Genomic DNA, 55,939 nt, shown 5'->3' with positions numbered 1-55,939 from the left:
GCACAGGCAATAAACCGCTGGCCAGCGATGAGGTGCAGGTGAAATACGTGGGGCGACTACCCGACGGAACTGTCTTCGACAAAAGTACGCAGCCGCAATGGTTTCGCCTGGACAGCGTAATCAGCGGTTGGAGCAGTGCGTTGCAACAGATGCCGGTGGGTGCGAAATGGCGCCTGGTAATTCCTTCACCCCAGGCCTATGGCGCAGATGGAGCGGGTGAGTTGATCCCACCCTTTACTCCGCTGGTGTTTGAGATTGAACTGCTCGGCATTCGCCACTGACCCATAAAAAAACGGTGCGACATGCGCACCGTTTTTTATATCGTCGCCAAGGTTCAGACCTGGGTGGCCGCCTCTTCCTTGTGAGCGTTGTGCAGCACTTCGATCAGGCAGTCCTCCAACTCGAAACGCTCATGCAGCAGCGCACCCAACTCTTTGAATTTTTCCGCTACACATTTACCTGCATCACACAGGTCGGTAAACGCCAGCAGTTTTTCCGTGATCACATCGATGCGCGGGTAAATAGTCTCTGCCAGGTCGAGGCCACGCTGGTCGTCGAAGGCTTCCGCCTCTTTGGTCAGTTGCTCGTAGACGCCGAAATGGCCTGCCGATACGTAATCCACCAGTACTCCACAGAAATCCTGCAATGGCTCGCGATTCGCACCCAATGCTTCGGGCTTGGCACCGAGAGCATCAAAGGCCCGAACCAGTTCGTGGCGTGCCTTCAACCAGCTGTCGATCAGCTTGTGCACCCCACCCCAGCGTTCCTGAGCATTCTGACAACTTTCCAGCATGATGATCTCTCTTCCCTATAGGGGTGCTGCTGCTATGTACCTGCGCAACACTTCGAGGATAAAGCAGCAGCCGGACAAGGCCGCGTCTGACAAACGGTTTGGATAACGCGTGCGGGCCAGATTATGCCCGCACGACTGTGGCTTCAAGGTACGCAGGAGAGAAAGTTCATACAAGTGTTTAATCCACTCCTACAACCTGCGTTGGGTTTTCATGGCCCTGCAGGGCGCAAATGCCTACAAAATAACAACCTTGAAAATTGCATGGAGCCCAGGATCAGCATGGTTACGAAGAACAACAGGCTCCACTCGGGAAGGCTCAGTTCAAATAGCGTCCAGGTGATTTCGACGCAATCGACAGTGCCGTTGAACACTGCGCGCATGGCCTGCCAGAACGACAGGCTCTCAATCATGGATTGCAGGTTGGGCCAGCAATCCCGGACCTGGCCTGGCGGCATACTCTGCAATAGCACTTGGCGCCCCGCGGTAATGGCGCCAAGCAGCGCACATCCCATGCTCGCCAGCCCATACAGGCAAACGCCCAAGCGCCCAGGGTTATAAAGAGCAGCGACCAGGTTGATCAACGTAAACGTGGCAAGCAACAGGCGTTGTACCTGGCATAAAAAACAAGGCTGTAGCAGCGCGCCATATTCCAGATAAAAGGACGCGCCCAACGTCAGCGCACCTGCCATGAACGCCAGGAAAAACAAAGAGCGTAAAGGGGCCAAAGACATTGTTTATCCGCACTGCAAGAGATAGGACGCTACGGTAGAGTAAAGGCCCGACCCCTTTCAATACGCCCTAGAGCAGACTATTCCGCGAAAACGTAAGGACATCCCGCCAGAGCCCGGAGGAAATCCAATTACAACAAGTAGGAATTAGTAACAACACCGCTTAAGCCAAGTGTTTACGGGGGCTTGGCGGACCGGGTGTCAGATAGGTCGGAGCCAATCTGTTCACCCTTTCCTACTTCAAACTCGCACAGGGACTGGCAGCGGCGAGGACAGCAGACGATTGTCCAGCAACCCCAGGCCTTCCTGAAACAATTGGTTGCTGCGCTCGGTGTCGCCCAACTGGGCCAGCAGGCGGGCCAGCTCGGCGCAGGCTTCAGGATTACGCTGCACTTGCAGGCTGCTTTCCAGATAGTCCCGTGCCTTGCCCCACAGACTGTTTTGCAGGCAGAGGCGGCCCAGCGTCAACAGCAAACTGGCATCGCCAGGATGATCCTTGAGCCAGCCTTCGGCAAACTTCAATTGACGTGCAGGATCACTGCCGCGCAGCAGGCCATACAGCCGGATCAAGTGGCTGTCATAGCCGCGCTTGAGCGTACCACGCAGTACCTCCTCGGCCTTGGCATCCGCGCCAAGTCGACGTAGCTGGTCGGCATACGCCAGCACCAGCTGTGGCTGCTGGCGCTGGGCCGAAGTCAATTGCTCCCAGGCCCGTTCGAGGGACTGCAAGCCCGCTTCACCTTGCTCTTCACGCTGAGCAGCCAGGCTGAGGTTCTCGCCCCAGGCGCGACGCTCCAGCTCGGCCAGCTCGCCCGCAGGCAACACTTTGTCCTTACGCAGTTCAGGCAACAGGCGAATCACCGACGACCAATCGCCACGCTGCTGATGCAGGCGTTGCAACTGTCGTAGCACCTGCGCGTTGTGCGGATGACGCTCGTGCATCGCCTGCAAGGTAACCAGGGCGCCTTCAGTATCGCCTCGGTCCATCTGCAATTGCGCATGGCTCAGTGCAACCGCCAGTTCGGCCTGGGGCTGGCGCTCCAGGGCGCGCTCGAGCAAGCCATCGGACTCCTCATAACGGCCCTGCTCATTGGCCGCACGGGCGGCGCCGATGTAATACAACAACGGCTGGCGCTCTGCTTCCGCGGCGCGGTGCAAATGCCGTTCGGCGCTGGCCCAGCGGCCCTCGGCAAGGTCCATCTGGCCTTGCTCGATAGCAATCTGCACACGGCGGCTGCGGTTGCGCCGCGACCAGGGATTGACCAAGCCACTGGATGTGGTGACTAGGCTCAACAACACGCGCACCAGGTAGATCGCCAGGCCGATGGCAAATACCGCCACCAAGGTAGCCCACAGGCTCGATTCGTAATGCAGCAAATGGGGATAGGTAATCAGCACGTAGCCGGTGTGTTTCGAAATGCCCACACCCAGCGCCAGTGCGACCGCAATCGCCAGCACCAGGATCACATAGAAACGCTTCATCAGCTCTACTCCTGGGTCGCCGGTTGGCCAGCCGAGGCCTTGGCATCATCGGCAGACTGATGACGACGTTCGAGGTACGCCTGCACTGCGGCCAGGCTCGCCGCCAGGTCTGGCGTCACCACCGAAACGGCCTTGGGTTCGAGTTCAGCGATACGCGCCAGCATCGCCTTGCTCTGCGGGTTGTCCTGGTTGAAGTTGTCTTGCAACACGCTGCGCGCTTCACCCAGCGAGCGGCTGTACACCGCCGATTCGCCATTCAGTGCGGCCCATTGTGCTTGCTCCAGCGCCAGGCTCAGGGCCAGTCGCACTTGGTTCAAGCCTTGGCCCGCCAACAATGGGCGGATGTTGTCATCCGGATTGAAGTCAATGCGGAAGTAACGGGAAACCTGCTCCCACCACTGGCTCAACCAGTTCTCCGTATCGCTGGTAGGACGCCCTTGGGAGGAAGGCTCGGTGAGTTGATACTCCGGCGCAATCGCCGCCAACTGCACGACCTGGTCACGCAAGGCCGCCAGCTGCAGGTAAAGGCCGGTACGATCCGGTTGCTCGGTGCTACGCAGCGCGGCCAGGCTTTTGGCCAGTTGCTCGCGCGCGGCGAAAGCGCCTGGGTCGCTCTGCTCGCGAAGAATTTCGTCGGCGCCCTGAACCAGCGACTGAGCGCTGTTGATGTCTTGTAAGGCGGACAAGCGCAAGCTGGCCAGACGGATCAGGTGCTCGGCTTCGGCCAGCCGCCAGTCCTTGCGGCTGGCGCCCAATACGGTTTCCAGACGCTGATTCAGGCGCTGCTGATCACCCTGCAGTTGGGCGACCAGGCGGCGGCGCTCTTCAAGCTCATCCGCGCCCGGCAACTGCGCCAGGCGAGCGGCCAACTGTTGCTGGCTTTGCTTGAGGCTCTGGGATTGGTCATCCAGTGTCTGCACCTGGCCCAGCTGATGCTGGCTGCTGGCTTGCAGGGCGCGGACCTGCCAGATCCCCCAGCCGCCGGCGGCTACGCCCGCAGCGCCCAGCAGCAAGGCGACAATGGCTAGGCCATTGCCACGGCGTGGCGCGCTGACCGGTGTCTCGACCGGCGCATCGAGCGCGGGCTGAGCTTCATCTTTAGGCAAGGCTGTTTCGCTCACGTATCCGTCCTTTGCGTATCAGAGAGTGGGAACGGGATAGCTCCCTAACGCCACTAACAAAGCCGCGGCACTCGCGCCACGACAATCCACAACTTTTTCTGCGCCAGCAGCCCGCGCAATCTCATAGACACGCGGACTGGGCACGAACAATGGCAGCTGTGCCACCTCTGGCCAATCGGGGCCGGCCATGGCCTGCAAGTGTAGAAAACCCTGCCCACTGCTGACCACCAGGCCGTTCAAGCGTTCCAACTGGATGCGCTGCATCAGCGTGCCCGTCTCGTAAGCCGGAAGAAAACGTCGATACAATTCCAGGTAGTCGACACTAGCACCTTGCTCGCGCAAACGCTCTGCCAGCAGCTCCCGCCCGCCTTCGCCGCGCAGGATCAGCACCCTTGCACCCGGCCGGGCAGTAGCCTCGCGCAATGCAGGCAATTGAAGCAAGGCCTCGCTGTCATCGCCAGTGGCTGGATAGTGAACATCGAGGCCATGATCGGCCAGTATCTGCGCCGTCGCCGCCCCAACGCTGAACCAGGGCATTGGCGCCGGAGTACTCTTCAATCGTTGCAAGGCCAGGCGCGCGGCCGGCTTGCTCACCACAATGATCGCGCAATAGCGCTGCAGCGCGCCGAACAACGCTTGTTGCTCGGGCGTGACCGGCAACGCTTCGGTTTCCAGCAAGGGTAGGCTGCTGCTGTAGATACCAGCCTCGGACAGCAAGGCCCCCAGGGCCATCGAGTCCTCGGCAGGCCGCGTCAGCAGCACGCGCCAATCGGTCACTGCGGGCCGGCCTCGCCATAGACTTTCTGCAGGATGGCGCCAGCGCCTTTGTCCAGCAACTCCTCGGCGACCTGGATGCCCAGGGCCGTGGCATCACGTTGCGGGCCGCGCACTTCGGCGGTCAGCAGCGTACCGCCGTCCGGGTCGCCGACCAGGCCACGCAGCCACAGGTTTTCACCTTCGAGCACGGCATAGCAGGCGATTGGCACTTGGCAGCCACCATTGAGATGCTTGTTCAAGGCACGCTCGGCGGTGACACGCACTTCGGTATCCGCGTGATCAAGGGGCTTGAGCAGTGCGTGGATTTCGCTGTCGGCGGTGCGGCATTCAATGCCGACCGCGCCCTGCCCGCCCGCGGGCAGGCTGTCTTCGATGCTGATGGCTGACGTGATGCGCTCTTCGAAGCCCAGGCGGATCAAGCCGGCAGCGGCAAGGATGATTGCGTCATATTCACCGGCGTCGAGCTTGGCAAGGCGAGTGTTGACGTTGCCGCGCAGGAAACGGATCTGCAAATCGGGGCGCCGGCTCAGCAACTGAGCCTGGCGACGCAGGCTGGAGGTGCCGACGATACTGCCCAGCGGCAATTCATCCAGGGATGCGTAGGTGTTGGAAACAAAGGCGTCACGCGGGTCTTCGCGCTCGCAGATGCAAAAAAGGCCCAGGCCTTCAGGGAAGTCCATGGGCACATCTTTCATCGAATGCACGGCGATGTCGGCTTCGTTCTCCAGCAGCGCGGTTTCCAGCTCCTTGACGAACAAGCCTTTGCCGCCGATTTTCGACAGTGGCGAGTCGAGCAGCTTGTCGCCGCGACTGACCATGGGCACCAGGGATACCTTGAGGCCCGGATGGGCCTGCTCAAGGCGTGCTTTGACGTATTCGGCCTGCCACAAGGCCAGGGCGCTTTTACGGGTGGCGATGCGGATTTCGCGAGAGGACATGGATCAATCCGAACTGAATAGTTACAGCGGATAATAACAGCTCAGGCAAATACGCTTTGATTTGAATCAGCAAGTGCGGGGCCTCCCTGGCCACATCGCACCGGGATAAGGAATGCAGACCGCGCCGCAGCCCTTGGGCTAAAGCTGCTGCATCATCTTGCGCACGCCGGCGACGTGGCGTCGACTGACAATCAGTGCATCGCCGTTGAGTCCCTTCAGGAATAGCTGAAAGTGCCCCAGGGGCGTACGTTGCAGGCGCTCGATACGTTCACGGGCTACCAGCGCGTTGCGATGGATGCGCACGAAGCGATCGCCAAACTCGTCCTCGAGAGCCTTGAGCGGCTCATCGAGTAATACCTCGCCCAACTCATGACGCAGGGTCACGTACTTGTGATCGGCAATAAAGTAGACGACCTGGCTAAGGGGGATCAGCTCGATGCCCTTGCGGGTGCGCGCACTGATGTGGCTGCGTGGCCCGTTACCACTTTGGGCGGCCGGCTGGGTCAAGGCAGCGAGCTGGGCGCGATTGGGTCGCTCGGCTTTCTTCAAAGCCTTGAGCAAGGCTTCGGCGTTGACCGGCTTGACGAGAAAACTGACAGTGCTGTCTTCGAGCGTCTGTGCAGAAAACTCATCCTGAGCCGCACACAACACCACGGCCGGTGGCGATTCACGCTCGCTCAGGCGAGCGGCCACTTGCAAGCCATCGAGGCCCGGCATGCGGATATCGAGCAGCACCAGGTCGGGCTTGAGGCTGTCGATCAGGGTCAACGCCTCCTCACCGTTGGCGGCACTCGGTTCAAGGATTGTATAACCCTCGAGTTCACTGACCAGACGGCTCAGTCGCTCGCGGGCTTGGGGTTCGTCATCAACGATCAGGACATTCATATTGCGCTGGATTCCTGCGTGAGTCTCGCACAAGGATAGCGTAGACAGGTGCGGTGACTTACGTCACAGCGATCCACGCTAAGACTAGCGCGAGCGGCAAAAAGTGCCCTGAGAGCGGCACCCAAATTTACCCGGACCTGTTCAATTGCGCCCAGGACCTGCTGCCGTCGGGCATCGTCGTAGGGTTCACTGATACACAATCCGAATACCCCCCTGTTTAATGGATAGTCTGGTTATGACCGCATCAGTCGACTTTGGTGCATTCACACACTATCAGTGCAACTGTAGACGCTCACCAAGACGATATTGCTCAATCGTCAAATATCGTTTCAACAAGTACCTGCCTCCAGTCTCGTCCCGGATGCGGTCGGCGGCAAGGCACTTAGCCATCTACGGCGCAAATAAAATTGCCAGGCACCCGCAACACCGCCACCAAGGGCAACCCTGTTATTATCGCCGGCACACCTCCATGCCTCTTTCAAACAGATCACGAGCGAATCCATGAGCACCGACAAGACCAACCAGTCCTGGGGCGGCCGCTTCAGTGAACCCGTCGACGCCTTCGTCGCCCGCTTCACCGCCTCCGTCACCTTTGACCAGCGCCTGTACCGCCACGACATCATGGGCTCCATCGCCCACGCCACGATGCTGGCCAAGGTCGGCGTGCTGACCGACGCCGAGCGTGACAGCATCATCGACGGCCTGACCACCATCCGCGGTGAGATCGAGGCCGGTACGTTCGATTGGCGCGTCGACCTGGAAGATGTGCACATGAACATCGAGGCGCGCCTGACCGACCGCATCGGCGTAACCGGCAAGAAACTGCACACCGGCCGCAGCCGTAACGATCAGGTAGCCACCGATATCCGCTTGTGGCTGCGCGATGAAATCGACCTGATCCTGGCCGAAATCACCCGCCTGCAAAAAGGTTTGCTGGAGCAGGCCGAGCGTGAATCGGACACCATCATGCCCGGCTTCACCCACTTGCAGACCGCACAGCCGGTGACCTTCGGCCACCACCTGCTGGCCTGGTTCGAAATGCTCAGCCGCGACTACGAGCGCCTGGTGGATTGCCGCAAGCGCGCCAACCGCATGCCATTGGGCAGCGCCGCGCTGGCGGGTACCACCTACCCGATCGACCGCGAGTACACCGCACAATTGCTGGGCTTTGACGCCGTGGGCGGCAACTCCCTGGATGGCGTGTCGGATCGTGACTTCGCCATCGAATTCTGCGCCGCCGCCAGCATTGCGATGATGCACCTGTCGCGTTTCTCGGAGGAGCTGGTGCTATGGACCAGCGCGCAGTTCCAGTTCATTGACCTGCCGGACCGCTTTTGCACCGGCAGCTCGATCATGCCGCAAAAGAAGAACCCCGACGTGCCCGAACTGGTACGGGGCAAAAGCGGCCGGGTATTCGGCGCACTGATGGGCCTGTTGACCCTGATGAAAGGCCAACCCCTGGCCTACAACAAGGACAACCAGGAAGACAAGGAACCGCTGTTCGACGCCGCCGACACCCTGCGCGACTCGCTGCGTGCCTTTGCCGACATGATCCCGGCGATCAAGCCCAAGCACGCGATGATGCGTGAAGCAGCCCTGCGCGGGTTTTCCACCGCGACCGACCTGGCTGACTACCTGGTACGCCGTGGCCTGCCGTTCCGTGATTGTCACGAAATCGTCGGCCACGCGGTTAAATATGGCGTAGACACCGGCAAGGACCTGGCGGAAATGAGCCTGGAAGAACTGCGCCAGTTCAGCGACCAGATCGAGCAGGATGTATTTGCCGTGCTGACCCTGGAAGGTTCGGTGAATGCCCGCGACCATGTGGGCGGTACTGCGCCAGCACAGGTCAAGGCTGCCGTAGTACGCGGCAAAGAATTGCTCGCCAGCCGCTAAAACTGTGGGAGGGGGCTTGCTCCCGATGGCGGTGGGTCAGCTAAGGTTTTCTTACCTGATACACCGCCATCGGGAGCAAGCCCCCTCCCACATTGATTATTTTTTGGCCGCAATCATCGCCATGAATGCCGGCATCGCCGCCTGCCTGTCCGCCTCCACCTTCTGCGCATTGGGCATTTCATTCAGGCGCCCCAGCAATGCCTTCGCTTGCGGCAACTGCGCCAGCAAGTCCAGCCCAAACAGCTTCTCACCCACGCCGCAGGCCAGGTTCAAGCTGAACATGAAATACAAATCTGCAATCGTGAAGCTCTCACCCGCCACATAAGGCGCGAACTTACCATGCCGACCTAACGCAGCGATCCCAAGCAACAACTCGGCCTTGGATTTTTCCTTGATCGCCTCCGGCACCGGCATGCCGAAAAACGCCTCGGCGAAACAGGCACGGGCAGGCAATTCGATGTACAGCTCGATCTCCCTGCATAACGCCAGCACCTGGGCACGCTGGAACGGCTCGGCCGGAAGCAGCGCTGGGCCTTCCTGGGTCTGCTCGATGTATTCGAGGATCACGCTGGTTTCGTTGATAAATCCCTGCGTCACGCCCAGCACCGGCACCTTGCCGCGGGGGCTTATCGCCAGCGCTTCGGGGGTTTGCCCGGCATAAAAAGGCACCTCTTCGAAAGGCAGCCCTTTCTCCAGCAGCGCCAGTTTCACCATGTTGTAGTAGTTGCTGACCGAAAATCCGTAAAGCTTGAGCATCGCAAAGCCTCCAGGCCGGGTGCGGGGTTGGCTGCAAGAGTTATAGATGCCCGAAGCCGGGCTGACCAGCAGCATCACCTAGCTGAATGGCGGTAGACTGACGTCCTTTCCTTAAGGAGCCTGCCATGAGCGAGCCGACCGATATTGATAACGACGAAGAAGAGTTCACCGAAAGCACGCTGACCCAGGCCATCGAAAACCAGATCGAAAGCGACAACCCGCCTGCCGCCAAGGCCACCTTCAATAAACTGACCCTGGTAGGTTACGAGCGCGAAGACATTTTGAACCTCATGGCCCATGTGCTGGCTGTTGAGATAGACAAGATGCTCGAGGAAGACCGTGCTTTCGATACCGAATGGTATGAAACGGCGTTGCGAGCGCTCCCTGAACTACCGCCTGAAAACAACTGAAACCAGCCTTGGCGTGGCCGGGAAGCCCGCTTCCTCGCCACAAATCTGCGCCATATCAATACCTACGACTTTCTCACTGGACAGCCCGCCAAAGTGCGTTCACCTTATGGCTTGCTAGCCTCTAATAAATTTAGAAAGTCTGGAGTCCTTATGTCGTATACACCCGAGTTGGTTGCCGAACTGGAAATCCTTGCACTCTTCAACCTGGGCAGTTCCCAGGAAGGTCTGAAAGTCCACCAGACTGCCGCTCCTGCCGCCATTGCCGCTGCCAAGCGCCTGTTCGAGAAAAAACTGATCGACCAGCCGGATGGCGGTTATCTGACCAGCCTGGGTCGTGACGCCGCCGAACAAGCGCAAACCCTGCTGACTATCCTGACCACCAGCTCGACCAAAGAAGCCGCCTGATAACTGATACCGCCCGTGGAGTACGCCCTTGCGGATTCCACGGGTGTTGCTGCGCAACGGCGAAAATTCTGACACCAAAATCATTTCCCCTCTAAAACTCCTACGCTTCTGGCTGTAAACTCCTACACGGCCGCCCATGTCGGGCCCTGCGAGCCGCCGAGTTCGACATGACCCGCACCCATGAAATCCGCCCCGACCTGGACGAAGGCATCGACCGCAAGGTGCTGACCCAGTTGCGCGCGCGCTTCATGGCACTCAATGAAGAGCGCATGGCCCGTGCCGTCGAGGGGCTGACCCCGCGCCAGCAAAGCGTGCTGACCCTCCTGCCGCTATTTTTCCACGTCAATCACCCGTTGTTACCGGGCTACGTCTCCAGCACCACCCCGGCCGGGCTGTCGAATTTCGAACCTGACGATCAGGCCCTGACCGAAGCCCAGCGCCTGACCCGCTCGTTCTCTTATAAGCCCCGCCACGGCAACCCGCCTCGACCGATCCACGGCCTATTCCTGATGGGCAGCCTCGGCACGCTGGCCCAGGCCGATCAAAGCGATATGGATGTGTGGGTGTGCCATGCGCCCGATCTGAACGACAACGAACTGGCCGAGCTGCGCAAGAAGTGCCAATTGCTGGAGGCCTGGGCCCTGGGCATGGGCGCCGAAGCGCATTTCTTTTTGATCGAGCCGACGCGCTTCGTATTGGGTGAGCGCGACACGCAACTGAGTTCCGACGATTGCGGCACCACCCAGCACTACCTGCTGCTGGACGAGTTCTACCGCACCGCCATATGGCTGGCCGGGCGCACGCCGATCTGGTGGCTGGTGCCGGTGTATGAAGAACGCCGCTACGCCGAATTTACCCACACACTGATGTCCAAGCGTTTCATCCGCGCCGACGAGACCCTAGACCTTGGCCACCTGGCCCACATCCCGCCGGGCGAGTTCATGGGTGCCGGGCTGTGGCAATTGTTCAAGGGCATCGAATCCCCCTACAAGTCGGTGCTCAAGCTGTTGCTGACCGAGGTCTACGCCAGCGAACACCCAAACGTGCAATGCCTGAGCCTGCGTTTTAAACAGGCGGTGTTCGCCAACCAGGTCGATCTGGATGAGCTGGACCCTTACATCATGGTCTACCGCCGCATCGAGGAGTACCTCAAGGCTCGCAACGAGCCAGAGCGCCTGGAACTGGTGCGACGCAGCCTGTACCTGAAGGTCAACCGCAAGCTCAGCGTCGGCCAGCGCACTACCGGTTGGCAACGGCTGCTGCTCGAGCGCCTGGCTCTTGAGTGGGGTTGGGACCAACGCCAACTGGCCCTGCTGGACAGCCGCAGCCAGTGGAAAGTGCGCCAAGTCGCTTCCGAACGCCGTGCCCTGGTCAATGAGCTGAACTACAGTTATCGCTTCCTCACCCAGTTCGCCCGTACCGAACAGACCGTCAGCCTGATCAACAAGCGTGACCTCAATGTGCTGGGCCGGCGCCTATATGCAGCGTTTGAGCGCAAGGCCGGCAAGGTTGAGTTCATCAACCCCGGTATTGCCCCCGACCTGGCCGAAGATACCCTGACACTGGTGCAGTCGCCCAACCGCAAGGAAGCCGGCCAGCACCATTGGGGCCTGTATAACGGCAACCTCACGGCCCTGGAATGGGAGCACTTCGCGCCGATCAAACGCAGCCGCGACCTGCTGGAAATGCTTACCTGGTGCCACCGCAACGGGGTGATCGACAGCAGTACGCGCCTGGCGCTGCACCCTGGCACCAGTGACATGACCGAGTTTGAGCTGTTCAACCTGCTGGGTAGCCTGCAGCAGACCATTGCCCTGCCCCTGGCCAGCGTCGATGAAGTCCGTCTGTTGCGTCCGGCAGTGCCGGAAGAAGTGTTGTTGCTGATCAACGTCGGCGTCGACCCGCTCAAACATCATCGCGAACTGAATATCCTGATGACCACCGAGCGCACTGACTCCCTGAGCTATGCCGGTGTACGCGACAACCTGGTGCTGACCCTGGACCAGGTCACGCTCAATAGCTGGAACGAGGTGATGGTCAGCCGCTACGACGGTCCCCACGCGCTGCTCGACTGTCTACGCGACTACCTCAACCAACTGCCATCGGATCATCTGCCACGGCTGCGGGTGCGCTGCTTCTGTCACAACCGTGCGCAGTTCATTGCCCAGCGTGTGGAGGAGGTATTCGACACTGCGCAGAACCTGCTGCTCAGCCAGGGCAATCACCGCTACCTGCTTCAGGTGCAGCAGCACTATCACGTGATGGAACTGACACCGGGCCAGGCCACTCATGTGCCGCTGCCCACCCAGGACGCGCTGATTGCCTACCTCAGTGAGGAACTGGCCAGCTACAGCCCGTGGCACTTGGACGCCATGGCCCTGGAAGACCACGACCTGGCGTTGCTGCTACCCATGGGCCTGGCCGATTGCGTGCAGGTGTTCTATCGGGTCAACGAAGGCTTCGCCGAGCTATACGTGCTCGACGAATTCAATGCCCTTTGGCAGCAGCGCCTGCCATTCCACGATGAACAGAGCCTGCTGGCGCCACTGCAGCGCTTCCTGCAATCGATCCTTTATCGCCGAGAGGCGTTATCGTCCCTGGACGCGCAGCCACCCCTGGGTGAGATTCACACCCTGTACTACCAGCTATTGCCCTCAGGCAACTCCCGCGCGCGCCGCGTCGAGCCAAGGCCAGCCCCGCAAAATCCTGCCGACAAGCCGTTTTATGACGTGCAGGCGATTATCGGCAAGGGCGCGCCGGGCCAGGTGGGGATTACGTTGTACTGCAATCAGCGGGAATTTTCCGAGCTGGAATTCGGCGACCAACTGTTTGCCGTGGTAGCCCAGGAGATCGTCGCGCAGCGCCAGGAAACCGAACGATACCGCTGCTATATCACCGATCTGGATTTGTCGGGCCTGCTGGGGGACGTGCAGAGCCCGAGCAATCTGTACCTGCGCTACAAGGCAGAACTGGAACAGTCACTCAATGCGGCGCTGGATCAGATCTAGAGCGTGAAGGCGCCGCCATCTTTGGGCTGGCCTTCGACGTTGAGCAGTTCAAGCTTGAGTGTCTTGCCGCCCGGCGCAGGCCAGTCGATATGCTGGCCCACTTGCAAGCCCAGCAAGGCACTGCCCACCGGCGCGAGGATCGAGATCTTGCCTTCGTCGGCATTCGCGTCCTTGGGGTAGACCAGGGTCAGGTGGTAGTCCTTGCCACTGCCTTGCTCACGGCAGTGCACGCTGGAGTTCATGGTCACGACAGTTGCAGGCACTTCATCGTGGCCAACCACTTCTTCGGCGCGGTCGAGTTCGTGTTGAAGGGCTTCGACGCCCGGCGAGTCCTCGCCTACACGGTCGATCAGTTGCTCAAGACGCTGCACGTCGAGACGGGTAAGAATGATGGAAGGTGCGGTCATGATTCAGGCAGACTCCTTTTTTTCTGCACAAAAAAGCAAAACCCCGCCAGGAAAAGGCGGGGTTCTCGCGGACCTCGATGAGTTGAGGTGTATCCGGACACTACCACAGCGACACAAATAAACAAGACGACGTCAGGCGCGTGCCTTGCGTTGCTCAGCTTCGGCGCAGATCACCCGGCGCCGCGCATCGTCGGCGGAACGCCATTCGCGGATATCTTCCACATGGCGGAAGCAACCGAGGCAAACCTTCTGTTCGTCCAGGCGACACAAACTGATACAAGGTGACGGCACCGCCGGGCTGACATTGCTGAACAGCGGCTTGGGCGGGCGTACGGGTAAAGGCTGGGTCACGGTCAGATCTCGTCCTGCCCCAACTCATCAAAGTCCAGCTCGGTGCCGGTATATTCCTGGACCAGACGCGTGAGCATCTCACCCAACAACTCTTCACTCTTGTCGCACTGCCATTTGCCGCTTTCTTCGTCGTAGTCGAAGTGAACGCCACCGGAGCGCGCCGCCAGCCACAGCTGACGCAGCGGTTCCTGGCGACTGAAGATCAGTTGCTGGCCGCTCTCGAACTTGACGGTCAGCACACCGGCCGAGCTTTCCAGATCCACATCCAGGCCGCTGTCGTCGAAAATATCTTCCAGCTTCTCCTGTGTGGTATCCACCAGGTCGTGAAAACGGGCTTCGGTCAAACTCATCGTGGCAACCTCAAAAGTGTCTGGTTTTGCTCAAGCGCCGCACGATACGGACGCGCTTCGCCGATTGCAAAGGATACCGATTTCATTACAGATGGCAGTACGAAATATCCTCTAACAGCGTAACCCGCTTCCCAGTCATCTCGGCAAACCCCCGCCGGACGGGTATTGCGGCGCATAGGCAAGCTGGCGGGTGGTCGGTATACTCGGGCGCAATTAATGCATATTCAAGGATTTCGCCATGAAGCGCCTGATCTCTTCCCTTGCTGCGCTCGTCGCGGTCGCCTGTCTCGTCAGTGCCTGTGGTCAAAAAGGCCCGCTGTACCTTCCCGATGACAGCAAAGACCCGAATGAACAGGCGCAATCGTCGCAAAAGCCGTCAAAAGCGCATAAGCACGACACCTACTAAGGGACACTTATGGACGCTTTTAACTACCGGGACGGCGAGCTGTTCGCGGAAGGCGTGGCATTGTCCGCGATTGCCCAGCAGTTTGGCACCCCGACCTATGTGTACTCCCGTGCGCATATCGAAGCCCAATACCGCTCGTTCACCGACGCGCTCGACGGCGTACCGCACCTGGTGTGCTACGCGGTCAAGGCCAACTCCAACCTGGGCGTACTGAATGTCCTGGCGCGCCTGGGCGCCGGTTTCGACATCGTGTCCCGTGGCGAGCTGGAACGCGTACTGGCCGCCGGCGGCCAGGCTGACAAGATCGTCTTCTCCGGGGTCGGCAAGAGCCGCGATGACATGCGCCGCGCCCTGGAAGTCGGCGTACATTGCTTCAATGTCGAATCCACCGACGAACTGGAGCGCCTGCAAGTCGTTGCCGCCGAAATGGGCGTTCGCGCGCCGATCTCCCTGCGCGTCAACCCGGATGTCGACGCCGGCACCCACCCGTACATTTCCACCGGTCTCAAAGAGAACAAGTTCGGCATCGCCATCGCCGACGCCGAAGACGTGTACATCCGCGCCGCCCAACTGCCGAACCTGGAAGTGCTGGGCGTCGACTGCCATATCGGTTCGCAACTGACCACCCTGCCCCCCTTCCTGGATGCGCTCGACCGCCTGCTGGCGCTGATCGACCGCCTGGGCGAGTGCGGCATCTACCTGCACCACATCGACCTGGGTGGTGGCGTGGGCGTGCGTTATCGCGATGAGGAACCACCGGCGATCGCCGACTATATCCAGGCCGTGCGCGAACGCATTGAAGGCCGCGACCTGACCCTGATGTTCGAGCCAGGCCGTTATATCGTCGCCAACGCTGGTGTACTGCTGACCCAGGTCGAGTACCTCAAGCACACCGAACACAAGGATTTCGCCATCGTCGATGCGGCGATGAACGACCTGATCCGCCCGGCGCTGTACCAGGCCTGGATGAATGTCACCGCCGTGACGCCTCGCGCAAGCGTTGCCCGCGCCTATGACATCGTCGGCCCGATCTGCGAGACCGGCGACTTCCTGGCCAAGGATCGTCAGTTGGCCCTGGAAGAAGGTGACCTGCTGGCCGTGCATTCGGCCGGTGCCTACGGGTTTGTCATGAGTTCCAACTACAACACCCGCGGGCGTACCGCCGAGGTGCTGGTGGACGGTGATCAAGCATTTGAAGTGCGTCGCCGCGAGACGGTAGCCCAGTTGTATGCTGGCGAAAGCCTGCTGCCGGAGTAAACCATGCTGCTGCGTTTTACCAAGATGCACGGGCTGGGCAATGACTTCATGGTCCTCGACCTGGTCAGCCAGCACGCGCACATCCTGCCCAAGCACGCCAAACAGTGGGGCGATCGCCACACCGGTATCGGCTTCGACCAGTTGCTGCTGGTTGAAGCGCCGAGCAACCCGGAGGTGGATTTCCGCTACCGGATCTTCAACTCCGACGGTTCCGAAGTGGAACAGTGCGGCAACGGTGCGCGCTGCTTTGCGCGCTTTGTGCTCGACAAGCGCCTGACCGCCAAGCGCCAGATTCGCGTCGAGACCAAAGGCGGCGTGATCGAACTGGATATCCGCAGTGACGGCCAGATCAGCGTCAACATGGGCGCGCCACGCCTGGTGCCGGCGGATATTCCGTTCCAGGCCACCGAGCAGGCCCTCAGCTACCCGCTGGATGTGGATGGCAAGACCGTGGATATCGCTGCCATGTCCATGGGCAACCCCCATGCAGTACTGCGGGTCACCGACATCAATAACGCCCCGGTACACGAACTGGGGCCGAAGATCGAACATCACCCGCGCTTTCCGGCACGGGTCAATGTGGGCTTCCTGCAGGTGATCGACCGTACCCGTGCGCAATTGCGCGTATGGGAACGTGGCGCCGGCGAAACCCAGGCTTGCGGCACCGGCGCTTGCGCCGCTGCCGTGGCCGCGATCAGCCAGGGGTGGATGGATTCGCCGCTGCTGATCGACCTGCCCGGCGGACGCTTGTCCATCGAATGGGCAGGCCCAGGCCACCCGGTAATGATGACCGGGCCGGCCTCGCGCGTATACGAAGGACAGGTCCGTCTATGAGTGAGCCAAGCTAATGACCGATAAGCCTCAAGTACCCGCAGACGCTACCCCGAGTCAAAGCCTGGAGGCCGCTGCTGTCGCGGCGTACCTTGAGGCTAATCCGGACTTCTTCGTAGAGCACGAAGAGTTGCTGCCGGCCCTGCGTATCCCCCACCAGCGCGGTGACACCGTGTCGCTGGTGGAGCGGCAGATGAAGATCCTGCGCGAGCGCAACATCGAAATGCGCCATCGGCTCTCCCATCTGATGGACGTGGCCCGCGACAACGACCGCTTGTTCGACAAGACCCGCCGCCTGATCCTGACCCTGATGGACGCCGCCAGCCTGGAAGAAACGGTGATCGCCGTAGAGGACAGCCTGCGCGAGGATTTCCAGGTGCCTTTTGTCAGCCTGATCCTGTTCAGCGATAACCCAATGCCGGTGGGTCGCTGGGTCACAGGTGGCGAGGCGCAGACGGCCATCGGTGGCCTTCTTTCCGAAGGCAAAACCGTCAGCGGCACCTTGCGCGAACATGAACTGGACTTCCTGTTCGGGGCCGAACAGCGCAAGCAGATCGGCTCTACCGCAGTCATTGCCCTCAGCCATCAGGGCTTACACGGCGTACTGGCCATTGCCAGCCGCGACCCTGCACACTACAAGAGCTCGGTGGGCACTTTGTTCCTGACCTACATCGCAGAAGTGCTGGGCCGCGTCCTGCCACGCCACACCACCACCCTGCGCGCGGTGCGCTGACCATGGAGCGGCAACTGGACGCCTACTGCGCTCATCTGCGCAACGAGCGCCAGGTGTCGCCCCACACCCTCGAAGCCTATCGTCGGGACTTGAACAAGGTCCTGGCCTATTGCGAAAAACAGCACGTCAGCAGCTGGAAGGCCCTGGATATCCAGGCCCTGCGCAGTCTGATCGCACGGCTGCACCAGCAAGGCCAGTCCTCGCGCAGCTTGTCTCGCTTGCTGTCGGCGGTGCGTGGCCTTTACCACTACCTCAATCGCGAAGGCTTGTGCGACCACGACCCGGCCAATGGCCTGTCCCCGCCCAAAGGCGAACGACGCCTGCCCAAGACCCTGGATACCGACCGCGCCCTGCAGTTGCTCGATGGCGCCGTGGAAGATGACTTCCTGGCCCATCGCGAACAGGCGATCCTTGAACTGTTCTATTCCTCGGGCTTGCGCCTGTCGGAGCTGACCGGCCTTAACCTCGATCAACTGGACCTCGCAGATGGCCTGGTGCAAGTCCTCGGCAAAGGCAGCAAGACCCGCGTGCTGCCAGTCGGCAGGAAGGCCCGGGAAGCTCTCGAGCTATGGCTGCCGCTGCGCCTGTTGACCAATCCTGTGGACGATGCGGTGTTTGTCAGCCAGCAAGGCCGGCGCCTGGGGCCAAGGGCGATTCAGTTGCGGGTCAAGGCCGCTGGTGCGCGTGAGTTGGGGCAGAATCTGCATCCGCATATGCTGCGGCATTCTTTTGCCAGCCATCTGCTGGAGTCCTCCCAGGACCTGCGCGCCGTGCAGGAACTGCTCGGCCACGCCGATATCAAGACCACGCAGATCTACACCCATCTCGACTTCCAGCATCTGGCAACGGTGTACGACAGCGCCCATCCACGGGCCAAACGCATCAAGGGTGGCGACTTATGAGTATCAAGCTGATCACCTTCGACCTGGACGACACCCTCTGGGACAACGTACCCGTCATCATCAGCGCCGAAGCGTCAATGCGCGAATGGCTGGCGGTCAACGCCTCCAAGGTCGGGGACTTGCCCCTAGAGCATTTCGCCAGCCTGCGCCAGCAAGTACTGCAGCGCCATCCTGAACTCAAACACCGCATCAGCCTGTTGCGACATCGTGTTTTGGTGCATGCGTTCGAGGAAGCCGGTTATCCCCAACCAGAAGCTGCGCAGATGGCGGATGTCTGCTTTGAAGCGTTTATCCATGCACGCCACCAGCTCACCGTTTTCCCGGAAGCCGAGCCGATGCTCAAAGCGCTGCGCCAGCACTTTTTGCTGGGAGTGATCACCAATGGCAACGCGGATGTGCAGCGCGTGGGCCTGGCGGACTACTTTCACTTTGCCTTGCGCGCCGAAGATATCGGCATCGCCAAGCCGGATGCTCGCTTGTTTGAAGAGGCGTTGCAGCGGGGCGGCGTGGATGCCAGTGCGGCAGTGCATGTGGGCGATCACCCTGGAGATGACATCGCCGGCGCACAGCAGGCCGGGTTACGGGCGGTGTGGTTTAACCCGGCGGGCAAGACTTGGGAGGGTGACAAGCGCCCGGATGCGCAGATTCACAGCCTGACGGAGTTGCCGGAGTTGCTGCAGAGCTGGCAGTAACACCGCAGATCAAAATGTGGGAGGGGGCTTGCTCCCGATAGCAGTGGTTCAGCCAGCACATGTGGCAACTGATACACCGCGATCGGGAGCAAGCCCCCTCCCACATTTAGAACACCACAAGGCTTGAACAAGTCATAAGGCGTGAAAAAGCCCGCAGCGACGGCGGGCTTTTTCGGCAAGCAGGAGGCAGACCTCAGATGGGTCGGCTGCCGTACTTGTTGTCCGGCTTCTTCGGTGGATCAGCCACCACGTTGGGCTCGACTTCGACCACTTTGCCGCCTTTAGCGAGGAATTCTTCCATCGCACGGGCCAGGGCATCGCGCTCTTTGTTCTTGGCTTCAACGCTCGGCAGCTCGTCTACCGAGACCGCAGCCTTGGCTTTGCCTTTGGCTTTGGGGCTCGCCTCATCGACACTGCTCTCATCGACATCGTCAGCAACGTCTTCCGCTGCTACTTCAAGACCTTCTTCGGTTTCATCTTCATCACCTACTTCGAGGTCGTCTTGTTCCAGATCATCGTCGCTCATGTTCTACCTCATGACTTGCGAAAAGCAGATTAGTTATAGCCCAGCTTCACCCTCTGTCGAGGTCGCCGGAAAAAAATCAACATCCACCGGATAACCAGTGGCTTATGCCTCTTCACCCTGCAAGGTGGCGAGGACTTTACGAGCACCGCCATGATCACGGTGCTCGCCCAGATAAACACCTTGCCAGGTCCCTATCGCCAAGCGGCCGGCCTTGACCGGCAAACTCAGCTGGCAGCCCAGCAGACTGGCCTTGAAGTGCGCCGGCAGGTCATCCGGACCTTCGTCGTTGTGTTCAAACCCGGCGCTGCCTTGCGGCACCAGCAGGTTGAAAAACCGCTCGAAGTCACGGCGAACCGCCGGGTCGGCATTCTCGTTAATGGTCAACGAGGCCGAGGTGTGCTGCAGCCACAGATGCAACAGGCCCACACGACACGACTTTAATTCAGGCAAGCCGGCAAGCAACTCGTCCGTTACTAGATGAAAGCCCCGGGGCTTGGCCCGCAGGGTAATCAGGGTCTGTTGCCACATACAGTTCTCCGCCCATCGGCGCGCATTCTAGCGCGCTCTGGGAAAAAACAAAGTGCCGAATACGCCTTCATAGCTGTAAGACATTTGCACCCTTGAAAGTGCCGCGTGGATCCCATCACAAAGTCGACAAAAAACCCACGCACCTTTAGCCACAGACAAACGCCAGGCAAAAAAATGCCCGGCAAGCCGGGCATCTTTTTTTCATGTGCTTACAAGTTGTAGCCGCGCTCGTTGTGTTGCGCCAGGTCGAGGCCTACCGCCTCTTCCTCTTCGGTGACACGCAGCCCCATGACCATGTCCAGTACCTTGAGGATGACGAAGGTCACGATCGCCGTGTAGATCACAGTGAAGCCGACGCCTTTGCACTGGATCCAGACTTGGGCAGCAATGTCGGTCACGGTGCCGAAGCCGCCCAGGGCCGGGGCTGCAAACACACCGGTGAGGATCGCACCGACGATACCGCCGATACCGTGTACGCCAAAGGCGTCCAGGGAGTCGTCATAGCCAAGCTTGCGCTTGAGGCTGGTAGCGCAGAAGAAGCACACCACGCCGGCGACCAGGCCGATCACCAGGGCGCCCATCGGCCCCACGGTGCCAGCGGCTGGTGTGACAGCGACCAGGCCGGCCACCACGCCCGAGGCGATCCCCAGTGCGCTCGGTTTACCGTGGGTGATCCATTCGGCAAACATCCAACCCAGTGCCGCAGCGGCGGTGGCGATCTGGGTAACCAGCATCGCCATGCCCGCAGTGCCGTTGGCTGCCGCAGCAGAACCAGCGTTGAAGCCGAACCAACCGATCCAGAGCATGGCCGCGCCCACCAGAGTATAGCCCAGGTTGTGTGGGGCCATTGGCGTGGTCGGGAAGCCTTTGCGCTTGCCGAGCACGATGCACGCCACCAAGCCGGCCACACCGGCGTTGATATGTACGACGGTGCCGCCGGCGAAGTCCAGCACACCCCAATCCCACATCAGTCCACCGTTGCCGCTCCAGACCATGTGCGCGATCGGCGCATAGACCAGGGTGAACCAGATCGCCATGAAGATCAGCATCGCGGAGAACTTCATACGCTCGGCGAAAGCACCGACGATCAGCGCTGGGGTGATGATGGCGAAGGTCATCTGGAAGGTGATGAACACCGCTTCCGGAAACAGCGCCGCAGGCCCGGTAATGCTGGCCGGGGTGACACCCGCCAGGAACGCCTTGCCCATGCCGCCGAAGAAGGAATTGAAATTGACCACGCCCTGTTCCATACCGGTGGTATCGAACGCGATGCTGTAGCCGTAGACGACCCACAGGATGCTGATCAGGCCAGTGATGGCAAAGCACTGCATCATCACCGACAGGATATTCTTGGAGCGGACCATGCCGCCGTAAAACAGCGCCAGGCCAGGGATAGTCATGAACAGCACCAGTGCCGTGGCGGTCAGCATCCAGGCAGTGTCGCCGGAGTTGAGGACTGGAGCAGCCACTTCATCTGCCGCCATGGCCAGGCCTGGCATTACGATGGACAGCAGGGCTCCGAGCCCTGCGAATTTACGCAGAGTCATATTGTTTTCTCCTGGGGCGTTGGGGTTTGGCGGCTTAGATTGCGTCGGTATCGGTTTCGCCGGTACGGATGCGAATAGCCTGTTCCAGATTGACCACGAAGATCTTGCCGTCACCGATCTTGCCGGTGTTGGCCGCCTTGGTTATCGCCTCGATAACCCGATCAAGATCCTTGTCGTCAATGGCGACATCGATCTTCACCTTCGGCAGGAAATCGACCACGTATTCCGCGCCGCGATACAGCTCGGTATGACCCTTCTGCCGACCGAAGCCCTTGACCTCAGTAACGGTAATGCCCTGCACGCCGATCTCGGACAGCGACTCGCGTACATCGTCCAACTTGAACGGCTTGATGATGGCAGTGACTAGCTTCATGAAAACTCTCTCCCGAATTGGTGGACTTGCCCCAGGAAAACAAACCCGTCTCAAGTCTAAGCGCAGCGCCTGGCTTTGTAACGCATCGTCGCCTCGGCATATGCCGTCACGACGCCAGCGAACCACTGGTGACGAAACCTTTACCCCCTGATCCCTCGGCGCACTGCATTCGTCACAGCGACTGCGTCAGTGCATGGGTCATGATCGTCTAAGCAGAAACCTTGCCAGCTCCGTAAAAACCACTGAAAACAGTCCTTTGCCCACTTGTGCCCACCCTCGGGGCGTTTGCGCGGCGGCAATGCGCATCAAAACAGTGCGCGACTGCCCGCCCCACTGCGCGAAAAGCGTGCGCAGCGGGGACGTGAAAAGACTATGAGACGCTGCGTGATACACTGCCGGCCAACTGTTTTCCGGAATACTTCCCATGCTCGCGCCCAAAGACTTTCTCGACGCCCTGAGCGGCCACGCCTCTCGCCTGTTCAGCGGCGACACCCCGCTGCCCCGTAACGAAATCGAAAGCCAGTTCAAGGCCCTGCTGCAAAGTGGCTTCAGCAAGCTCGACCTGGTCAGCCGCGAAGAATTCGATAGCCAGATGGTGGTGCTCGCCCGCACGCGTGCGCGATTGGAGAGCCTGGAGGCGAAAGTGGCGGAACTGGAAGCGCGGCTGACACCAACGTCGACTGAATAAACGCAGTCCATGTGGGAGGGGGCTTGCCTTCAATAGCAGTGTGTCAGTCACCATTAATATTGGCTGATGCATCGCCATCGGGGGCAAGCCCCTCCCACATTTGTTTTGCATCGCACTATAGATACGTTCTGTAAAACCTCCCCCGCCTCGCTCTTCCACACCTCGTCTACCCTTGAAGAACCCGCAGGAAGCGGCCCTCCCTTTCAAGGAACGAGCATGTCCCTCGCCATCGTCCACAGTCGCGCCCAGGTCGGCGTCGAAGCTCCTGCCGTCACCGTCGAGGTGCATATGGCTAATGGCCTGCCATCACTGACACTGGTGGGTTTGCCGGAGACGGCGGTGAAAGAGAGCAAAGACCGCGTGCGCAGTGCCATTTTAAATTCGGCGCTGCAATACCCAGCACGTCGCATCACCCTCAACCTCGCGCCCGCCGACCTGCCCAAGGACGGCGGGCGTTTTGATTTGGCGATTGCGCTGGGGATCCTCGCGGCCAGCGTGCAGGTGCCGGCGTTGATGCTCGATGAGGTGGAGTGCCTGGGGGAGCTGGCGCTTTCCGGCGAGGTGCGGGCGGTGAAAGGCGTGCTGCCGGCAGCACTAGCAGCGCGCAAGGCTGGGCGCACCGTGATAGTGCCCCGAGCCAATGCCGAGGAAGCGTGCCTGGCGTCTGGATTGAAAGTGATTGCCGTGGATCATTTGCTGCAGGTGGTGGCGCACCTGAATGGACACGTGCCGATTGAACCGTACACATCCGACGGCCTGCTGTATTTGAACAAACCCTACCCGGACCTGAGTGAGGTACAGGGCCAATTGGCGGCCAAGCGTGCGCTGCTGATCGCGGCGGCCGGTGCGCATAACCTGTTGTTCAGTGGCCCCCCGGGCACCGGTAAGACCCTGCTCGCCAGCCGGCTGCCGGGCTTGCTGCCACCGTTGAGCGAGCAGGAAGCCCTGGAAGTGGCAGCGATCCAATCCGTGGTCAGCCTCCAGCCCCTGAGTCATTGGCCTAACCGCCCGTTCCGGCAACCGCACCATTCGGCATCCGGGCCGGCGCTGGTGGGTGGCGGCTCGAAGCCGCAACCGGGGGAAATCACCCTGGCCCACCACGGGGTGCTGTTCCTGGATGAACTGCCGGAGTTTGATCGTAAGGTGCTGGAAGTGCTGCGCGAGCCATTGGAGTCGGGGCATATCGTGATCTCCCGAGCCCGTGACCGGGTGAGTTTCCCGGCGCGCTTTCAACTGGTCGCGGCGATGAACCCCTGCCCTTGCGGCTACATGGGTGAGCCCAGTGGGCGTTGCCGGTGCACGCCGGAGCAAATCCAGCGCTATCGCAACAAGCTCTCCGGGCCGTTGCTGGACCGCATTGACTTGCACCTGACGGTGGCCCGGGAGACCACTGCGCTGAACCCCTCCCAACAGATCGGTGAAACCACCGCTCAGGCATCCGCCCAGGTAGCGCAAGCCCGCGAGCGTCAGCAACAACGCCAGGGCTGTGCCAATGCGTTTCTCGACCTGCCGCGGCTGCGCGAACACTGCCTGCTGGCAAAAGCCGATGAATACTGGCTGGAGGCCGCGTGTGAACGGCTGACTTTATCCCTGCGCGCCGCACACCGGCTGCTCAAGGTAGCGCGCACGCTAGCGGACCTTGAGCATGTAGACAGCATCGCTCGCCATCATTTGGCAGAAGCCTTGCAGTACCGGCCGGCCGCAATTGGCTAGCAGCGGTCAGGAAAATCCCAGCAACAGCCTCGCCACTTCCAGCACCTCATCCAATGCCGCCTCTGCCGACTCGGTGGAAGGCTTGAGCATCAGGTCATCGGCATAGCCCATTGCCAGGGCAAAAATCTGCCGGGCTGCGCGTTGGGGCGAATCGCAGTGAAACACACCGGCGGCAACGCCGCGCTCGATCACCTCGGCAAGCATGCCTTGCCATTGGGCGTTGATCACCAGGTAAGCCTGGGCCATTTGCGCGTCGTGCATGGCCTCGTCCCAGGCGTCGAGCCAGAGCGCCCAACCTGCATCGGCAGTGCTGGGCAGGCAGTCGTGCAAGAACCCCACGAGCGCCTGCAGCGGTGACGCATCGGCCAAGGGCTCGCGCACTTCGTCCAATTGCTCATTGGCAAAGCGCACAAAGGCTTCGCGGCGCAGTTCATCCCAGTCGCTGAAGTAGTGATACACATGACTGCGCGACAGCCCGGCATGTTCGGCCAGGTCACGGGTGGATACATCGGCAAAACCCTTGCTGCGAAACAGCTCCAGGGCGGCGGCGATGATCTGGTCTTTACGGTCGATACGCGACATTGAGCAATTCCTTCGAGCGTGGACAGATAAGCGGCGCTTGCTTTTTGAGCGATCGCTCAAGGATACTTGAGCAGTCGCTCAATAATAGCGTCTATCACTCCTTTGGTGCACCTCATGACATCCGTCACCCCACACATTCTGATCGAAGAAAGCAAGAAAATCGGTCAACAGTCCGCCAGCCAGACACTCAAGGCAATTGCCAAAGCCTATCCCGGCAAGCTGTCTTGCACTTTGTCGCTGGTGGCGCTTGAGAACGCACTGTTGTTGGCTTACCCGCTGTTTGCCGGGTTCGCGGTGGATTCGATTATCCGCGGCGATACCACCAGTGCATTGCTCTATGCCGCCGTGGTCATGGCGTTCTGGGCCGTGGGGGCGGCGCGACGAGCGCTGGACACGCGCACGTTCACGCGCATTTACGCCGATCTCGCGGTGCCGGTCATCCTCAACCAGCGCCTACAGAACCACAGCACCTCGAAATCGGCGGCACGGGTGGTGCTTGCACGGGAGTTTGTCGAATTTTTTGAAAAACACGTGCCAACCATTGCCACGGCGTTGGTATCGATTGTGGGCGCGGCGGTGATGTTGATCGTGATTGAGCCATGGGTAGGCATGGCGTGCCTGGCCGCGCTGCTGCTGTGCATAACCTTGTTGCCACGCTTTGCCCAACGTAATCAGACGCTGCACGAGCGCCTGAATAATCGTCTGGAAAAAGAGATCGGCCTGGTCGAAAAGGTCGGCGCGCCAACCCTGCGACGCCACTACCAGGTGCTGTCACGCCTGCGTATCTGGCTGTCAGACCGCGAGGCCGCGGCGTTCCTGTTTATCGGTGCGATCGCAGCCTTGCTGTTCGTGGTTGCGATCAGCCAGTTGGCCATGACCCCAGCGGTCAAGGCTGGCCACATCTACGCGGTCATGACCTATCTGTGGACGTTCGTCACCAGCCTGGACGAAGCGCCAGGCATGGTCGACCAACTGGCGCGGCTCAAGGACATTGGCAAGCGCGTGGATCCAGGGCTTGGGGAGCCCTGAGCCTCAACGAAACCGGTCGACCTCTTGACGCAAGCCAGCCGCCAAGGTCTCCAGCTCCTTGGCGGTAACGGCCAGGTTCGACACCACTTCGCGCTGCTCGCTGTTGGCCAGTGCAATGCTCTGCAGGTTGCTGCTGAGCAAGGTGGCGGTACTGCTCTGCTCCTGGGTCGCGGTGGTGATCGCAGCAAACTGCTGGCCGGCCGAGCGGCTTTGCTCGTCGATACGCGCCAGGGCCGAGGCCACGGCGGCGTTACGCGACAGGCCTTCCTGCATCAGCACATTGCCGTGTTCCATGGTACTGATGGCATTGCCGGTTTCCTGCTGGATGCTCTGGATCATCGTGGAAATTTCATCGGTAGCCTGACGGGTGCGCGACGCCAGGTTGCGCACCTCGTCGGCGACCACGGCGAAACCCCGACCCTGCTCACCGGCGCGGGCGGCTTCGATGGCGGCGTTGAGCGCCAGCAGATTGGTCTGTTCGGCGATGGCCGTGATTACGCCAACGATCCCGCCGATTTCCTGGGAGCGCTGGCCCAGGGTGTTGATCACCGCAGCGGTGCTGTTCAGGGCGGTGGCGATATGTTCCAGGGACGATGACGCCTCCTGCATCGAATCGCGACCGATGCGGGTCTGCTGGGCATTCTCTTGCGCCAGGCGCTCGGTATTGCCCATGTTGTCGGCGATGTTCAACGAAGTGGCGCTGAATTCTTCCACCGCGCCAGCCATGCTGGTGATTTCGCCGGACTGCTGTTCCATGCCTTCATAGGCACCACCGGACAAACCTGACAGCGCCTGGGCACGACTGTTGACCTGTTCGGCAGCGTTGCGGATATGCGAAACCATGGTCGACAGCGCGTCGCCCATCTGGTTGAAGCTGCGCGCCAACTGGCCGATCTCGTCATGGCTGGACACGTTGAGACGTGCGCTCAAGTCACCCGCGCCCAGGGCTTCTGCCTGGCGTACCAGGTCGCTCAGTGGCGCGAGCTTGCTGCGCAACAGCCACACCGTGGCACCCACTGCCAGCAACATCGCCAGCACACTGCCGATTACCAGGCGGATACCGACTTCCCAAGTCACGGCGCGAATCTCAGCCTTGGGCATGCTCGCGACCACCGCCCATGGGCCGCCTTCGAACGGCACCGAGACGCTGTAGAAGTCCTCGTGCTTGTCGCTCCAGAAGCGGCCAGCTCCCGGTTTCTTCGCCAGGTCGAGCATCACCGCAATGGCCTCATCCGGCGCCTGCACGCCAGCTGGCGCCACCAGCCAATGCTTCTGTTCATCCAGCAGCGCGAGGGAGCCCGTCTGGCCGATACGGAAGCGCTTGAGATTTTCAAACTGGGCGTTCTGGGCGTCGGTGTAATCGAAACCGATGAACAACACGGCGATGACCTTGCCGCTGCTGTCACGCACCGGGCTGTATTGGGTCATGTAGGAACGGTCGAACAACACCGCACGACCGATATAGGTCTGCCCCTCGGCAACGCGCTGGTAAGCCGCGCCCTGACGGTCCAGCACTGTGCCGATGGCGCGGTTGCCATCCTGCTTGGTCAGCGAGGTGCTGACGCGAATAAAGTCGTCGCCGCTGCGCACGAACACCGTGGCCACGCCGCCAGACATCTGCTTGAACTCATCCACCTCTTCGAAATTGTTGTTCAGCACCTCGTCTCCCAGGTAAAGGCTCGGGGTCTGCACGCCGGCCACCGCCACCGGTTGGTCAGCACGCACACTCAAGCCGGCGACGAAGCGCTTTTCAAACAGCCCGCTCAAACGCTGGGTACTTTCGCGCAAGGTGCTGTGGAAGGTATTGAGTTGGTCGGCAAGCAAACGCGCCTCGCTGGCCAGGTGTTCCTCACGGGTGTCGAGGTTGGCTGAGTCGAGGGAGCGCAGAGCGAAGACGGTACTGCCGCTGATAACGATAGCCAGAATCACGGCAAGTGCGAGACCTAACTGGGAGGCAATCCGGGCACGAGGTTGAGACATGGGAGCTCCTGGCCGAGGCCAGGATCATCCTGATCTCATAGCGATGCTCGGCAAATTATCTAGTGGGAAGCGTTGGTGCACGATAGTTCCAACATTCCTTCTTCGGCGGCATTTGCCAATACTTGAGCGAATCACAGGGGTATCGCGCAAACGATTGCACCATAGGCCTGCCACGCTCAATCGAGGTGCTCGACCCGGGGCAACTCCATCGCCTTGACTTCACCTTGAAGAAACTCCGCCAGCCTGCGCAAACGCTCGCCACCGGGACGAGTTTTCGGCCACACCAGGTAATAATTTTCCCCACTCGCCACTGCCGTTGGCCACGGTAGGCTGAGTCGCCCTTGCGCCACATCCTCAGCCACCATCAGCAGATCACCCATGGAAACGCCATAGCCTCGTGCCGCAGCGATCATGCCCAGTTCTAAGGTATCGAACACCTGCCCGCCCTTGAGGGATACCTGGGACGACAACCCCATGCGTCCCAGCCAGTTGCGCCAGTCGCGACGGTCGGGGGTGGGGTGCAGCAACTCGGCACTCGCCAGTCGGGCTGCGTCCCAGGGGCCATCGTCCAGCAGGTTCGGCGCGCCCACGGGAATCAGTAATTCCGGGAACAGATAGCTGGCTTCCCAGTCCGCCGGAAAGTGCCCGTAGCTCAGCAACACCGCACAGTCGAAGGGCTCCTGGTTGAAGTCCACCTCGTCTACGCTCATCCACGCGCTGGTCAGTTGCACCTCATTGCCCGGCTGCAATGCACGGAAGCGACTCAACCGCGCCAGCAGCCAGCGCATGGTCAATGTGGACGGCGCTTTCATGCGCAGGATGTCATCTTCGGCGTTCAGGGTATGACAGGCGCGCTCCAGCGCGGCGAACCCTTCGCGCACCCCGGGCAACAACAGACGTGCGGCTTCGGTGAGCTGCAGGTTGCGGCCGCTGCGCTGGAACAGGCGGCAAGCGAAATGCTCTTCAAGGGTGCGAATATGGCGGCTGATCGCACTCTGGGTAATGGACAATTCCTGCGCCGCACGGGTGAAGGAGTTGTGTCGCGAAGCGGCTTCAAATGCACGCAGGGCATACAGTGGAGGAAGACGACGAGACATTGGGAAAGCTCCGACGGCGCAATATCGGCACCCTACCAGAATCAATCCAGCATGAGTTTTAATCATGCGAACGATCGCATTTATCCTTTTGTGCAGTGGACGCAAAGCGCCGAGAATCAACCCTCTCCCAACACTCTGACTATTGAGCGTGATGATCATGCAACATCCGGCACGTACCGAGCTCTGGGCCATTCTGCGGCTGTCGGGGCCGTTGATTGCTTCACAGCTGGCGCACATGCTGATGGTGTTGACCGACACCCTGATGATGGCGCGCCTGAGCCCCGAAGCCCTGGCCGGTGGTGGCCTGGGCGCGGCGAGCTATTCGTTCGTGGCGATCTTCTGCATCGGCGTGATTGCCGCCGTAGGCACCCTGGTCGCCATTCGCCATGGCGCGGGCGATATTGACGGCGCCACCCGCCTGACCCAGGCCGGGCTGTGGCTGGCATGGTTGATGGCTCTGGCGGCGGCATTGCTGCTGTGGAACTTGAAACCGGTGCTGCTGATGTTCGGCCAGACCGAAACCAACGTGCACGCGGCCGGGCAATTCCTGACGATACTGCCCTTCGCCCTGCCCGGCTACCTGAGCTTCATGGCGCTGCGCGGCTTCACCAGCGCCATCGGCAAAGCCACGCCGGTAATGGTGATCAGCCTGTGCGGTACGGTAGTCAATTACCTGCTCAACCACGCGTTGATCGAAGGCATGTTCGGCCTGCCGAAGCTGGGCCTGATGGGTATTGGCCTGGTGACCGCCATCGTTGCCAATGGCATGGCGCTGGCCCTGATGTGGTACATCCGCAGCAACCGCGCCTACGCGGCCTACCCGCTGAGCACCGGCCTGCTGCGCCTGAATACCCAATACCTGCGCGAGCTGTGGCGCCTGGGCCTGCCGATTGGCGGCACCTATGCGGTGGAGGTCGGGCTGTTCGCCTTTGCTGCGCTGTGCATGGGCACCATGGGCAGTACGCAGTTGGCGGCGCATCAGATCGCCCTGCAGATTGTCTCGGTAGCGTTCATGGTGCCGGCGGGAATGTCCTACGCAGTGACCATGCGCATCGGCCAGCATTACGGCGCCGGCCAGTTGCTGCAGGCACGCATGGCCGGCCGGGTCGGCATCGGCTTTGGCGCCATGGTGATGTTGGGGTTTGCCGTTGTGCTGTGGCTGTTTTCCGACCCGCTGATCGGGTTGTTCCTCGATCATGACGACCCGGCGTTCCATGACGTCATCGTCCTGGCCGTCAGCCTGTTGGCCGTCGCCGCCTGGTTCGAATTGTTCGACGGCGTGCAGACCATCGCCATGGGCTGCATCCGTGGCTTGAAGGACGCCAAGACCACCTTCCTGGTGGGGCTGGGCTGTTACTGGCTGATCGGTGCACCTTCGGCCTGGCTGATGGCGTTCACGTTAGGCTGGGGGCCAACCGGCGTGTGGTGGGGCCTGGCGCTGGGCCTGGCGTGTGCGGCAGTGAGCCTGACATGGGCGTTCGAGGCGAAGATGAAGCGGATGATTCGGCAGGAGCCTGAAATGCAGCCTGCCTTTCAGGCCGCACAAACAGAATAAAGCCCTGCTCGGTCAGAACTGTGGGAGGGGGCTTGCTCCCGATTGCTGAGTGTCAGTCACTGCATTTGCTGACTGACGCACCGCTATTGGGAGCAAGCCCCCTCCCACATTTTTAATGGCGTTCGCAACTTAGCCCAGCAGTGCCTGCTGGCTTTGCCCAAACATCAGGTATTCGACCAATTCCGGCAATGGCAACGGTTTGCTGATCAGGTAACCCTGGGCCTGGTCGCACCCGAACAAGCGCAACAATGCCAACTGCTCCGGCGTCTCTACACCTTCAGCCACCACTTCCAGGTTGAGGTTGTGGGCCAGGTTGATCATCGCGTGCACCAACTTGCGGTTTTCCTCGCGTTCTTCCATGCCACCGACAAAACTCTTGTCGATCTTCAACAAGGCGATCGGCAGGCTGTTGAGGTGCACGAACGACGAAAAGCCGGTGCCGAAGTCATCCAGGGAGAACCGCACACCGAGTCGGCCAAGGGCGTCCATGGTCTGCTTGACCAAGTCGCTGCGGCGCATCACGGCAGTTTCGGTCAGCTCGAACTCCAGCCATTGCGCTTCCACACCGCGCTCGGCAATCAGGCGACTGAGCGTTGACAGTAATTGGCTGTCCTGGAACTGGCGGAACGACAGATTGACCGCCATGTGCAGCGGCGGCAGACCGCGTTCGCGCAGGTCTTGCATGTCGCGCAAGGCCCGGGAAATCACCCAGTAGCCCAATGGCACGATCAGGCCGCTCTGCTCGGCCAGCGGCACGAACTCGCTGGGCGGCAACAAGCCGCGCTCACCGTGGCGCCAACGCACCAAGGCCTCGAGACCGACGATATGGCCGTCGTCCAGATCCAGGCGCGGCTGGTAGTGCAGTTCCAACTCATCGCGGCGCAGGGCCCGGCGCAGTTCACTTTCCAGATCGGCCAGGCTGCGAGCATTGCGGTTGATGCGTTCGTTGAAGATATGAAAGGTGCAGCCCTGGGTGCTTTTGGCCTGCTGCATGGCGATATGGGCATGCCACATCAACGGGTCGGCGCCGGCTCGGGCACGGGCATGGGCCACGCCCAGGCTGCAGCCGATCAGCAGGCTTTCACCATCCACCCAATAGGGCTCGGCCATCACTTCGGTGATCCGCTCAGCCATCCACTCGGCACGCTGCGGCGCCCGGCGGGTATCGATCAGCAAGGCAAACTCATCGCTGCCCAGGCGTGCCAGTTGGTCGCCGGCTTCGAGCTGGCTCTTGAGCCGCGACACCACCTGCAGGATCAGGCGGTCGCCAGCCTGATGGCCGAGGGCGTCGTTGGCATGACGGAAGTTGTCCAGATCCAGGTGGCCGAGAGCCAGGCCGCGGCCTTCGTTTTCCACCAGCCGCGCCGCCAGCAGGGTCTGGAAACCCTGGCGATTGGCGATACCGGTGAGCGGGTCCTGCTCGGCCAGGCGCTGCAAGGTGTTCTCCAGCACGCCGCGCTCGCGCACATGGCGCAAGCAGCGGCGCAGTGTGTCGGCGTCCAACGCATCCCGGATCAACCAGTCGCTGACACCCAGCGGCGCAACCAATGGTTCCTGCTCCAGCAGCAATACACACGGCAAGCTGCAACGGCCGGGGCCGGGTTGCAGGCTTGGTGTGGTCAATAGCACAGCACCCTGGTCGTCATCGAACAGACGACTCACCGAGTCCCAGTTGGGCGCACTGATCAGCACAGCCCCCTCGCCCATCGGCGCCAGGCACTCGCGCAACAACGCTGCCCACGCAGGCGTATCGGCCAGCAGCAGCAAACGCAAGGGTTCGACAGGCGTAGACACGCTAACTCCCTAGACTCGGCAAAATTTCGTTGGCGGTGGCATTATGACGTGCGGCCTGGCAATGATAAATGCATGACAAATGCATGGCAGATGATAGGTGTTATCAAACACGCAGACTGTGAAAAATAGTCTGAGTATTCCCCACATCCTGCGGCAAAGTAGCAAAACCGGCAAATTTAGATCGAGTGGTACGTCACACCGTCGTTCTATGGCAGCAGAATCTTTCCAGCCTGTTAAAATGCCCGCCCTTTTGAACAACGACTCCTTAAATTCCGTATGTCCCGACTCAATCCCCGGCAGCAAGAAGCCGTGAACTACGTCGGCGGCCCTCTATTGGTGCTCGCCGGCGCCGGCTCCGGCAAGACCAGCGTGATCACCCGCAAGATCGCGCACCTGATCCAGAACTGCGGCATCCGTGCCCAGTACATCGTCGCCATGACCTTTACCAACAAGGCGGCGCGGGAAATGAAAGAGCGGGTCGGCACCTTGCTCAAGGGCGGCGAAGGCCGTGGCCTCACGGTGTGTACCTTTCACAACCTGGGCCTGAACATCATCCGCAAGGAGCATGTGCGGCTGGGCTACAAGCCGGGCTTCTCGATCTTCGACGAGACCGACGTCAAGGCCCTGATGACCGACATCATGCAAAAGGAATACGCGGGCGACGACGGCGTCGACGAGATCAAGAACATGATCGGCGCCTGGAAAAACGACCTGATCCTGCCCGCCGAGGCCCTGGAAGCTGCACGCAACCCCAAGGAACAGACCGCTGCCATTGTCTACACCCACTACCAGCGCACGCTCAAGGCGTTCAACGCGGTGGACTTCGACGACCTGATCCTGCTGCCGGTCAAGCTGTTCCAGGAACACAAGGACATCCTGGAGAAGTGGCAGAACAAGGTGCGCTACCTGCTGGTGGACGAATACCAGGACACCAACGCCAGCCAGTACCTGCTGGTGAAACTGCTGATCGGCACGCGCAACCAGTTCACCGTAGTGGGCGACGACGACCAGTCGATCTACGCCTGGCGCGGCGCCCGCCCGGAAAACCTGATGCTGCTCAAGGTCGACTATCCGTCCTTGAAAGTGGTGATGCTGGAGCAGAACTACCGCTCCACCAGTCGCATCCTGCGCTGCGCCAACGTGCTGATCTCCAACAACCCCCACGAGTTTGAAAAACAACTGTGGAGCGAGATGGGTCATGGCGATGAGATCCGCGTGATCCGCTGCCGCAACGAGGATGCCGAAGCCGAACGCGTGGCCGTGGAAATCCTCAGCCTGCACCTGCGCACCGACCGGCCCTACAGCGATTTCGCAATCCTGTACCGCGGTAACTACCAGGCCAAGCTGATCGAGCTGAAATTGCAACACCACCAGGTGCCATATCGCCTGTCGGGCGGCAACAGCTTTTTCGGGCGCCAGGAAGTGAAAGACCTGATGGCCTACTTCCGGCTGATCGTGAACCCGGACGACGACAACGCTTTCCTGCGCGTGATCAACGTGCCGCGTCGGGAAATCGGCTCTACCACCCTGGAAAAGCTCGGCAACTACGCCACCGAACGCAAAATTTCCATGTATGCCGCCACCGACGAAATCGGCCTGGGCGAGCATCTGGATACACGCTTCACCGACCGGCTGTCGCGCTTCAAGCGCTTCATGGACAAGGTCCGCGAGCAATGCGCCGGCGAAGACCCGATCAGTGCCCTGCGCAGCATGGTCATGGACATCGACTATGAGAACTGGCTGCGCACCAACAGCTCCAGCGACAAAGCCGCGGATTACCGCATGGGCAACGTCTGGTTCCTGATCGAAGCGCTGAAGAACACGCTGGAAAAAGACGAAGACGGCGAAATGACCGTCGAGGACGCCATCGGCAAGCTGGTACTGCGCGACATGCTCGAGCGCCAGCAGGAAGAAGAAGACGGCGCCGAAGGTGTGCAGATGATGACCTTGCATGCCTCCAAGGGCCTGGAATTCCCTTACGTGTTCATCATGGGCATGGAAGAGGAAATCCTCCCGCACCGCTCCAGCATCGAAGCCGACACCATCGAGGAAGAACGGCGCCTGGCCTACGTGGGTATTACCCGCGCGCGTCAGACCCTGGCCTTCACCTTCGCTGCCAAGCGCAAGCAATACGGCGAAATCATCGATTGTGCCCCTAGCCGTTTCCTTGACGAGCTGCCACCGGACGACCTCGCCTGGGAAGGCAACGACGACACCCCCACCGAGGTGAAGGCCGTGCGCGGCAACACCGCCTTGGCGGATATACGCGCGATGTTAAAGCGCTAGAATCGACTACTTTTTAATCTACTTTCGGCGCCTGTTGCGCCATCAGAGGAAGTTTCCGTGGAAGCACTGCACAAGAAAATTCGCGAAGAAGGCATCGTGCTTTCCGATCAGGTACTCAAGGTCGATGCCTTTCTGAACCACCAGATCGACCCGGCGCTGATGAAACTGATCGGCGACGAATTCGCCGCGCTGTTCAAGGACTCGGGCATCACCAAGATCGTCACCATCGAGGCCTCGGGCATCGCCCCGGCAATCATGACCGGGTTGAACCTGGGCGTGCCGGTGATCTTTGCCCGCAAGCAGCAGTCGTTGACCCTGACGGAAAACCTGCTGTCGGCGACGGTGTATTCCTTCACCAAGAAAACCGAGAGCACCGTGGCGATCTCCCCGCGCCACTTGACCAGCAGTGACCGCGTGCTGGTGATCGATGACTTCCTGGCCAACGGCAAGGCGTCCCAGGCGCTGATCTCGATCATCAAGCAGGCCGGCGCAACCGTGGCCGGCCTGGGCATCGTGATCGAGAAGTCGTTCCAGGGTGGGCGTGCGGAGCTGGATGCGCAGGGTTATCGGGTTGAATCGCTGGCGCGGGTGAAGTCGTTGACCGGTGGCGTCGTCACCTTCATCGAGTAATTTGCTACACAGTAAATACCAAGTGAACACAGTTTAAAATGTGGGAGGGGCTTGCTCCCGATAGCAGCGGGTCAGCCGACTTATTTGGTGACTGATACACCGCCATCGGGAGCAAGCCCCCTCCCACATTGGGTTCAGGGTGTTTGTTAGTGCGCGGTGGCCTGTAGGCCCGCGAGCAGCAGGCGCTGGTACAAGTCTTCCTTCAATCCCTCTGGCTGGTCCAAGCGCATGCGCTTGAGATGCTCGGGAAACGCCTCCGGCTCCGGTGCATCCAGCGCCGCCTTGCCCAGCTCCAGAATCTCCGTCAGCTTGAATTTGCTCTTGAGCCAGTTCAGCGCCCGCAACAAATCCCGCTCTTCACCTGTGAAATCACTGCCCAGCGGGTATTCAGGGAAGAGTCGTCGATGCCTGGCTTGAATCGCTTGCAGCCGTTCCGGCGTGTTGTCGCCAAAGCGCGGATCCAGTTGGAAATCCTTGGGCAACTTGCCGGCCTTTTGCGCCTGTTCGATCAACTCGCCCTGGAACCGTGAGTCGGTGACATTCAGCAGCGCTTCGATCACCTTGGCATCCGTCTGACCCCGCAAATCGGCAATGCCGTACTCAGTAATGACAATATCCCGCAGGTGCCGGGGAATGGTGCAGTGCCCGTACTCCCAGACGATATTGGAGCTGACCTCCCCCGCCGCCTCGCGCCAACTACGCAGGATCAGGATCGAACGCGCACCTTCCAGCGCATGCCCCTGGGCCACAAAGTTATATTGCCCACCAACACCGCTGAGCACACGACCGTCTTCCAATTGGTCGGCCACACCTGCACCGAGCAATGTCACCATGATCGCGCTGTTGATAAATCGCGCATCCAGGCGTTGCAAACGCTTGAGTTCTTCCTGGCCGTATAGCTCGTTGATATAGCTGATGCCCGTCATGTTGAATTCGAGGCGCTTGGCGTGGGTCATTTCCTGCAAGCGCTGGTAAAAGCTGCGTGGCCCCAGGAAGAAACCGCCATGGATCGACACGCCATCGGGCTGGGCCGCATCATCCAGCAAGCCGGCATTAGCCTGCGCCTGGGTCGCCACATCCGGGTACACCTTGCGCCGGATAATCCCGGCATCCGCCAGCACCAGCAGGCCGTTGACGAACATCTCGCTGCAACCGTAAAGGCCCCGGGCAAAAGGCTCGACACCGCCTTCACGACTGATCAACGGCGCCCACTGATACACATCCATGTCCGTCAGCAACAACCGGTAGGCTTCGTTATCGGCCTGGCGCGCCAGCAAGGCAGCGGTCAGCGCATCGCCCATGGAACCGATGCCGATCTGCAAGGTGCCGCCGTCACGCACCAGGGTGCTGGCATGCAGGCCGATAAAATGGTCCTGGAAACCCACCGGCATGTTCGGGGTAGAAAACAGCGTGGTGCTGTCTTTTTCATCGAGCAGGTAGTCGAAGGCGTCCATACCCAGTTCGGCATCCCCAGGCATGTAGGGCAGATCGCTGTGGACTTGGCCGACAACGAGGATGGTTTCACCGGCTTCGCGGCGCTTGGCGATCATCGGCAGCAGGTCGAGGGTGATATCCGGGTTGCAGCTCAGGCTCAGGCGGTCGGGATGCTCGGCGCTGCTGGCCACCAGTTGCGCCACCAGGTTCAGGCCCGCGGCGTTGATGTCGCGGGCGGCATGACTGTAGTTGCTGCTGACGTAATTCTGCTGCGCCGACGTGCTGTGGAGCAGGCTGCCGGGCTGCATGAAAAACTGCTGCACCTGGATATTCTTCGGCAGGCTGTCTTTATGCAGGTCGGCGAGAAAATCCAACTCGGGATAATCGCCAAACACCCGTTCGATGAAAGGTTCGAGGAAGCGCTTCTGCAAGCCATCGCCCAAGGTTGGCCGACCCAGGCTCAAGGCGGTGTAGATCGTCAGTGCCCGCTCCGGCAACTTGGCGATGCGCCGGTATAGCGCATTGGCAAACAGGTTGGGCTTGCCCAGGCCCAGCGGCATACCCATGTGGATATGCGCAGGCAACCGCGCCAGTACGTCGTCAACTGCTTGCTCGATTGAACACAACTGCACCATCCGACTGCTCCCGAACATTCCATGAATTGGAGTTGGACCGAGCTTGCCGGGTCTTTGCTGCAATGAACAGCCTCGAAACACAAATCGCACGCACAAAAAAGCCGCTCGTAAGCGGCGTTTTTGGCGAAGATCGGCTGATTACAGACCAGACATCTTCTTGATGGCGCCTTTGAGGTCATCATCCGAGCAATCAGCGCAGGTGCCTTTTGGTGGCATGGCGTTGATACCGGTGATGGCCTTGGCCAGGATGCCGTCGAGGCCGCCCTGATGATCGGCGCGCTCTTTCCAGGCAGCGGTGTCGCCAACTTTCGGCGCACCCAAGAGGCCAGTGCCGTGGCACGCGTTACAGTGCTTGGCGATAATCTCGTCCGGCGTCTTCGCACCGCCGCCACCCGCTGCCACGGCCACTTCCATGCCCTTGCACTCCTGGCCCTGGACGCACACCTGGCCCACGGGCTCCAGGCGCTTGGCAATATCATCATTGGTCGCAGCCTGGGCGCTGACAGCCCATAGGGCCAGTACGGTTGCTGGTGCAGCCAGCATTTTCATAATTAGGTTCACGCGTTCACCCTCAATGGTGGCTATTCACGCCTGCGGCCACGGTTTCGCAGGCGGCGAAAGTATAACGGTTAGCCCGCCTGGCCGAAACAACCCTATTAAATAAAGGGAGATTCAACCTCGCGGAATACTGCACGGGCGTCTCTACAACGTTGGCAGGACGCCTCTTCTGTTAAAAGTTCGCGGGCGTGGCTGCGCTGATTAGTCGCGCCGGCACGTCGAACGGGTTGCGAAAACGATGAGGCTTGGTGCTTTCAAAGTAGTAGCTATCGCCAGCTTCGAGCACAAAAGTTTCAAGACCGACCACCAGTTCCAGGCGACCCTCCAGCAGGATCCCGGTTTCTTCACCTTCGTGGGTGAGCATTTCTTCGCCTGTGTCGGCGCCCGGCGGGTAGATTTCGTTGAGAAATGCGATGGCCCGGCTCGGGTGTGCCCGGCCCACCAGTTTCATGGTGACTGCACCGTCAGAGATGTCGATCAGCTCATTGGCTTTATAGACGATCTGCGTCGGTATTTCCTGGAGGATCTCCTCGGAAAAGAACTCGACCATGGACATAGGGATACCGCCCAGCACCTTGCGCAAGGAGCTGATCGAGGGGCTGACGCTGTTTTTCTCGATCATCGAAATGGTGCTGTTGGTGACGCCCGCACGCTTGGCGAGCTCACGCTGGGAAAGACCTTTGAGTTTACGGATGGATTGCAGTCGTTCGCCGACGTCCAATGCAGGAGCCTCCTAGGATTCAGGCTTTGTTGTAATTGAGCGTTATCATGGCGACAGCGTTCAGTATTTACAACACTTGGGCCTAAATCCCGGACAGCTTGGTTCGTAGCCGGCGGCTAAGCCCCGGAATAGAGGCGTGGCACTCGGCGCAGGTTGCAGAAGATCTGGTAAGGAATGGTCTCAGCGGCCACGGCGACGTCACTGGCGAGGATAGTCTTGCCCCACAGTTCCACAGTGGAACCGAGGCCCGCCTGGGGTACGTCGGTGAGGTCGACACAGAGCATGTCCATGGACACACGCCCCAGCAGTTGGCTGCGCTGGCCCGCCACCAGCACTGGCGTGCCGGTTGGCGCATGGCGCGGGTAGCCGTCGGCATAGCCCATGGCAACCACACCAACACGCATCGGCTTGGGCGTGACGAACTTGGCGCCATAGCCCACGGGCTCACCGGCGGGTAGCTCGCGTACGCAGATAACTTTGGACTCAAGGGTCATCACTGGCTGCAAACGGGCAGCGAGCGCTTGATCTTCACCAAATGGCGTTGCGCCGTAGAGCATGATGCCCGGGCGCACCCAGTCGCTGGTCATCGTCGGCCAGCCCAGCACCGACGGCGAATTGCGCAGGCTGACTTCGGCCGCCAGGCCTTTTCGCGCCGCTTCGAATACGGCCACCTGTTCATCACTGCGCACGCAATCGAGTTCATCGGCGCGGGCGAAGTGGCTCATCAACACAATCTTGGCGACCTTGCCGCTGGCCAGCAGGCGCTGATAGGCCTCGTGGTAATCCTTGGGATGCAGGCCGACGCGGTGCATGCCCGAATCCAGCTTGAGCCAGACCGTCAACGGCTTGCTCAGGCGGGCCTGTTCGATGGCGTCCAACTGCCATAGCGAATGCACCACGCACCACAAGTCATGCTCGATGATCAGCGGCAGCTCGTCGGCCTCGAAAAACCCTTCCAGCAGCAGCACCGGCGCACGAATGCCGGCAGCACGCAATTCCAGGGCTTCCTCGATGCACGCCACGGCAAACCCGTCGGCCTCGGCTTCCAGCGCCTGGGCCACACGCACGGCACCATGGCCGTAGGCGTCTGCCTTGATCACGGCGAGGGCCTTGGCCCCCGTGACTTCACGGGCCAGTTGATAGTTATGGCGCAGGGCTTGGAGGTCGATCAGGGCACGGGCTGGACGCATGGCGGCAGGCTTCTAGGCAGCAAGGTGAAGAAAAAACCGGTGCCGACCAACAGCGTCGGCGCCGGGAGAGGGATCGTTATTAAGGCAGCGCAGCCACGACGGACAGCTCGACCAGGATTTGCGGCTCGCAGAGCTTGGCTTCAACCGTGGCGCGGGCCGGGGCGACGCCCTTGGGCAGCCACTTGTCCCATACCGCATTCATGCCGGCGAAGTCAGCGTCGATGTCTTTCAAATAGATCGTCACCGACAGCAACTTGCTCTTGTCAGTGCCGGCCAGGTCCAGCAGACGCTCGATATTGGCCAGGGTTTCACGTGTCTGCTGTTCAATCCCGGCGCTCATGTCGTCGCCGACTTGCCCTGCCAGATACACGGTACCGCTGTGGACAACGATCTGGCTCATGCGCTCATTGATGAGCTGGCGCTGGATTGACATGTTTCGCGGACTCCTGGTGGTTGCCATAACGGGAAATATCGAGGCCTGCGGCGCTGATCTGCGGGGTTTTCCTGGCCATCAGGTCGGCCAGCAAGCGACCGGAGCCACAGGCCATGGTCCAACCGAGCGTGCCGTGACCGGTATTCAGGAACAGGTTCTTGAATGGGGTCGCACCGACAATCGGCGTGCCGTCGGGCGTGGTCGGGCGCAAGCCGGTCCAGAAACTGGCTTGGGCCAAATCGCCGCCCTGAGGATAAAGGTCGTTGACGATCATCTCCAGGGTTTCACGTCGACGTGGGTTCAGCGACAGGTCAAAACCGGCTATTTCAGCCATGCCACCAACACGAATGCGGTTGTCGAAACGGGTGATCGCGACTTTGTAGGTCTCGTCGAGAATAGTCGAGGTCGGCGCCATGGCCGGGTTGGTGATCGGTACGGTCAGCGAGTAGCCCTTGAGCGGGTACACCGGTGCCTTGATCCCCAATGGCTTGAGCAGCTTCGGCGAATAACTGCCAAGGGCCAGGACGTAGCGGTCGGCGGTTTCCAGCTTGCCGTCTATCCACACGCCGTTGATGCGATCACCTGCATAATCCAGGCGCTGGATGTCCTGTTCAAAGCGGAACTCCACACCCGACTGCTTGCACATATCAGCCAGGCGCGTGGTGAACATCTGGCAGTCGCCAGTCTGGTCATTCGGCAAACGCAGGGCACCGGCGAGGATATCCGTGACGCTGGCCAGGGCCGGCTCAACCCGAGCAATGCCGGCGCGATCAAGCAGTTCGAACGGCACGCCGGACTCCTGCAGCACGGCGATGTCCTTGGCGGCACCGTCGAGCTGGGCCTGGGTGCGGAACAGCTGGGTCGTACCGAGGCTACGGCCTTCGTAGGCAATGCCGGTCTCGGCGCGCAATTCGTCGAGGCAGTCACGACTGTACTCGGACAGGCGCACCATGCGCTCCTTGTTCACCGCATAGCGGCTGGCCGTGCAGTTACGCAGCATCTGCGCCATCCACAGGTATTGATCGATGTCGGCGGTGGCCTTGATCGCCAGCGGCGCGTGGCGTTGCAACAGCCACTTGATGGCCTTGAGCGGCACGCCCGGCGCAGCCCATGGGGATGCGTAGCCAGGAGAGACCTGGCCGGCGTTGGCGAAACTGGTTTCCATGGCAGCGGCAGGCTGACGATCGACCACGACAACATCGAAGCCGGCCCGCGCCAAATAGTAGGCACTGGTCACCCCAATGACGCCGCTACCCAAGACCAGAACGCGCATTTTTATATCCTCATCACGGGCTTAGCCGCTGACGTGTGTTATTCGAGCAATGATGGCCGCAGTATAAAAAGCAATCGCCAGTGCATTTCACTATATAAATGCCTATATTTGGCGACAATTCTCGGCAAAAACCCTTTTGACAGAGGCGTATCCCCTATGCGTACCAACACCCAGACCAAGCGGGAGCTGGACAAGATCGACCGTAATATCCTGCGCATCCTGCAAACCGATGGGCGTATCTCGTTTACGGAGTTGGGAGAGAAGGTCGGGCTGTCCACCACTCCCTGTACCGAGCGGGTGCGACGCCTGGAGCGCGAAGGGATCATCATGGGCTACAACGCGCGGCTCAACCCCCAGCATTTGAAAGGAAGTTTGCTGGTATTTGTCGAGATCAGCCTCGATTACAAGTCGGGTGATACCTTCGAAGAGTTTCGCCGCGCCGTACTGAAACTGCCCCATGTGCTGGAGTGCCACTTGGTGTCAGGGGACTTCGACTACCTGGTGAAGGCGCGGATTTCCGAGATGGCCTCGTACCGCAAATTGCTCGGCGATATCCTGCTCAAGTTGCCCCATGTGCGCGAATCCAAGAGCTATATCGTGATGGAAGAGGTGAAAGAGAGCCTTAACCTGCCGATTCCGGACTGACTCACCAGCACAACTCATCCAAATGTGGGAGCAAGCCCCCCACATTGGCCGAGAACATCCGCTAGACCAATACCTGCCGGGTGCTCGCCATGTACTCATGAATCTGTTTTTCCACCCGTGGATGAATCAGCTCCACCGGTCCCCGTCCATTGGGGCATGGCAGGGTCTTGGTGGTGCCAAACAACCTGCAGATCAACGGCCGCTCGTCATACACCGTGCAACCGTTGGGCCCCAGGTGCACGCAGTTCAACTCGTCCATGGCCGCCTCCTGCTCTGCGGCGGTCTTGCGCGGCAGGCGCGACATTTCCTCAGGCGACGTCGTCACCGGCCCACAGCAGTCGTGGCAACCTGGGACGCACTCGAACGAAGGAATCTGTCGACGCAGCGCGCTGATTTTCTGCCTGTTGCAACTCATCGAAACACACACCGAACCGCGAATAAGCATGGATTCTGACGCAAAACGCCCTGCGCAGACAGCCTCGTCCGACCGCTGTATCCTGCGTCAAATTTTCCAAACAGGGATGCTCCCCATGACCGCCAGCGCCCGGCACACCGCTTCCTACTATGCCGCCAGCAGCCTGCCGCAACCGGATTACCCGACATTGACCGGCGATGTGCGTGCCGATGTGTGCGTGATCGGCGGTGGTTTCTCCGGGCTCAATGCCGCCCTGGAACTGGCCCAGCGCGGCTTCAGCGTGGTGTTGCTGGAAGCGCGCAAGATCGGCTGGGGCGCCAGCGGGCGCAATGGCGGCCAGTTGATTCGCGGCGTTGGCCACGGACTGGATCAGTTCGCCAATGTGATTGGCAGCGACGGCGTGCGCCAGATGAAACTGATGGGTCTGGAAGCCGTGGAGATCGTGCACGAGCGCGTGGAGCGTTTCCAGATTCCCTGTGACCTGACTTGGGGCTACTGCGATCTGGCCAACAAACCCCGTGACCTGCAGGCCCTGGCCGAAGACGCCGAAGAGCTGCGCAGCCTGGGCTATCGCCACGAGGTGCGCCTGCTGCAAGCCAGCGAGATGGGCAGTGTGATCGGCTCCGACCGCTATGTCGGCGGCATGATCGACATGGGCTCCGGCCACCTGCACCCGCTGAACCTCGCACTGGGTGAAGCCGGCGTCGCGCAGCAGTTGGGCGTGAAGCTGTATGAACAATCAGAAGTGACCCGCATCGACTACGGCCCCGAGGTCAAGGTGCACACGGCCCAAGGCTGTGCGCGCGCCCAGACCCTGGTACTGGCCTGCAACGCCTACCTGAACGGGCTCAACCCGCAACTAAGCGGCAAGGTGCTGCCCGCCGGCAGTTATATCATCGCCACCGAACCCTTGAGCCAGGCGCAAGCCGCCAACCTGTTGCCGCAGAACATGGCCGTGTGCGACCAACGCGTGACGGTGGACTACTTCCGTCTGTCCGCCGACCGCCGCCTGTTGTTCGGCGGCGCCTGCCACTATTCCGGTCGTGACCCGAAGGACATCGGCGCCTATATGCGGCCGAAGATGTTGCAGGTGTTCCCACAATTGACCGAGGTGAAGATCGACTACCAATGGGGCGGCATGATCGGCATCGGTGCCAATCGACTGCCACAGATTGGTCGCCTGGCCGATCACCCCAACGTGTATTACGCCCAGGCGTACGCCGGTCATGGCCTCAACGCCACCCACCTTGCGGGCAAGCTGTTGGCCGAGGCTATCAGCGGCGAGCAACAGGGGCGCTTCGACCTGTTCGCCCAGGTGCCACACATCACCTTTCCCGGCGGCAAGCACCTGCGCTCGCCGCTGCTGGCCCTGGGGATGCTCTGGCACCGCCTCAAGGAACTGGTTTGATCAATCGCGCCAGAAGGGTTTCAAACCTTCATGGCGCGCCTGTTCAGCGCTAAGCCCTACGTCGCGCAGTTGCTCACTGGTCAGGTCCAGCAGGGCTTTGCGTGTATGACGACGGCGCCAGAACATCCCCCAGCGACTCTCGGTCGGCGCGGTCATCGTCCGCGCTTGCCCCGCTTCCAGTTCCTGGCTGCGTAACGCCAGCCGCACATCGCTCATACCGTTCATTTTGCTGTCCCTCATTGGCGTGTTGCCTTGAGTGGACAGCATGCGCGGGCGGTCAAAACCATTACAGATTCAAACTATTTTTATTAAAACAATACAGACACTGCCTATGGGCGGCTGAATCCTGTATTTTCCCCCTATCTGTACTGGTCCCTCGGGAGCGACCATCATGACCCTCTACGTCAACCTTGCCGAATTGCTTGGCACCCGCATCGAGCAGGGTTTCTACCGTCCGGGGGATCGACTGCCTTCGGTGCGAGCCTTGAGTGTTGAACATGGGGTCAGCCTGAGCACCGTACAGCAAGCCTACCGGTTGCTCGAAGACAATGGCCTGGCGACGCCTAGACCCAAGTCTGGTTACTTTGTGCCAGCCAGCCGCGAGCTGCCGGCGCTGCCCGAGGTCGGTCGCCCGGCTCAGCGGCCGGTGGAAATCTCCCAATGGGACTTGGTGCTGGAGCTGATTCGCGCGGTGCCACGCAAGGGCGTCATACAGCTGGGCCGTGGCATGCCGGATGTACTGTCGCCCACCTTGAAGCCGCTGCTACGCAGCCTGGCCCGCGTAAGCCGACGCCAGGATCTGCCGGGGCTGTATTACGACAACATCCTCGGCTGTATGGAGCTGCGCGAGCAAATTGCCCGGCTGTCATTGGACTCGGGCTGCCAGCTGAACGCCGAGGACATCGTAATCACGACCGGCTGTCACGAAGCGCTGTCCGCCAGTATCCATGCGATTTGCCAGCCTGGGGATATCGTCGCGGTGGATTCGCCCAGCTTCCACGGCGCTATGCAAACTCTCAAGGGCCTGGGCATGAAAGCCCTGGAGATCCCCACCGATCCGCTCACCGGCATCAGCCTCGAGGCCCTTGAGCTGGCGCTGGAGCAGTGGCCGATCAAAGTCATCCAGCTCACCCCGAACTGCAACAACCCGTTGGGCTACATCATGCCGGAGGCGCGTAAACGCGCCCTGCTGACCCTGGCCCAACGCTTCGACGTGGCCATCATTGAAGACGATGTGTATGGCGAACTGGCCTACAGCTACCCGCGCCCGCGCACGATCAAATCCTTCGACGAAGATGGCCGCGTGCTGCTGTGCAGTTCGTTCTCGAAAACCCTGGCGCCAGGCCTGCGCATTGGCTGGGTCGCCCCGGGGCGCTACCTGGAACGGGTACTGCACATGAAATACATCAGCACCGGCTCCACCGCCACCCAGCCGCAGATCGCAATTGCCGAATTTCTCAAGGGCGGCTATTTCGAGCCGCATTTGCGCAGGATGCGCACGCAATACCAGCGCAATCGCGACTTGATGCTCGACTGGGTCAGCCGCTACTTCCCCGCCGACACCCGCGCCAGTCGGCCTCAGGGCAGCTTCATGCTGTGGGTTGAACTGCCGGAGGGCTTCGACACCTTGAAGCTCAACCGTGTGCTGGTGGAACAAGGTGTACAAATAGCCGTAGGCAGTATCTTTTCGGCCTCCGGCAAGTACCGTAATTGCCTGCGCATGAACTACGCTGCCAAGCCAACGCCACAGATTGAAGAGGCCGTGCGCAAGGTCGGCGCCGCCGCAAGCAAACTGCTGGCAGAAACGGCGGACTGACCTTTCCCGCTCAATTGCCGTCATATACCGACAAACGCCATGATCTGGAAGCAGCTCCCTTGATGATTCGACGGCTTTTACCGTTTTTCCTGTTGGGAGCCCTGGCCCTGGGTGGCTGCGCGACGGTCAACGTACCGCGCATTCCCAGCGATGCCCTGCCGGCGACGCAGTCGTCATTCGGCCGCTCGATCCAGGCCCAGGCAGCGCCGTACCAGGGGCGTTCGGGCTTCCGCCTGCTGCCCAACAGCAGCGAGGCCTTCATGGCCCGCGCCGAGTTGATCCGCAATGCCCAGACCAGCCTCGACCTGCAGTACTACATCGTGCACGACGGCATCAGTACGCGCATGCTCGTGGATGAACTGCTCAAGGCGGCTGACCGCGGGGTGCGCGTGCGTATCCTGCTGGATGACACCACCAGCGGCGGCCTCGATCAGGTCATAGCCACCCTCGCCGCCCACCCCCAGATCCAGATTCGCCTGTTCAACCCCCTGCACCTGGGCCGCAGCACCGGCATCACGCGTACCCTGGCGCGTGCGTTCGACCTGTCGCTGCAACATCGGCGCATGCATAACAAACTGTGGCTGGCGGACAACAGCGTGGCGATCGTTGGCGGACGCAACCTGGGCGATGAGTACTTCGACGCCGAGCCTAACCTGAATTTCACCGATATCGACATGCTCAGCGTCGGGCCGGTGGCCGAGCAGTTAGGCCACAGTTTCGACCAGTACTGGAACAGCGCCCTGAGCAAGCCGATCGACGAGTTCGTCTCCAACAAGCCCTCCAGGCTCGACCTCGCTACTGCCCGCGTGCGCCTGGAGGCATCACTGGCCGAATCGCGCCAGCAGAACCATGCCTTATATAACCGCTTGCGTACCTACCAGACCCAGCCACGCATGGACATCTGGCGTCGCGAGCTGATCTGGGCCTGGAACCAGGCGCTGTGGGACGCACCGAGCAAAGTACTGGCCAAGGCTGACCCTGACCCGCGCCTATTGCTCACCACCCAACTGGCACCGGAGCTGGAAGGGGTCAGCCAGGAGCTGATCATGATTTCGGCGTATTTCGTTCCGGGGCCTTCCGGGCTGGTGTACCTGACGGGGCGCGCCGATGCGGGTGTCTCGGTAAGACTGCTGACCAACTCCCTTGAAGCCACCGACGTACCGGCCGTGCATGGCGGCTACGCGCCCTATCGCAAGGCATTGCTGGAGCACGGGGTGAAACTCTACGAGCTGCGTCGGCAACCGGGCGATCCAAGCGCTGGCAGCGGCCCACACTTGTTTCGTCGAGGCAGCTTCCAGGGCTCGGACTCCAGCCTGCACAGCAAGGCGATGATCTTCGATCGAAAGAAGTCGTTTATCGGCTCGTTCAACTTCGATCCACGCTCAGTTCTGTGGAACACCGAAGTCGGCGTGATGGTAGACAGCCCCGAACTGGCGGAACACGTGCGCAACCTGGCACTGCAAGGTATGGCGCCGGCGTTGAGCTACGAGGCGAAACTGCAGGATGGCCAGATAGTGTGGGTGACCGAGGACAACGGCCAACTGCACACCCTGACCCGTGAGCCGGGCAGTTGGTGGCGCAGGTTCAATGCCTGGTTCGCCACTTCAATTGGCCTGGAACGCATGCTCTAAGACCAACGAAGCCCACGCCCACAAGTTCAGACCGGTTGCGCTGCTCCAAACGCCCCCTGGCGCAGCAACAACACCACCAGCCCCAACGCCCCAACTGCCATCAGCAGCGGCAACGCATGCCCGCTGATCCACTGGCTGCCCGCACCGGCCACCAGCGGCCCTACCAGGCAGCCAATGCCCCACAGCTGCGCCACATGAGCATTGGCACGCACCAGCGCATCGTCGCGGTAACGCTCGCCAATCAAAATCAGCGACAAGGTAAACAACCCGCCGGCACTGGCGCCGAACAGCACCCACACCGGCCAGATCAGCAGTGTGTGCATCAACATCGGCACCGCCAGGCTCGACGCCAGCAACAGCAAGGCACAGCCCAGGAACAGCGTGCGCCGTGGCAGGTAGTCGGCCAGCGCGCCGATGGGCAATTGCAACAGCGCATCACCCACCACCACCGTGCTGACCATCGCCAAGGCGATTTCGGCAGTGAAGCCCTGTTGCAGGCAGTACACCGGCAACAGCGTCAGAATCATCGCTTCAAACGCAGCGAATAATGCCACCGCCCAGGCAATCGCCGGCAGACTCAGGCAGAACCGCCACAGCTCGCTGAACGTGACACTGAACGCATCCGCCGTCGGTGCCCCGGAACGCCCCAGCAACAGCAGCGGCGCCACCACCAACAGGCCCACGCCCACCCAGAAACCGTAGTCATGGTCAGTCCCCATCAGGCCCAGCAACAATGGCCCCGACAGTTGGCTCAAGGCATAGGTACAGCCATACAGCGCCACCAGGCGGCCACGCCACTGCTCAACCACCAGCTGGTTGATCCAGCTTTCGCCCAGGATAAATACAATGGTCAGGATTACCCCGATCATCAATCGCAGCACCAGCCACACCGGGTAGCTGGGCAGGATCGCCAGCAGGCCGATGGACACCGCCCCGGCCCACAGGCACAGGCGCATCAGGTTGGCGGTGCCAAGCCAGGACGCCATTCGGCTGGAAACCTTGGCCCCCAGCAATACGCCGAACGCCGGCATCGCCGCCATCACACCGATGGCGAAACTGCCGTAGCCCCAGCTTTCAAGGCGCAGGGATACCAACGGCATGCTGACGCCCAACGCCAGGCCAACGCTGAGTACCGAGGCCAGGACGGCGAAGTAAGTCGCCCAACGCATTGCCACGCTCCTGTGGAGATTTAAAGGTTCACACAAAACAGTGTGGGAGGGGGCTTGCTCCCGATAGCTTGGTATCAGCCACCGCATGGGGTGACTGGTCTACCGCTATCGGGAGCAAGCCCCCTCCCACATTTGCCTGCGGCGTTTCCTGCAGGTTTAGAGCTTGATCCAGGTTGCCTTAAGCTCCGTGTACTTGTCGAAGGCATGCAGCGACTTGTCGCGGCCATTACCCGACTGCTTGAACCCGCCAAACGGCGCGGTCATGTCGCCGCCGTCGTACTGGTTGACCCACACGCTACCGGCACGCAGGGCCTTGGCGGTCAGGTGCGCCTTGGAGATATCCGCCGTCCACACCGCCGCGGCCAGGCCGTATTGGGTGTCGTTGGCGATGGCGATGGCTTCTTCGGCGCTGTCAAACGTAAGCACCGACAGCACTGGGCCAAAGATCTCTTCCTGGGCAATCTTCATGGCATTGGTCACGCCGTCGAAAATCGTCGGCTCAACGTAGGTGCCGCCGGACTCCTCCAGAGTGCGCTTGCCGCCTGCGACCAGCTTGGCGCCATCGGCGTGACCGGCCTCGATGTACGAGAGCACGGTGTTCATCTGCTGCGTATCCACCAGTGCACCGACGTTGGTGGCCGGGTCCAGCGGGTTGCCCGGCTTCCAGCCCTTGAGCGCCTCGATTACCAGCGGCAGGAAGGTGTCCTTGATCGAACGCTCCACCAGCAGGCGCGAGCCGGCGGTGCAGACTTCGCCCTGGTTGAAGGCGATGGCGCCAGCGGCAGACTCAGCGGCCGCTTGCAGGTCCGGCGCATCGGCAAACACGATGTTCGGGCTCTTGCCGCCGGCTTCCAGCCACACACGCTTCATGTTCGACTCGCCGGAGCGGATCAACAGTTGCTTGGCGATCTTGGTAGAACCGGTGAATACCAGGGTATCGACGTCCATATGCACTGCCAGGGCATTGCCCACGGTGTGACCATAGCCCGGCAATACGTTGAACACGCCTTTTGGAATGCCGGCTTCAACGGCCAGGGCAGCAATACGGATGGCCGTCAGCGGGGACTTTTCAGACGGCTTGAGGATCACAGAGTTACCGGTGGACAACGCCGGACCGAGTTTCCAGCAGGCCATCATCAACGGGAAGTTCCACGGCACGATGGCGCCTACCACGCCGACTGGCTCGCGGGTCACCAGGCCCAATTGGTCGTGCGGAGTAGCTGCGACTTCATCGTAGATCTTGTCGATGGCCTCGCCGCTCCAGCTCAGGGCATTCGCCGCGCCCGGAACGTCGATGTTCAGGGAATCGCTGATGGGCTTGCCCATGTCCAGGGTTTCAAGCAACGCCAGCTCTTCGGCATTGGCCTTGAGCAGCGCGGCGAAACGGATCATCACTGACTTGCGCTTGGCCGGCGCCAGGCGCGACCAGACACCGGAGTTGAAGGTGGCACGGGCATTTTCCACGGCACGCTGGGCATCGCTGGCGTCACAGCTGGCAACGGTGGCCAGCAAGCGGCCATCCACCGGGCTGATGCACTCGAAGGTGTCGCCGGAAACGGCGGCGGTGTATTCGCCATTGATATAGGCACGGCCTTCGATCTTCAGATCCTTGGCGCGTTGTTCCCAGTCGGCACGGGTCAGGGTGGTCATGCAAGTGTCCTCCTCTTATTGAATACAAGGGGCCTGGGGTTCAACCCGGCACCTTCACGAATTCTTGCCCGGCCAGCCTGCTGTTCGGCTCAAGGCAGCTGCCACCCTAAACCAGCGGCTGGGGATGTTTCAATATATTTGACATAACGGCGGCAAACGCCCTTGCGATGTTCATTTTAATAAACATAGACTTTGGGCTCTCCAACCCCAGGCCAGACGGGACACGCACATGAGCATCCAGGATATCGTCGATTTCAGCCAAGCCAACACGGCCCCCGACCGCTACCGCCCCGCCGCCGAAAAAGTTCTCAAGGGCGATCCGGAGCAGACGCTCTATAACCACTACAACAGTCCGTGCGGGCAGATGAATGCCGGGGTGTGGGAAGGCGAAGTCGGGCAATGGAAGGTCAACTACACCGAACATGAGTACTGCGAGATTGTGCAGGGGGTTTCGGTGCTGCGCGACGCCGAGGGCAACGCCAAGACCTTGCGTGCTGGCGACCGCTTTGTGATTCCCGCTGGTTTCAGCGGTACCTGGGAAGTACTGGAGCCGTGCCGCAAGATCTATGTGGTATTCGAACAAAAAGCCTGATCAGCAAATCACAGGCAAAAAAAAGCCCGCATCGTGAGATACGGGCTTTTTTTCACAAGGAAGAAAATCAATTACTTGATTTTGCCTTCTTTGTAGATCACGTGCTTGCGAACGCGCGGGTCGAACATTTTCTTTTCGAGCTTGTCCGGGGTAGTACGCTTGTTCTTGTCGGTAGTGTAGAAGTGACCAGTACCGGCGCTAGAGATCATTCGAATCAATTCACGCATGATAGAGCTCCTTAGATCTTGCCAGCGGCGCGGATTTCGGCCAGCACGACAGTGATGCCGCGCTTGTCGATGATACGCATGCCTTTGGCAGATACACGCAGGCGAACAAAACGTTTCTCTTCTTCAACCCAGAAGCGGTGATGCTGCAGGTTCGGCAGGAAACGACGACGGGTTTTGTTATTTGCGTGGGAAATGTTATTCCCAGTCACCGGACCCTTACCGGTAACTTGACAGACTCTCGACATGCCTCAGCCCTCTAAAACCACATGCCCAACCCGGCATGGGTTGGCCGCTTAATCTCTCAGTCATTTGGCGCCAGGCGCCGCGTTTCTTTAGGGTCTTACCGGCTACACCTACAAGCGAAGGAACCGGGCCCCTAGAAAAGAGCGCTGCTTTATACCAGAAAGACCCCAGTGCAACAACAGCTCGTGTGTTTTTACCACCGTAAATCTTAGTGGCAGACGCCTGAACCACTGCCAGGAGGGGCCGCTGTGACAGCCGACCGCTCGTCGCACAGAATGATTTACAGCGCCCACAGGCACGGCGAAGTACACGGCGAAACGCGCTGAGGCGCCATCAAAACAGCATTTTGGCCAAAAGCACAGGCAAAAATGGGCTAGTCATTTATCAATCAGACCTCTACGGTAGGCTTTTTCCAGACTGCACTCGCAGATGGGCCTTCGATCTGCACAGGAAACCGAATATGCGCCTCGCTGCCCTACCGCTATTGCTTGCTCCTCTCTTTATCGCGCCGACAGCTATCGCGGCCACCAACCTGAGCGTCTGCACCGAGGCCAGCCCCGAGGGGTTCGATGTGGTGCAGTACAACTCGCTGACTACCACCAATGCCTCAGCAGACGTGCTGATGAACCGCCTGGTGGACTTCGACGCAGCCAGCGGCAAACTGGTACCGAGCCTGGCGGACAGTTGGGAAGTCTCATCCGATGGCCTGACCTACACCTTCAAGCTGCACCCGGGCGTGAAATTCCACCGCACCAACTATTTCAACCCCAGCCGTACGTTGACCGCCGAAGACGTACGCTTCAGCTTCGAGCGCATGCTTGATCCGGCCAACCCGTGGCACAAGATCGCCCAGAGCGGCTTCCCCCACGCCCAATCCCTGCAATTGCCGGCACTGGTCAAGAAGATTGACGCCCTTGACCCGTTGACCGTGCGTTTCACCCTCGACCACGCCGACTCCACCTTCCTTGCGTCGCTGAGCATGGGCTTTGCCTCGATCTACCCGGCTGAATATGCCGATAAACTGCTCAAGGCCGGCACTCCCGAGAAGCTCAACAGCCAGCCAATCGGCACCGGTCCGTTCGTTTTCGTGCGTTTTCAGAAAGATGCCGTGGTGCGCTACAAGGCCAACCCGGACTACTTCGCCGGCAAGCCGGCGGTGGATAACTTGATCTTCGCCATTACTCCGGATGCCAACGTACGCCTGCAGAAGCTGCACCGCGATGAATGCCAGATCGCTCTTTCGCCCAAGCCATTGGATGTGGGCGAGGCCGAAAAAGACCCAGCCTTGAAGGTGGAAAAAACCGCCGCCTTCATGACTGCATTCGTCGCCATCAACAGCCAGCACCCACCGTTGGACAAGCCCGAGGTGCGCCAGGCGATCAACTTGGCCTTTGACAAGAACAGCTACCTCAAGGCCGTATTCGAAGGCACCGGCGAAGCAGCCAATGGTGTCTACCCGCCGAACACCTGGAGCTATGCCCAGGATTTGCCGGGCTATCCACAAGATCTCGCCAAAGCCAAGGCGCTGCTCGACCGTGCCGGGCTCAAGGACGGCTTCAAGACCACGATATGGACTCGCCCTACCGGTAGCCTGCTGAACCCCAACCCGAATCTTGGCGCACAGCTGTTGCAGGCCGACCTGGCCAAGGTCGGCATCCAGGCCGAAATCCGTGTGATCGAATGGGGCGAGTTGATTCGCCGCGCCAAGGCCGGCGAGCACGACCTGCTGTTCATGGGCTGGGCTGGCGACAACGGCGACCCGGATAACTTCCTGACCCCGCAGTTCTCCTGCGCAGCAGTGAAGTCCGGCACCAACTTCGCCCGCTATTGCGATCCCGCGCTGGATAAATTGATCCGCGCCGGCAAGACCACCAGCGAGCAAGGCGTGCGCACCAAGCTGTATCAACAGGCCCAGGCGCAGATCCAGCAGCAGGCCCTGTGGCTGCCGCTGGCACATCCGACGGCGTTTGCCCTGGCCCGCAAGAATGTCGAGGGCTATCAGGTGAGCCCGTTCGGGCGTCAGGATTATTCGAAAGTCAGTGTCAAACCGTAAGGCGCAACACCTTGCACTGTAAGAGCGAGCTTGCTCGCGAAGATCGTTAACGATAATGCGAAAACCCTGGTGACCCGCGAGATCATCAGGTTTTCGCGAGCAAGCTCGCTCCTAGATACGGGTGTCGTTATATCCACCCGTATTCAGCCATCGACAGCGGGTCACCATCTCCAACGATGATGTGATCCAACACGCGCACATCCACCGCCTCCAAGGCCTTTTGCAGCAACTTGGTCAATTTTCGATCAGCTGCGCTGGGCTCTACATTCCCGGACGGATGGTTGTGACACAGGATCAACGCCGCCGCGTTGTACGCCAGCGCGCGCTTGACCACTTGCCGCGGATAAACAATCGCAGTGTCGATGGTGCCCTGAAACATTGCCTCAAAACCCAACACCCGGTGTCTTGAATCAAGGAACAGGCAGCCAAAGATCTCATGGGGTTCGTGGCGCAGTAGTGCCTTGAGATACTCGCGCACGGCCAGCGGGCTCTCCAGCACCGAATCAGCGCGCAAGCGCTCGGCCATGTGGCGCCGGGACATTTCCAGCACCGCCTGCAGCTGGGCAAACTTCGCCGGCCCCAGCCCCAGATGCTGGCTGAACAGCGTCTGGCTGGCCTCCAGCAGTGGGCGCAAACCACCGAATTGCGCCAACAGATGGCGCGCCAGATCGACCGCACTTCTACCGGAAACCCCTGTACGCAGGAAGATCGCCAACAACTCGGCATCGGACAGGCTCGCCGCGCCGCCTTCCAACAACTTCTCCCGCGGGCGCTCCGCCACGGGCCAATCACGAATACTCATCCTACCTCCGTGTGTACCTGCTCCGCTGTTGCCCAGCGGGCGCTGTGTTATCGTAGGCGCTCTTTTTTGCATGCGATTTCACCTGGGGAGGGGTCATCGCAGGCGTCACTGAACTGGCATCACTGAACTGGAAAGGCAAACCAATGCAGCGTCTGTATCGGAAACGCATCGTTCTCGGCGTCGGCGGCGGCATTGCCGCCTACAAGAGCGCAGAGCTGGTTCGCAGGCTCCTGGACCAGGGCGCCGAAGTACGCGTGGTCATGACCCGTGGCGGCAGTGAGTTCATCACCCCACTGACCATGCAGGCCCTGTCCGGTCACCCGGTTCACCTGGACCTGCTCGACCCGGCGGCCGAAGCCGCCATGGGCCATATCGAGCTGGCCAAATGGGCCGACCTGGTACTGATCGCCCCGGCCACCGCCGACCTGATCGCCCGCCTGGCCCAGGGCATCGCCGATGACCTGCTGACCACACTGGTATTGGCCACCGACGCCACCGTCGCCATCGCCCCGGCCATGAACCAGGCCATGTGGCGCGACCCAGCTACCCAGGCCAATACCCAGCTCCTGCAAAGCCGCGGCCTCAAGGTGTTCGGCCCCGCTTCCGGCAGCCAAGCCTGCGGCGATGTCGGCATGGGCCGCATGCTCGAAGCCACCGACCTGGCACAGTGCGCCGCCGAGTGCTTCCAGCACCTGGCCCTGACCGGCAAGCACGTGCTGATCACCGCCGGCCCGACTCAGGAAAACATCGACCCGGTGCGCTACATCACCAACCATAGCTCAGGAAAAATGGGCTTCGCGTTGGCAGAAGCAGCGGTCGAGGCAGGCGCACGGGTCACCCTGATCACCGGCCCGGTGCATCTGCCCACCCCTGACCGCGTCACGCGAATCGACGTAGTCAGCGCCCGGGACATGCTGGCAGCCTGTGAAGCGGCCATTCCCTGCGACCTGTTCATCGCCTCGGCAGCGGTTGCGGATTACCGCCCGGAAGTCGTCGCCCCGCAAAAGCTCAAGAAAGACCCCACAAGTGGTGACGGCCTGCTCCTGCAGATGGTGCGCAACCCGGACATCCTGGCCACCATCGCCACTCGTCCGGATCGCCCGTTCAGTGTAGGTTTTGCTGCCGAAACCGAGCACCTGCTGGACTACGCCGCACGCAAACTGAAAGACAAAAACCTCGACCTGATCGTTGCCAATGATGTCGCCAACCCGAGCATCGGCTTCAACAGCGAGGAAAATGCGTGCAGCGTGATCGACCGCGAGCTGCACGCCACCCTTTTCGCCCAGACCAGCAAGGGCAAGATTGCCCGCCAACTGATCTCTTTTATCGCCCAACGGCTGAACCAGGTTTAATTTCCATGCACGCTTTGCAAGCCAAGATCCTCGATCCCCGCATCGGCAACGAATTCCCCCTGCCGGCCTACGCCACTCCAGGCTCCGCCGGCCTGGACCTGCGCGCCATGCTCAAGCAAGACACCGTCCTTGAACCGGGCCAGACCATCCTGATCCCCACCGGCCTGTCGATTTATGTTGGCGACCCTGGCCTGGCGGCGCTGATCCTGCCGCGCTCCGGCCTGGGCCATAAACAC

Annotated in this window: 57 protein-coding genes and 1 pseudogene (2 of these 58 cut by a window edge); 25 read left to right on the top strand and 33 right to left on the bottom strand. The window is 60.7% G+C overall.

Annotation, left to right across the window (positions count from 1 at the left end; translation table 11 throughout):
- Positions 1-281, top strand: partial view of an FKBP-type peptidyl-prolyl cis-trans isomerase gene (locus NMB39_RS01040; RefSeq protein WP_057022737.1) — the 3' portion only. Its footprint begins 397 nt before the window's first position; 281 of the gene's 678 nt are visible here — the last part of the coding sequence; its start codon lies off the left edge, out of view; it ends in the stop codon at positions 279-281.
- 53 nt (positions 282-334) lie between these two features.
- Here NMB39_RS01040 and NMB39_RS01035 read toward each other — a convergent pair whose 3' ends face one another.
- The 7 genes from NMB39_RS01035 to NMB39_RS01005 all read right to left on the bottom strand — a co-directional run bounded on the left by NMB39_RS01035 (position 335) and on the right by NMB39_RS01005 (position 6,724).
- Positions 335-793 (bottom strand): Rsd/AlgQ family anti-sigma factor, encoded by a 459-nt coding sequence (locus NMB39_RS01035; RefSeq protein WP_057022736.1) that lies wholly within the window; start codon positions 791-793, stop codon positions 335-337.
- 209 nt (positions 794-1,002) lie between these two features.
- The gene (locus tag NMB39_RS01030) at positions 1,003-1,524 is read right to left on the bottom strand and encodes a disulfide bond formation protein B (protein ID WP_057022735.1); all 522 of its coding nucleotides are present in this window, start codon (positions 1,522-1,524) and stop codon (positions 1,003-1,005) included.
- Positions 1,525-1,761: 237 nt separating this feature from the next.
- Positions 1,762-3,003 carry a heme biosynthesis protein HemY gene (locus tag NMB39_RS01025; protein ID WP_494339701.1) on the bottom strand — a complete coding sequence of 414 codons (1,242 nt, stop codon included), beginning with the start codon at positions 3,001-3,003 and terminating at the stop codon, positions 1,762-1,764.
- A gap of 5 nt (positions 3,004-3,008) precedes the next feature.
- On the bottom strand, positions 3,009-4,124 hold the full coding sequence (locus NMB39_RS01020) for a uroporphyrinogen-III C-methyltransferase (protein WP_494339702.1): 1,116 nt from the start codon (positions 4,122-4,124) through the stop codon (positions 3,009-3,011).
- 18 nt (positions 4,125-4,142) lie between these two features.
- A complete protein-coding gene (locus tag NMB39_RS01015; RefSeq protein WP_057022732.1) occupies positions 4,143-4,901 on the bottom strand; it encodes a uroporphyrinogen-III synthase in 759 nt (252 codons plus the stop codon).
- A complete protein-coding gene (gene hemC, locus NMB39_RS01010; RefSeq protein ID WP_057022731.1) occupies positions 4,898-5,839 on the bottom strand; it encodes a hydroxymethylbilane synthase in 942 nt (313 codons plus the stop codon). Before hemC ends, NMB39_RS01015 begins: the two co-directional genes overlap by 4 nt.
- A 138-nt stretch (positions 5,840-5,977) precedes the next feature.
- The gene (locus NMB39_RS01005) at positions 5,978-6,724 is read right to left on the bottom strand and encodes a LytR/AlgR family response regulator transcription factor (protein WP_057022730.1); all 747 of its coding nucleotides are present in this window, start codon (positions 6,722-6,724) and stop codon (positions 5,978-5,980) included.
- A gap of 501 nt (positions 6,725-7,225) precedes the next feature.
- Between NMB39_RS01005 and argH the strand changes: the two genes are divergently transcribed.
- Positions 7,226-8,620, top strand: a complete 1,395-nt coding sequence (gene argH, locus NMB39_RS01000; protein ID WP_046070055.1) for an argininosuccinate lyase — start codon at positions 7,226-7,228, stop codon at positions 8,618-8,620.
- 96 nt (positions 8,621-8,716) lie between these two features.
- On the opposite strand, the gene NMB39_RS00995 is transcribed toward argH, so the two are convergent.
- On the bottom strand, positions 8,717-9,376 hold the full coding sequence (locus tag NMB39_RS00995) for a glutathione S-transferase family protein (RefSeq protein ID WP_057022961.1): 660 nt from the start codon (positions 9,374-9,376) through the stop codon (positions 8,717-8,719).
- 125 nt (positions 9,377-9,501) lie between these two features.
- On the opposite strand from NMB39_RS00995, the gene NMB39_RS00990 reads away from it, so the two are divergent.
- From NMB39_RS00990 to NMB39_RS00980, 3 genes are all read left to right on the top strand, one after another.
- Positions 9,502-9,786 carry a hypothetical protein gene (locus NMB39_RS00990; protein WP_043046913.1) on the top strand — a complete coding sequence of 95 codons (285 nt, stop codon included), beginning with the start codon at positions 9,502-9,504 and terminating at the stop codon, positions 9,784-9,786.
- A 150-nt stretch (positions 9,787-9,936) separates the two neighbouring features.
- Positions 9,937-10,191 (top strand): TIGR02647 family protein, encoded by a 255-nt coding sequence (locus NMB39_RS00985; RefSeq protein WP_043046912.1) that lies wholly within the window; start codon positions 9,937-9,939, stop codon positions 10,189-10,191.
- Positions 10,192-10,358: 167 nt separating this feature from the next.
- Positions 10,359-13,199 carry a class I adenylate cyclase gene (locus NMB39_RS00980; protein WP_494339703.1) on the top strand — a complete coding sequence of 947 codons (2,841 nt, stop codon included), beginning with the start codon at positions 10,359-10,361 and terminating at the stop codon, positions 13,197-13,199.
- On the opposite strand, the gene rnk is transcribed toward NMB39_RS00980, so the two are convergent.
- The 3 genes from rnk to cyaY form a co-directional block, all read right to left on the bottom strand.
- Entirely contained in the window at positions 13,196-13,606 is a 411-nt protein-coding gene (gene rnk / locus NMB39_RS00975; protein ID WP_057022727.1) for a nucleoside diphosphate kinase regulator, read from the bottom strand. The two genes, NMB39_RS00980 and rnk, sit on opposite strands and share 4 nt — an antisense overlap.
- 132 nt (positions 13,607-13,738) lie before the next feature.
- Positions 13,739-13,957: a DUF1289 domain-containing protein gene (locus NMB39_RS00970; protein WP_057022726.1), complete on the bottom strand. Its 219-nt coding sequence runs from the start codon at positions 13,955-13,957 to the stop codon at positions 13,739-13,741.
- Between the two features lie 2 nt (positions 13,958-13,959).
- Positions 13,960-14,307 (bottom strand): iron donor protein CyaY, encoded by a 348-nt coding sequence (cyaY, locus tag NMB39_RS00965; protein WP_057022725.1) that lies wholly within the window; start codon positions 14,305-14,307, stop codon positions 13,960-13,962.
- Between the two features lie 238 nt (positions 14,308-14,545).
- On the opposite strand from cyaY, the gene lptM reads away from it, so the two are divergent.
- The 6 genes from lptM to NMB39_RS00935 are packed head-to-tail and all read left to right on the top strand — an operon-like array spanning position 14,546 to position 19,128.
- Complete coding sequence (gene lptM / locus NMB39_RS00960; RefSeq protein ID WP_003195417.1) at positions 14,546-14,713, top strand: LPS translocon maturation chaperone LptM; 168 nt, start codon at positions 14,546-14,548, stop codon at positions 14,711-14,713.
- A gap of 9 nt (positions 14,714-14,722) precedes the next feature.
- Positions 14,723-15,970, top strand: a complete 1,248-nt coding sequence (gene lysA / locus NMB39_RS00955; protein WP_057022724.1) for a diaminopimelate decarboxylase — start codon at positions 14,723-14,725, stop codon at positions 15,968-15,970.
- A gap of 3 nt (positions 15,971-15,973) precedes the next feature.
- Positions 15,974-16,804: a diaminopimelate epimerase gene (gene dapF, locus NMB39_RS00950; RefSeq protein WP_494339704.1), complete on the top strand. Its 831-nt coding sequence runs from the start codon at positions 15,974-15,976 to the stop codon at positions 16,802-16,804.
- Positions 16,805-16,817: 13 nt separating this feature from the next.
- Positions 16,818-17,534, top strand: a complete 717-nt coding sequence (locus NMB39_RS00945) for a DUF484 family protein (protein WP_057022723.1) — start codon at positions 16,818-16,820, stop codon at positions 17,532-17,534.
- A gap of 2 nt (positions 17,535-17,536) precedes the next feature.
- Entirely contained in the window at positions 17,537-18,436 is a 900-nt protein-coding gene (xerC, locus tag NMB39_RS00940) for a tyrosine recombinase XerC (protein WP_494339705.1), read from the top strand.
- Positions 18,433-19,128: an HAD family hydrolase gene (locus NMB39_RS00935; protein ID WP_057022721.1), complete on the top strand. Its 696-nt coding sequence runs from the start codon at positions 18,433-18,435 to the stop codon at positions 19,126-19,128. Before xerC ends, NMB39_RS00935 begins: the two co-directional genes overlap by 4 nt.
- A gap of 193 nt (positions 19,129-19,321) precedes the next feature.
- Here NMB39_RS00935 and sutA read toward each other — a convergent pair whose 3' ends face one another.
- The 4 genes from sutA to glnK form a co-directional block, all read right to left on the bottom strand.
- On the bottom strand, positions 19,322-19,654 hold the full coding sequence (sutA, locus tag NMB39_RS00930; RefSeq protein WP_043046902.1) for a dormancy-specific transcriptional regulator SutA: 333 nt from the start codon (positions 19,652-19,654) through the stop codon (positions 19,322-19,324).
- A 102-nt stretch (positions 19,655-19,756) separates the two neighbouring features.
- The gene (locus NMB39_RS00925) at positions 19,757-20,182 is read right to left on the bottom strand and encodes a secondary thiamine-phosphate synthase enzyme YjbQ (protein ID WP_494339706.1); all 426 of its coding nucleotides are present in this window, start codon (positions 20,180-20,182) and stop codon (positions 19,757-19,759) included.
- A 209-nt stretch (positions 20,183-20,391) separates the two neighbouring features.
- Positions 20,392-21,729, bottom strand: coding sequence for an ammonium transporter (locus NMB39_RS00920; protein WP_043046900.1), 1,338 nt, complete (start codon positions 21,727-21,729; stop codon positions 20,392-20,394).
- A gap of 34 nt (positions 21,730-21,763) precedes the next feature.
- Entirely contained in the window at positions 21,764-22,102 is a 339-nt protein-coding gene (gene glnK, locus NMB39_RS00915) for a P-II family nitrogen regulator (RefSeq protein ID WP_002555808.1), read from the bottom strand.
- A gap of 424 nt (positions 22,103-22,526) precedes the next feature.
- Between glnK and NMB39_RS00910 the strand changes: the two genes are divergently transcribed.
- Complete coding sequence (locus tag NMB39_RS00910; RefSeq protein WP_046070065.1) at positions 22,527-22,790, top strand: accessory factor UbiK family protein; 264 nt, start codon at positions 22,527-22,529, stop codon at positions 22,788-22,790.
- Positions 22,791-23,006: 216 nt separating this feature from the next.
- Positions 23,007-24,503, top strand: coding sequence for a YifB family Mg chelatase-like AAA ATPase (locus NMB39_RS00905; RefSeq protein ID WP_057022719.1), 1,497 nt, complete (start codon positions 23,007-23,009; stop codon positions 24,501-24,503).
- 6 nt (positions 24,504-24,509) lie between these two features.
- Here NMB39_RS00905 and NMB39_RS00900 read toward each other — a convergent pair whose 3' ends face one another.
- Positions 24,510-25,085, bottom strand: coding sequence for a TetR/AcrR family transcriptional regulator (locus NMB39_RS00900; RefSeq protein WP_494339707.1), 576 nt, complete (start codon positions 25,083-25,085; stop codon positions 24,510-24,512).
- Between the two features lie 114 nt (positions 25,086-25,199).
- On the opposite strand from NMB39_RS00900, the gene NMB39_RS00895 reads away from it, so the two are divergent.
- Positions 25,200-26,114 carry an ABC transporter six-transmembrane domain-containing protein gene (locus tag NMB39_RS00895; protein ID WP_494339708.1) on the top strand — a complete coding sequence of 305 codons (915 nt, stop codon included), beginning with the start codon at positions 25,200-25,202 and terminating at the stop codon, positions 26,112-26,114.
- Positions 26,115-26,117: 3 nt separating this feature from the next.
- On the opposite strand, the gene NMB39_RS00890 is transcribed toward NMB39_RS00895, so the two are convergent.
- The 3 genes and pseudogenes from NMB39_RS00890 to NMB39_RS00880 all read right to left on the bottom strand — a co-directional run bounded on the left by NMB39_RS00890 (position 26,118) and on the right by NMB39_RS00880 (position 29,191).
- Positions 26,118-26,840: a methyl-accepting chemotaxis protein gene (locus NMB39_RS00890; RefSeq protein WP_494343376.1), complete on the bottom strand. Its 723-nt coding sequence runs from the start codon at positions 26,838-26,840 to the stop codon at positions 26,118-26,120.
- Between the two features lie 180 nt (positions 26,841-27,020).
- Positions 27,021-28,094 (bottom strand): annotated as a pseudogene (locus NMB39_RS00885) (Cache 3/Cache 2 fusion domain-containing protein); the annotation flags it as partial.
- Between the two features lie 176 nt (positions 28,095-28,270).
- Complete coding sequence (locus tag NMB39_RS00880) at positions 28,271-29,191, bottom strand: LysR substrate-binding domain-containing protein (protein ID WP_057022715.1); 921 nt, start codon at positions 29,189-29,191, stop codon at positions 28,271-28,273.
- Positions 29,192-29,342: 151 nt separating this feature from the next.
- Here NMB39_RS00880 and NMB39_RS00875 point away from each other — a divergent pair, with 151 nt between their 5' ends.
- Complete coding sequence (locus NMB39_RS00875; RefSeq protein ID WP_043046893.1) at positions 29,343-30,746, top strand: NorM family multidrug efflux MATE transporter; 1,404 nt, start codon at positions 29,343-29,345, stop codon at positions 30,744-30,746.
- A gap of 129 nt (positions 30,747-30,875) precedes the next feature.
- On the opposite strand, the gene NMB39_RS00870 is transcribed toward NMB39_RS00875, so the two are convergent.
- The gene (locus NMB39_RS00870) at positions 30,876-32,540 is read right to left on the bottom strand and encodes a putative bifunctional diguanylate cyclase/phosphodiesterase (protein WP_057022714.1); all 1,665 of its coding nucleotides are present in this window, start codon (positions 32,538-32,540) and stop codon (positions 30,876-30,878) included.
- 276 nt (positions 32,541-32,816) lie between these two features.
- Here NMB39_RS00870 and rep point away from each other — a divergent pair, with 276 nt between their 5' ends.
- Positions 32,817-34,826, top strand: coding sequence for a DNA helicase Rep (rep, locus tag NMB39_RS00865; protein ID WP_046070074.1), 2,010 nt, complete (start codon positions 32,817-32,819; stop codon positions 34,824-34,826).
- Positions 34,827-34,883: 57 nt separating this feature from the next.
- The gene (locus tag NMB39_RS00860; protein WP_057022713.1) at positions 34,884-35,456 is read left to right on the top strand and encodes a xanthine phosphoribosyltransferase; all 573 of its coding nucleotides are present in this window, start codon (positions 34,884-34,886) and stop codon (positions 35,454-35,456) included.
- Positions 35,457-35,602: 146 nt separating this feature from the next.
- Here NMB39_RS00860 and NMB39_RS00855 read toward each other — a convergent pair whose 3' ends face one another.
- From NMB39_RS00855 to dadA, 6 genes are all read right to left on the bottom strand, one after another.
- Positions 35,603-37,525, bottom strand: a complete 1,923-nt coding sequence (locus NMB39_RS00855) for an acetyl-CoA hydrolase/transferase C-terminal domain-containing protein (RefSeq protein WP_306956679.1) — start codon at positions 37,523-37,525, stop codon at positions 35,603-35,605.
- 138 nt (positions 37,526-37,663) lie between these two features.
- Positions 37,664-38,074, bottom strand: a complete 411-nt coding sequence (locus NMB39_RS00850) for a c-type cytochrome (RefSeq protein WP_057022711.1) — start codon at positions 38,072-38,074, stop codon at positions 37,664-37,666.
- Between the two features lie 181 nt (positions 38,075-38,255).
- Positions 38,256-38,804: a cupin domain-containing protein gene (locus tag NMB39_RS00845; protein ID WP_005792468.1), complete on the bottom strand. Its 549-nt coding sequence runs from the start codon at positions 38,802-38,804 to the stop codon at positions 38,256-38,258.
- 116 nt (positions 38,805-38,920) lie between these two features.
- Complete coding sequence (alr, locus tag NMB39_RS00840) at positions 38,921-39,994, bottom strand: alanine racemase (protein ID WP_057022710.1); 1,074 nt, start codon at positions 39,992-39,994, stop codon at positions 38,921-38,923.
- 79 nt (positions 39,995-40,073) lie between these two features.
- The gene (locus tag NMB39_RS00835; RefSeq protein ID WP_057011419.1) at positions 40,074-40,427 is read right to left on the bottom strand and encodes a RidA family protein; all 354 of its coding nucleotides are present in this window, start codon (positions 40,425-40,427) and stop codon (positions 40,074-40,076) included.
- Complete coding sequence (dadA, locus tag NMB39_RS00830) at positions 40,399-41,700, bottom strand: D-amino acid dehydrogenase (protein WP_494339709.1); 1,302 nt, start codon at positions 41,698-41,700, stop codon at positions 40,399-40,401. The genes NMB39_RS00835 and dadA overlap by 29 nt, the downstream gene beginning before the upstream one ends.
- A gap of 156 nt (positions 41,701-41,856) precedes the next feature.
- Between dadA and NMB39_RS00825 the strand changes: the two genes are divergently transcribed.
- Complete coding sequence (locus tag NMB39_RS00825) at positions 41,857-42,345, top strand: Lrp/AsnC ligand binding domain-containing protein (RefSeq protein WP_003176896.1); 489 nt, start codon at positions 41,857-41,859, stop codon at positions 42,343-42,345.
- A gap of 61 nt (positions 42,346-42,406) precedes the next feature.
- On the opposite strand, the gene NMB39_RS00820 is transcribed toward NMB39_RS00825, so the two are convergent.
- A complete protein-coding gene (locus NMB39_RS00820) occupies positions 42,407-42,760 on the bottom strand; it encodes a YkgJ family cysteine cluster protein (RefSeq protein ID WP_043046884.1) in 354 nt (117 codons plus the stop codon).
- A 115-nt stretch (positions 42,761-42,875) separates the two neighbouring features.
- On the opposite strand from NMB39_RS00820, the gene NMB39_RS00815 reads away from it, so the two are divergent.
- Positions 42,876-44,168, top strand: coding sequence for an NAD(P)/FAD-dependent oxidoreductase (locus tag NMB39_RS00815; RefSeq protein WP_494339710.1), 1,293 nt, complete (start codon positions 42,876-42,878; stop codon positions 44,166-44,168).
- On the opposite strand, the gene NMB39_RS00810 is transcribed toward NMB39_RS00815, so the two are convergent.
- A complete protein-coding gene (locus tag NMB39_RS00810; RefSeq protein WP_198719768.1) occupies positions 44,169-44,393 on the bottom strand; it encodes a DUF1127 domain-containing protein in 225 nt (74 codons plus the stop codon).
- Positions 44,394-44,559: 166 nt separating this feature from the next.
- On the opposite strand from NMB39_RS00810, the gene NMB39_RS00805 reads away from it, so the two are divergent.
- Together NMB39_RS00805 and NMB39_RS00800 are read left to right on the top strand one after the other, a co-directional pair.
- Positions 44,560-45,984 carry an aminotransferase-like domain-containing protein gene (locus tag NMB39_RS00805; protein ID WP_057022706.1) on the top strand — a complete coding sequence of 475 codons (1,425 nt, stop codon included), beginning with the start codon at positions 44,560-44,562 and terminating at the stop codon, positions 45,982-45,984.
- A 62-nt stretch (positions 45,985-46,046) separates the two neighbouring features.
- Positions 46,047-47,615, top strand: a complete 1,569-nt coding sequence (locus NMB39_RS00800; RefSeq protein WP_057022705.1) for a phospholipase D family protein — start codon at positions 46,047-46,049, stop codon at positions 47,613-47,615.
- Between the two features lie 26 nt (positions 47,616-47,641).
- Here NMB39_RS00800 and NMB39_RS00795 read toward each other — a convergent pair whose 3' ends face one another.
- Positions 47,642-48,784, bottom strand: a complete 1,143-nt coding sequence (locus NMB39_RS00795) for an MFS transporter (protein ID WP_057022704.1) — start codon at positions 48,782-48,784, stop codon at positions 47,642-47,644.
- Between the two features lie 156 nt (positions 48,785-48,940).
- Positions 48,941-50,434 carry an aldehyde dehydrogenase gene (locus NMB39_RS00790; RefSeq protein ID WP_057022703.1) on the bottom strand — a complete coding sequence of 498 codons (1,494 nt, stop codon included), beginning with the start codon at positions 50,432-50,434 and terminating at the stop codon, positions 48,941-48,943.
- 229 nt (positions 50,435-50,663) lie between these two features.
- Here NMB39_RS00790 and NMB39_RS00785 point away from each other — a divergent pair, with 229 nt between their 5' ends.
- A complete protein-coding gene (locus NMB39_RS00785) occupies positions 50,664-51,026 on the top strand; it encodes a cupin domain-containing protein (protein WP_046070085.1) in 363 nt (120 codons plus the stop codon).
- A gap of 71 nt (positions 51,027-51,097) precedes the next feature.
- On the opposite strand, the gene rpmG is transcribed toward NMB39_RS00785, so the two are convergent.
- Together rpmG and rpmB are read right to left on the bottom strand one after the other, a co-directional pair.
- Positions 51,098-51,253, bottom strand: a complete 156-nt coding sequence (gene rpmG / locus NMB39_RS00780) for a 50S ribosomal protein L33 (RefSeq protein ID WP_003176906.1) — start codon at positions 51,251-51,253, stop codon at positions 51,098-51,100.
- A gap of 11 nt (positions 51,254-51,264) precedes the next feature.
- The gene (gene rpmB, locus NMB39_RS00775) at positions 51,265-51,498 is read right to left on the bottom strand and encodes a 50S ribosomal protein L28 (protein WP_003176907.1); all 234 of its coding nucleotides are present in this window, start codon (positions 51,496-51,498) and stop codon (positions 51,265-51,267) included.
- A gap of 458 nt (positions 51,499-51,956) precedes the next feature.
- On the opposite strand from rpmB, the gene NMB39_RS00770 reads away from it, so the two are divergent.
- The gene (locus NMB39_RS00770) at positions 51,957-53,549 is read left to right on the top strand and encodes an ABC transporter substrate-binding protein (protein WP_046070086.1); all 1,593 of its coding nucleotides are present in this window, start codon (positions 51,957-51,959) and stop codon (positions 53,547-53,549) included.
- A 127-nt stretch (positions 53,550-53,676) separates the two neighbouring features.
- Here NMB39_RS00770 and radC read toward each other — a convergent pair whose 3' ends face one another.
- Entirely contained in the window at positions 53,677-54,351 is a 675-nt protein-coding gene (gene radC / locus NMB39_RS00765; RefSeq protein WP_306956684.1) for a RadC family protein, read from the bottom strand.
- Positions 54,352-54,494: 143 nt separating this feature from the next.
- On the opposite strand from radC, the gene coaBC reads away from it, so the two are divergent.
- A complete protein-coding gene (gene coaBC, locus NMB39_RS00760) occupies positions 54,495-55,703 on the top strand; it encodes a bifunctional phosphopantothenoylcysteine decarboxylase/phosphopantothenate--cysteine ligase CoaBC (RefSeq protein WP_043048060.1) in 1,209 nt (402 codons plus the stop codon).
- Between the two features lie 5 nt (positions 55,704-55,708).
- A protein-coding gene (dut, locus tag NMB39_RS00755) for a dUTP diphosphatase (RefSeq protein WP_003213270.1) crosses the window boundary here: on the top strand, positions 55,709-55,939 show its 5' portion. Its footprint extends 225 nt past the window's final position; only the first 231 of its 456 coding nucleotides appear in the window; the start codon lies at positions 55,709-55,711; its stop codon lies off the right edge, out of view.

It is taken from the genome of Pseudomonas sp. FBCC-B545, assembly GCF_059134095.1.
The sequence above is the reverse complement of the archived record's forward strand: the minus strand, read 5'-3'. Positions and strand labels throughout refer to the sequence as shown.

Coding starts and splice junctions, on each gene's coding strand:
- NMB39_RS01035 (WP_057022736.1), bottom strand. CDS start 793: ATGCTGGAAAGTTGTCAGAATGCTCAGGAACGCTGGGGTGGGGTGCAC.
- NMB39_RS01030 (WP_057022735.1), bottom strand. CDS start 1,524: ATGTCTTTGGCCCCTTTACGCTCTTTGTTTTTCCTGGCGTTCATGGCA.
- NMB39_RS01025 (WP_494339701.1), bottom strand. CDS start 3,003: ATGAAGCGTTTCTATGTGATCCTGGTGCTGGCGATTGCGGTCGCACTG.
- hemC (WP_057022731.1), bottom strand. CDS start 5,839: ATGTCCTCTCGCGAAATCCGCATCGCCACCCGTAAAAGCGCCCTGGCC.
- NMB39_RS01005 (WP_057022730.1), bottom strand. CDS start 6,724: ATGAATGTCCTGATCGTTGATGACGAACCCCAAGCCCGCGAGCGACTG.
- argH (WP_046070055.1), top strand. CDS start 7,226: ATGAGCACCGACAAGACCAACCAGTCCTGGGGCGGCCGCTTCAGTGAA.
- NMB39_RS00995 (WP_057022961.1), bottom strand. CDS start 9,376: ATGCTCAAGCTTTACGGATTTTCGGTCAGCAACTACTACAACATGGTG.
- NMB39_RS00990 (WP_043046913.1), top strand. CDS start 9,502: ATGAGCGAGCCGACCGATATTGATAACGACGAAGAAGAGTTCACCGAA.
- NMB39_RS00985 (WP_043046912.1), top strand. CDS start 9,937: ATGTCGTATACACCCGAGTTGGTTGCCGAACTGGAAATCCTTGCACTC.
- NMB39_RS00980 (WP_494339703.1), top strand. CDS start 10,359: ATGACCCGCACCCATGAAATCCGCCCCGACCTGGACGAAGGCATCGAC.
- rnk (WP_057022727.1), bottom strand. CDS start 13,606: ATGACCGCACCTTCCATCATTCTTACCCGTCTCGACGTGCAGCGTCTT.
- cyaY (WP_057022725.1), bottom strand. CDS start 14,307: ATGAGTTTGACCGAAGCCCGTTTTCACGACCTGGTGGATACCACACAG.
- lptM (WP_003195417.1), top strand. CDS start 14,546: ATGAAGCGCCTGATCTCTTCCCTTGCTGCGCTCGTCGCGGTCGCCTGT.
- lysA (WP_057022724.1), top strand. CDS start 14,723: ATGGACGCTTTTAACTACCGGGACGGCGAGCTGTTCGCGGAAGGCGTG.
- dapF (WP_494339704.1), top strand. CDS start 15,974: ATGCTGCTGCGTTTTACCAAGATGCACGGGCTGGGCAATGACTTCATG.
- NMB39_RS00945 (WP_057022723.1), top strand. CDS start 16,818: ATGACCGATAAGCCTCAAGTACCCGCAGACGCTACCCCGAGTCAAAGC.
- xerC (WP_494339705.1), top strand. CDS start 17,537: ATGGAGCGGCAACTGGACGCCTACTGCGCTCATCTGCGCAACGAGCGC.
- NMB39_RS00935 (WP_057022721.1), top strand. CDS start 18,433: ATGAGTATCAAGCTGATCACCTTCGACCTGGACGACACCCTCTGGGAC.
- sutA (WP_043046902.1), bottom strand. CDS start 19,654: ATGAGCGACGATGATCTGGAACAAGACGACCTCGAAGTAGGTGATGAA.
- NMB39_RS00925 (WP_494339706.1), bottom strand. CDS start 20,182: ATGTGGCAACAGACCCTGATTACCCTGCGGGCCAAGCCCCGGGGCTTT.
- NMB39_RS00920 (WP_043046900.1), bottom strand. CDS start 21,729: ATGACTCTGCGTAAATTCGCAGGGCTCGGAGCCCTGCTGTCCATCGTA.
- glnK (WP_002555808.1), bottom strand. CDS start 22,102: ATGAAGCTAGTCACTGCCATCATCAAGCCGTTCAAGTTGGACGATGTA.
- NMB39_RS00910 (WP_046070065.1), top strand. CDS start 22,527: ATGCTCGCGCCCAAAGACTTTCTCGACGCCCTGAGCGGCCACGCCTCT.
- NMB39_RS00905 (WP_057022719.1), top strand. CDS start 23,007: ATGTCCCTCGCCATCGTCCACAGTCGCGCCCAGGTCGGCGTCGAAGCT.
- NMB39_RS00900 (WP_494339707.1), bottom strand. CDS start 25,085: ATGTCGCGTATCGACCGTAAAGACCAGATCATCGCCGCCGCCCTGGAG.
- NMB39_RS00895 (WP_494339708.1), top strand. CDS start 25,200: ATGACATCCGTCACCCCACACATTCTGATCGAAGAAAGCAAGAAAATC.
- NMB39_RS00890 (WP_494343376.1), bottom strand. CDS start 26,840: ATGGCTGGCGCGGTGGAAGAATTCAGCGCCACTTCGTTGAACATCGCC.
- NMB39_RS00880 (WP_057022715.1), bottom strand. CDS start 29,191: ATGTCTCGTCGTCTTCCTCCACTGTATGCCCTGCGTGCATTTGAAGCC.
- NMB39_RS00875 (WP_043046893.1), top strand. CDS start 29,343: ATGATCATGCAACATCCGGCACGTACCGAGCTCTGGGCCATTCTGCGG.
- rep (WP_046070074.1), top strand. CDS start 32,817: ATGTCCCGACTCAATCCCCGGCAGCAAGAAGCCGTGAACTACGTCGGC.
- NMB39_RS00855 (WP_306956679.1), bottom strand. CDS start 37,525: ATGGTGCAGTTGTGTTCAATCGAGCAAGCAGTTGACGACGTACTGGCG.
- NMB39_RS00850 (WP_057022711.1), bottom strand. CDS start 38,074: ATGAAAATGCTGGCTGCACCAGCAACCGTACTGGCCCTATGGGCTGTC.
- alr (WP_057022710.1), bottom strand. CDS start 39,994: ATGCGTCCAGCCCGTGCCCTGATCGACCTCCAAGCCCTGCGCCATAAC.
- NMB39_RS00835 (WP_057011419.1), bottom strand. CDS start 40,427: ATGTCAATCCAGCGCCAGCTCATCAATGAGCGCATGAGCCAGATCGTT.
- dadA (WP_494339709.1), bottom strand. CDS start 41,700: ATGCGCGTTCTGGTCTTGGGTAGCGGCGTCATTGGGGTGACCAGTGCC.
- NMB39_RS00825 (WP_003176896.1), top strand. CDS start 41,857: ATGCGTACCAACACCCAGACCAAGCGGGAGCTGGACAAGATCGACCGT.
- NMB39_RS00820 (WP_043046884.1), bottom strand. CDS start 42,760: ATGAGTTGCAACAGGCAGAAAATCAGCGCGCTGCGTCGACAGATTCCT.
- NMB39_RS00815 (WP_494339710.1), top strand. CDS start 42,876: ATGACCGCCAGCGCCCGGCACACCGCTTCCTACTATGCCGCCAGCAGC.
- NMB39_RS00810 (WP_198719768.1), bottom strand. CDS start 44,393: ATGAACGGTATGAGCGATGTGCGGCTGGCGTTACGCAGCCAGGAACTG.
- NMB39_RS00805 (WP_057022706.1), top strand. CDS start 44,560: ATGACCCTCTACGTCAACCTTGCCGAATTGCTTGGCACCCGCATCGAG.
- NMB39_RS00800 (WP_057022705.1), top strand. CDS start 46,047: ATGATTCGACGGCTTTTACCGTTTTTCCTGTTGGGAGCCCTGGCCCTG.
- NMB39_RS00795 (WP_057022704.1), bottom strand. CDS start 48,784: ATGCGTTGGGCGACTTACTTCGCCGTCCTGGCCTCGGTACTCAGCGTT.
- NMB39_RS00790 (WP_057022703.1), bottom strand. CDS start 50,434: ATGACCACCCTGACCCGTGCCGACTGGGAACAACGCGCCAAGGATCTG.
- NMB39_RS00785 (WP_046070085.1), top strand. CDS start 50,664: ATGAGCATCCAGGATATCGTCGATTTCAGCCAAGCCAACACGGCCCCC.
- rpmG (WP_003176906.1), bottom strand. CDS start 51,253: ATGCGTGAATTGATTCGAATGATCTCTAGCGCCGGTACTGGTCACTTC.
- rpmB (WP_003176907.1), bottom strand. CDS start 51,498: ATGTCGAGAGTCTGTCAAGTTACCGGTAAGGGTCCGGTGACTGGGAAT.
- NMB39_RS00770 (WP_046070086.1), top strand. CDS start 51,957: ATGCGCCTCGCTGCCCTACCGCTATTGCTTGCTCCTCTCTTTATCGCG.
- radC (WP_306956684.1), bottom strand. CDS start 54,351: ATGAGTATTCGTGATTGGCCCGTGGCGGAGCGCCCGCGGGAGAAGTTG.
- coaBC (WP_043048060.1), top strand. CDS start 54,495: ATGCAGCGTCTGTATCGGAAACGCATCGTTCTCGGCGTCGGCGGCGGC.